Origin of the sequence: Streptomyces sp. H39-C1, assembly GCF_027158125.1 — a bacterium.
GTDB lineage: Bacteria > Actinomycetota > Actinomycetes > Streptomycetales > Streptomycetaceae > Actinacidiphila > Actinacidiphila fildesensis.
Window position 1 is genome coordinate 16,487 of record NZ_JAPVLS010000020.1, and the last position, 57,107, is coordinate 73,593.

Sequence of the window (57,107 nt, forward strand, 5' to 3'; positions counted from 1 at the left end):
GGCCCGGGACGCGCTTCTTGAAGACCAGACGGGTGCCGTCGGGCGAGAGCGACGGGCACTCCACGTTCGGGCGCAGCGTCGTCACGGTGCGGGCCGCGATGTCACCGCGGATGAGGTACGTCCTGCCGCCGGTGGCGAGCGTCGCGTAGAAGTGCCCGTCGTCGGCGAAGGTGACGCCCCAGAAGTTCACGTCGGTGGCGCGGTAGCGGTGGCCGTCCTTGAGGATCGTGAAGTCCTCCAGGCTGGCGTCGAGCCTGCCGGTCCTGACGTCGAGGATCGAGGTGCGGGTGGAGAAGTCGGTGCCCGCGTACGAGTCGCCGCCGACGAAGACCGTCCAGGCGGCGAGGTGGCCGCTGGGCGATACCCGGGCGCGGGTCGGGATCCCGTTCAGCGGGTAGTGCCGGGTCTCCTTGAGGTGGGAGTCGAGGACGACCGCGCGGTAGGTGTCCTGAACGGTGCCGTGCACGGACTGCAGACAGATGCCGGTGCCCGCGGCGGCGTGGAAGCGCAGACAGCGGACGCCCGAGGCGGTACGGGTCGCCCCGGGCGAGGCGGCGGGCACGGTGGCGAGTTCATCGCGGTGCGGACCCCAGGCCATGTTGCGGAAGACCATGAGCCGGGGCCCGGCCGGGGCCAGCGACACCGCGCCCTGGACGACCGGCGGGCCGCCGGCCTGCTCGGTGTTCCTGCGGGCGGCCCGGTCGGAGGCGTGCCAGACCGCCGCGCCCGCCACACAGGCGAGCACGGCGGCCGCCGCGACGAGGATCAGCAGCCGGTTCCGGGTGGTCATGGCGCCGGCTCCGCTCACGGTCAGCTGGTCCAGATGCCGGTGATGTCGGTGGCGGAGGCGGCGTTCCCCGCGTGCGAGGTGCCGAACATGTCCTCGAGGGTGCGCAGCAGATTGTAGTGGTTGTACGTCGTCGACGAGGTGCTGCCCGGGGTGACGCGCTGTCCGTAGAGGACGGTGGGGATGCGGTTGCCGGCCAGCCGGTTGTCCTCGTCGAAGGTGACGATCAGCAGGCTGTTGTGGGTCTTGGCCCACGTGGCGTAAGCACCGAGATTGTTCTTGATCCAGGTGTCACCGGTGCCGACGGAGCAGTCGTGCATGTCGCTGCACAGGTTCGGCACGACGAACGAGACCTGCGGCAGCGTCGTGTAGTCCGAAGGGAACTGCGCGAACGTCTTGGCGCTGGAGGTCGGCACGTTGCTGAAGCCGAACCAGGGGTTGTGCTTCTGCGCGTACTTGCCGCTGCTGCAGGTGGTGGAGCCCTGGCTGGGGAGCGTCTCGTTGTAGCTGCCCCAGGTCTTGCCCGCGGCGATCAGCTCGGAGGCGAGGTTGGGCGCGGAGCTGAAGCCGGGGGTGACGCAGCTGTCGCCGGTCACGCCCTGGTTGCTGCCGGAGAACACCTGGTAGTAGTTCGGCTGGCTCGGGTGCGTGACGCCGTACGAGGCGGTGAGGTTCGCGCCGCCGGTCTTCAGCGAGTTGATGTAGGGGGCGCTGGAGCTGCCGATCACCTGGTTGTACGCGTGGTTCTCCATCATCACGACGATCACGTGGTCAGGAGTGGGGACGGCGGCCGCCGCGTGCGCGGTGGACGCGCCGCCGAGGCCGGCCCACAGGCCGACGGACGCGCCGGCCAGCCCGAGGGCGGCGGCGAGGGCGGTGAGGGGGCGACGCGGAACGGATATCGACAAGCCGGGCACGGCTTACCTCCGGTGGGGGGGTATGGGGGCGCGGAGCGCTGTCAGCGTAGGAGCGGCCGGCGGAACTGAGAAGATCCGCAGACGTGAATGGCCGGGAAACGAACGGTGCGGGCCCACCGGGACGGGCGCTGCCCGCCGCCCGCAGGGGCAGCGCCGTCTCCCCGGACCGGCAGCGCTGTCTCCCCGGACCGTGCCGCCGGCCGTCCGGACCGGCAGCGTCCTCTCTCCGGACCGTGCCGCCGGCCGTCCGGACCGGCTCCGCCGTCACGGAACGGCGCGGGAACCGTCCGGAGCACGCCGTTCCAGGTCGGCGGCCGGGCGGTTACGCTCAGCTGGGACCTTGATCGCAGGCATGACGTACCGGAGGCGAGATGTCGCTGCCGCAGGGGCGCCGGAGCAGCACGTTCTCCCGGCTGCTGCGCCACGGGTTCACCGATCCGGCGGCGGCCGAGGTGCTGGTGGAGGCCGCGGGGCTGACCGCGGTACGGACCGATCCGGTGCTCCTGGACGCGCTCGGCGCGACGGCGGACCCCGATCAGGCGCTGCTGGGCCTGGTCCGGCTGGTGGAGGTGCTGGACGAGGGCGAGCGGCGGACCCTGCTCGACACCCTGACCAGCGCCAAGCCGCTGCGCGACCGGCTGCTCGGGGTGCTCGGCGCCTCCGAGGCGCTCGGCGACCACCTCGCCCGGCACCCGCGCGACTGGCACGCGCTGGTGACGTACGAGTCCGCCGACCTGCACCCCGGCGTCGCCGAGTTCGAACGCGGGCTGGCCTCCGCCACCGACCCCGACCTGCTGCGCGCCGCCTACCGCCGCTGCATGCTGGCGATCGCCGCCCGCGATGTGTGCGGCACCAGTGACCTGGTGCAGACGGCCGCGGAGCTGGCCGACCTGGCCACCGCGACCGTGCGCGCGGCCCTCTCCATCGCCGCCGCCGAGGCACCGGAGGACGCGGCGCTGTGCCGGCTCGCGGTGATCGGCATGGGCAAGTGCGGCGGCCATGAACTGAACTACGTCTCGGACGTCGACGTGATCTTCGTGGCGGAACCGGCCGACGGCGCCGAGGAGGCCGGGGCGATGCGGGCCGCGACGCGGCTGGCCGCCCGGATGATGCGGGTCTGCTCCGACACCACCGCAGAGGGCACCATCTGGCCGGTCGACGCCAACCTGCGGCCGGAAGGCAAGAACGGCCCGCTGGTACGCACGCTTTCCAGCCATGTCGCGTACTACAAGCGGTGGGCAAAGACCTGGGAGTTCCAGGCGCTGCTCAAGGCCCGGCCGATGGCGGGCGACCGTGACCTGGGCCTGGCGTACGTCGAGGCGCTCTCGCCGATGGTGTGGCAGGCCGCCGACCGCGACCACTTCGTCACCGACGTCCAGCAGATGCGCCGCCGCGTCGTGGAGGGCATCCCCGCCGCACACGTCGAGCGGGAGCTGAAGCTCGGTCCCGGCGGGCTGCGCGATGTCGAGTTCGCCGTCCAGCTCCTGCAGTTGGTGCACGGCAGAACCGATTCCTCACTGCGCAGCGGCACCACCCTCACCGCGCTCGCCCAACTCGCCGCCGGTGGTTACGTCGGCCGCGCGGACGCCGCCTCGCTCGATGCCGCCTACCGCTTCCTGCGGCTGATGGAGCACCGCATCCAGCTGTACCGGCTGCGCCGTACCCATCTGGTGCCGGACGACGAGGCCGGGCAGCGCCGCCTGGGCCGGTCGCTGGGCTTTCGCGCCAACCCCGTCGCCGAGCTGAACCGGGAGTGGAAGCGGCACGCCGTCGAGGTGCGCCGGCTGCACGAGAAGCTCTTCTACCGGCCGCTGCTCGACGCGGTCGCCCAGCTCGAACCGGTCGAGACCCGGCTCAGCAACAACGCCGCGATGCAGCGTCTGCAGGCGCTGGGGTACGCCGATCCGGCCGCGGCCTACCGTCATCTGGAGGCGCTGGCCAGCGGCGTCAGCCGCAAGGCCGCCATCCAGCGCACCCTGCTGCCGGTCCTGCTCGGCTGGTTCGGGGACTCCGCCGACCCGGACGCCGGGCTCTTCGGCTTCCGCAAGGTCTCCGACGCGCTCGGCAAGACCCCCTGGTACCTGCGGCTGCTGCGGGACGAGGGCGCCGCCGCCGAGCATCTCGCCCGGGTGCTCTCCTCCGGCCGGCTCGCCCCCGACCTGCTGATGCGAGCCCCGGAGGCGGTCGCCCTGCTCGGCGCCCCCGAGGGCCTGCGGCCGCGGTCCGCGGTGGCGCTCGAACAGGAGGTGCTGGCCGCGGTCGGCCGCGCCGAAACCCCCGAACAGGCGGTCACCGCGGTCCGCGGCGTCCGGCGCCGCGAGCTGTTCCGGACGGCGGCGGCCGATGTCATCGGCGAGCTGGACGTGGACCAGGTGGGCACCGCCGTCACCGACATCAACGCCACCACTGTCGTGGGCGCCCTGCGGGCGGCCGTGAACGCCGTCGAGGCGGCGGACGGGCCCCTGGCGACCCGCTTCGCCGTCATCGGCATGGGCCGCTTCGGCGGGCGCGAACAGGGGTACGGCTCGGACGCCGACGTGATGTTCGTCCATGAACCGCTCGACGGCGCGGAGGAGGGCCGGGCCGCCGGACAGGCCCTCAAGATCGCCAACGAGCTGCGCCGGCTGCTGCAGATCCCCACCGCCGACCCGCCGCTGATCATGGACGCGGATCTGCGCCCGGAGGGCAAGAGCGGCCCGCTGGTGCGGTCGCTCGGCTCGTACGCCGCCTACTACCGGCGCTGGTCGCTGGGCTGGGAGAGCCAGGCGCTGCTGCGCGCCGACCCCATGGCAGGGGACCAGGGGCTCGGAGAACGCTTCATCGAGCTGATCGACCCGCTGCGGTACCCCGCGGACGGGCTCGACGAGGACGCGGTGCGCGAGATCCGGCGGCTCAAGGCCCGGATGGAGTCCGAGCGGATGCCGCGCGGCGCCGACCCCACCACGCACGCCAAGCTCGGCCGCGGCGGGCTCTCCGACGTCGAGTGGACCGTCCAGCTGCTGCAGATGCAGCACGGCGGGCGGCGGAAGGAACTGCGCACCACCCGTACCCGCCGGGCGCTCGAGGCCCTGCGCGCCGCCGGTCTGGTCGGCGCCGACGACGCGGCCGTCCTCGACGAGGCATGGGTGCTGGCCACCCGGGTCCGCAACGCGGTGATGCTGGTCCGCGGCCGCCCGGGGGACACGTTCCCCGGCGACGGCCGGGAGCTCGCCGCCGTGGGCCGCTACCTCGGCTACTCGGCCGGCCACGTCGGCGACATGGTCGAGGAGTACCGCCGGACGACCCGGCGGGCCCGCGCGGTCGTCGAGCGGCTCTTCTACGAGTACGAGGCGTGACGGTACGAGGCTTACGAGGTGTGACGGCCGGCCGCGGAAACAGGCTCAGCGGAAACAGCTCAGCGGCGGGCGGTCGCCGGGTAGCGGGGCAGGTGGTAGACGAAGCGGCCGTAGACCGCGTAGACCAGCGCGAAGCCGGCGCCCAGGCACACGGCGCCCCCTATGGCGTCGAGCCAGAAGTGGTTGGCCGTCGAGATGATCACGACCAGGGTCGCCAGCGGATAGAGCATGCCCAGCACCCTCACCCACAGCGGCCGGGCGAGCATCGCGACGGTGATGCCGCACCACAGCGACCAGCCGATGTGCATGGACGGCATCGCGGCGTACTGGTTCGACACGTGAGCCAGGTCGCCGGAGGCCATCGAGCCCCAGGTGTGGTGCGCCTTGACCGTGTCGATGAAGTCGATGCCGTGCATCAGCCGGGGTGGGGCGAGCGGATAGAAGTAGAAGCCGACCAGCGCGATACCCGTGGTGATGAAGAGGACCGTGCGGGCCGGGCCGTAGCGGCCCGGATGCTTGCGGTAGAGCCACACCAGGACGCCGATGGTGATGATGAAGTGCAGCGTCGCGTAGTAGTAGTTCATCCCTACGATGAGCCATGTCACCGAGTTCACGGCGTGGTTGACGCTGTGTTCGACGGCCAGCCCGAGGTGGTTCTCCACCTTCCAGATCCAGTTCGCGTGCCGCATCGCCGCCGACTGCTGCTCGGGGACGGCGTTCCGGACGAGCGAATACACCCAGTAACTGACCGCGATCAGTGCGATCTCGAACCACAGACGCGGTCGGCGGGGGGTGCGGAGCCTCGACACGAGGGTATGGCGGGGTGCCGTAGGGCCCTCGCTCGGCGCTCCATCGGAATCAGCGGAACCGATGGAGCGCGGCGGGGCGGCCGTACGGCCAGCCAGGATCTTCGCGGTCGGTTCCCCCATGGAGGAATAGTCTGCCAGACCCACGCGAGCTCGCAGATCAGACGCCGGTCGGATCCTGTGCATTCGATGTATGCCTTCCGGCCGACTGCTGGACCAGCAGCGGCGGTGCCTGGCTGCTGGGCACCGCGGCCGTCGAACCGCGTACGACCAGCTCCGGGAGGAAGACGAATTCGCTGTGCGGGGCAGGGGTGCCGCCGATCTCCTCCAGCAGCGCCCGCACCGCCGCCTGCCCCATGGCGGCCACCGGCTGCCGGATGGTGGTGAGCGGCGGATCGGTGAAGGCGATGAGCGGGGAATCGTCGAAACCCACGACGGAGACGTCTCCGGGCACCGACAGGCCCTGCTGCCGGGCGGCCCGGATGGCGCCCAGTGCCATCATGTCGGACGCACAGACGATCGCGGTGCAGCCGGACGCGATGAGCGCCGTCGCGGCCGCCTGGCCGCCCTCCAGCGTGTACAGCGAGTGTTGGATCAGTTGTTCGGACTGCTCGGCGGTCAGGCCCAGCACGTCCTCCATGCTGCTGATGAAGCCCTGGATCTTGCGGAGTACCGGCACGAAACGCTTCGGTCCGACCGCCAGTCCGATTTTCTCATGTCCGAGTGCCGCCAAATGGGTGACGGCCAGCCGCATCGCGCCCCGGTCGTCCGGGGACACGAACGGCGCCTTGATCCTGTCCGAGAAGCCGTTGATCAGCACGAACGGCACACCCTGGCCGTGCAGCCTGGCGTACCGCTCGGTGTCGGCGGTGGAGTCGGCGTGCAGACCGGAGACGAAGATGATCCCGGCGACGCCGCGTTCCACGAGCATCTCGACCAGCTCGTCCTCGGTCGAGCCGCCCGGCGTCTGGGTGGCCAGCAGCGGGGTGTATCCGTCGCGGGTCAGCGCCTGACCGATCACCTGTGCGAACGCCGGAAAGATCGGGTTCTCCAGCTCCGGGGTGATCAGACCGATCAGACCCGCGCTGCGCTGCCGCAGCCGGACCGGCCGTTCGTAGCCGAGCAGATCGAGTGCGGCCAGCACGGATTCACGGGTGGTGGCGGATACGCCGGGCTTGCCGTTGAGGACCCGGCTGACCGTTGCTTCGCTGACACCCGCCTGGGTTGCGATGTCAGCAAGCCTTGCGGTCACAGCACCGGATGCTAGGGGACGGATGGCAGCCACGTCAGATCGCCCACCAAATCGTGGTGTCCGCGGGGATGACGGCGTTCGCTCCGTCCGCGGTGAAACCGGCTCCGGCGAGCAGCGCGCGGCCGGGCGCCGGGATCGTGACGGGGGTTCCGCCGACGTTCGCGGTGCAGACGAACGAACCCTCGGCGCTGTCCCGGCGGAACGCCAGCACACCCGACGGCGCCGCCAGCCAGGTCACCTCGGAACCCGCGCCCAGGGCGGGGTGTTCGCGGCGGACGGCCAGCGCCTCGCGGTAGAACTCCAGCGTCGAGGCGGGGTCGCCCTCCTGGGCCTCGACGCTGAGGCCGGCCCAGGCGTCGGGCTGCGGCAGCCAGCTGGGGCCGCCCTCGACCGGGCCGAAGCCGTACGGCGCCGTCGTGCCCGACCACGGCAGCGGTACGCGGCAGCCGTCACGGGTCCCGTCCTGGCCGGCGTTGCGGAAGAACGCCGGGTCCTGGCGCACCTCGTCCGGCAGGTCGGTGACCTCGGGCAGGCCCAGCTCCTCGCCTTGGTACAGGTAGGCGGAGCCGGGCAGCGCCAGCATCAGCAGGGTCGCGGCCCGCGCCCGGCGCAGACCGAGCGCCTGGTCGCCGTCGGCGAAGCGGGTGGAGTGCCGCACCACGTCGTGGTTGGACAGCACCCAGGTGGCGGGCGCGCCGACCGAACCCATCGCGGCCAGCGAGGTGTCGATGACCCGGCGCAGCGCGGCGGCGTCCCAACCGGACGTCAGGTACTCGAAGTTGAACGCCTGGTGCAGCTCGTCGGGGCGCAGGTACAGGGCGCTGCGCTCGACCGTCGGCGTCCACGCCTCGGCGACGGCGATCCGGTCGCCCGCGTACTCGTCCAGGATCTTGCGCCAGCTGCGGTAGATCTCGTGCACGCCGTCCTGGTCGAAGTACGGCATCGACGCGGTGCCCAGCAGCTTCAGCTGCTCGTGGGAGCCGATGTCGGGCAGGCCCGCGGCCTTGACCATGCCGTGGGCGACGTCGATCCGGAAGCCGTCGATGCCCAGGTCCAGCCAGAACCGCAGGATCGAGCGGAACTCGTCGTGCACGGCCGGGTGGTCCCAGTTGAAGTCCGGCTGCTCGGGGGCGAACAGGTGCAGGTACCAGTCGCCGGGGGCGCCGTCAGCGTTTACGGTCCGCGTCCAGGCCGGTCCGCCGAAAATGGACTCCCAGTCGTTTGGCGGGAGTTCACCACTGGCACCCTTGCCGGGGCGGAAGTGGAAGCGCTCGCGGATCGGCGAACCGGGGCCCTCGCGCAGCGCCTGCTTGAACCACTCGTGCTGGTCGGAGCAGTGGTTGGGGACCACGTCCACGATGACCCGCAGATCCAGCGCGTGGGCGGCCCGCACCAGGTCGTCGGCGTCCGTCAGGGTGCCGAACATCGGGTCGACGGCTCGGTAGTCCGCCACGTCGTAGCCGCCGTCGGCCTGCGGGGAGGCGTAGAACGGCGACAGCCACACGGCGTCCACCCCGAGCGACCGGAGGTAGGGCAGCCGGGCGGTGATCCCGGGCAGGTCGCCCATCCCGTCGCCGTTGCCGTCGGCGAAGCTGCGCGGGTAGACCTGGTAGATCACCGCGTCACGCCACCAGTCTCTGCGCCCGGCGTCGGCGGCGTTGTCGGCGGCGGAGCGGGGCGCGTCGGTGAGGTGCTGGCTCATGGATTCCCTTGATGTGTGCGGGGAACGACAGGTGGCGTGGGTGTGCGCGTTGCCGCTGGACGGATCAGGACTTGGCGGCGCCGGCGGTGAGGCCGGAGACCAGGTGGCGCTGGACCAGGAAGAAGACGAGGGCGGCCGGGATGGCGATGATCACCGCGGCGGCGGTCAGCGAACCCCAGTCCGCGCGCTGGTCGGTGGCGAGGGTGCGGATGCCGGCCGCCAGCGTGAAGTTCTCGTTGGTGCTCATGAACTGGCTCGCGTAGGCGACCTCGCCCCAGGCGGTCAGGAAGCTGTAGAAGGCGGTGACGGCCAGTCCCGGCCGGGCCAGCGGCAGGATCAGCCGCCAGAACGTGCCGAACGGGGTGAGCCCGTCGATCCGGCCCGCCTCGTCGATCTCGTGCGGGATGGTGTCGAAGTACCCCTTGAGCATCCAGGCGCAGAACGGCACCGAGATCGTGCAGTAGGTGACGATCAGACCGAGGTAGCTGTCGAGGAGGCCGAGGGTGCCGAGCAGGTTGTACAGCGGCACGATCAGCACGGCCATCGGGAACATCTGCGTCGTCAGGAAGGTCCACATCAGCTGCTTGTGGCCGGGGAACTTCATCCGCGAGATGGCGTAGCCGGCGCTCGCCGACAGCATGACGCCCAGCACGGTCGTCGCGGCCGCGACGATCACCGAGTTGAGGAACCACTTCGGGAAGTTGGTGTGCAGGATGTTCCGGTAGTTCTGCAGGCTCAGGTGGTCGAGGACGCCGCCCGGGTCCGTCCACGCGTTCTTCGGGCCGAAGGAGATGAACGCGATCCACAGCGCCGGGAAGATGGCGATCGCGCTGGCGACCATGAGCGTGGTGTGCAGGGCGACCGAGGCGCCGCGGCCGCGTTCGCCGCGCTGGCGGCCCGGACGGCGGGCGGGCTTCGCGGCGGAGCGGGCCGGGTCGGCGCTTCCCGTGGTGCCGGTGTGGGCTGTTGCACTCATCGTCATGGCTCCTTACGCCTGCTCGGTCTTGGCCTGGTAGCGGCGGTAGAAGGTGGAGAAGACCAGCAGGATGGCGAGGATGACCATGCCGTACGACGCGGCCCCGGAGTAGTCGGACACCCCGGTGAACGCCTTGCGGTAGGCGTAGGTCACGAGGATGTCGGTGTCCCCGCTGTTGTTCTGGCCCAGCAGCAGGAAGATGATCGGGAACATGTTGAAGGTCCAGATCACCCCGAGCAGGATCACGGTGTTGCTGACCGGGCGCAGGCCCGGCAGCGTGATGTTCAGGAACCGCTGCCAGGGGGAGGCGCCGTCCATCTCGGCGGCCTCGTAGAGCTCCTGGGGAACCGACTGCATGCCGCCGAGCAGGGCGACCATCATGAAGGGTACGCCCGCCCAGACGTTGACCATGATGACGGCGACCTTCTGGGCGAAGGGGGTGCCCAGCCAGTCCTGGGCCGGCAGTCCGACCTGCGTGATCATCGAGTTGAACACGCCGTACTGCGAGTTGAGCATCAGCCGCCAGGCGAAGACGCTGACGAAGGCCGGGATGGCCCACGGCAGGATCAGTGACAGCCGGTAGAAGAGCCGGAACCGCACCGGGCGGTTGAGCAGCAGCGCCATCCCCATGCCGATGGCGTAGGTGAAGGCGACGCAGGTCACCGTCCAGGTGACGGTCCAGATGAGCCGGGGGTAGAAGTCACCGTCCTGGCCGGAGATGATCTTCCAGTAGTTGTCGAAGCCCACGATGTCGTACGACGCCGGGATGTGGACGGGGCCGATGTTCTTGGCGACCGTCATCTCGTTGGCGTTGGTGAACGACAGATAGGCGCCGTAACCCAGCGGGTACAGCACCAGGACGCCGATCACGATGACCACCGGGGCGACCATGGCCCAGGCGTACCAGTGCTTGTCCCACGACCGCTTGAAAGACGTCATGAGGCCGGCGCGCGGGGCCGTGCCGCGCGATTGCCTGTCAATGGTTGCGGTGGTCATCACTCATCGGCTCTTTCCACGATTACGGATGATGGTGCGAGTGGTGTCGCGGCCCCGGAGCGCCCCTCGGAACGGGGCGGGCGGGGTGGCTCGTTCCCCGGGGCCGCGCGTCCGGCCCGGCCCGGACGGCCGGGCGCGTGGGCCCCGGCCCTCCCAGGAGGAGGACAGGGGCCCCGGCCGACCGGACCGGAGTCTGGTGCCGCTGGGCTACTTGGTGAAGCCCGGCAGGAGCGTGGCGAACTCGGAGGCCGCCGCGTCCAGTCCGGCCTGGACCGAGACCTGGCCCTGCAGGATCTTCACGTACTGCTGCTGGAGCGGGGTGAAGAGGCTGCCGACCTGGGCGAGTGCCACCCGCGGGCGGGCGGTGTCCATGATGCTCTTGAAGCCGGCGATCTTCGGGTCGGCGGTCACCGCGGGGGTGTAGGCCGAGGTGCGGGTCGGCAGGGTGCCGGTCTTGGTCGCGATCGTGACCTGGCTGGCCGAGGAGGTCATGAACTCGGTGAACAGGTAGCTGGCGTCCAGGTTCTTGGAACCCTGGTAGACCGCGAGGTCGTGACCGCCGGTCGGCGCCTGCGGCTTGCCGGTGGAGCCGGCCGGGACCGGGGCGTAGCCGAGGTTCGACTCCTTGCCCTTGAAGGCCGAGCCGCTGATGTCGTCACTGACCGACCAGGGGCCCTGGATCAGCATGGCGACCTTGCCGTTCTTGAACGAGGTCTGCATGTTGTCGTAGGCGCTGGCGAAGTCGACCTTCGCCGAGGAGGTGTCGTAGATCTCCTTGGCCTTGGTGACCGCCTTGACGGCCTCCGGCGAGTTGATCGTGATCTTCTTGGCGGCCGCGTCGGCGAGGTCGGTGCCCTCGCCGAAGAGCAGCGGCATCAGGAAGTACGTGTCCGGGTTGACGTAGGTGCCGGTGACCCCGGTCTTGTCCTTGATCGTCTTCGAGACGGAGATGAACTCGTCCCACGTGGTCGGCGGCTTGGTGATGCCGGCCTTGGCGAAGAGCTCCTTGTTGTACAGCAGGCCCAGGGTGTCGGTGACCGACGGGACCCCGTAGGTCTTGCCCTCGTACTTGGTGGTGTTGAGCGGGCCCTGCGTGAAGTCGCCGGTGTCCTTGAGGGCGGCGGTGCCGTCCAGCGGGGCGATGTAGTGGTTGGAGGCGTACTCCGGGATCAGGCCGACATCGGCCCGGACCACGTCGGGGGCGCCCTTGCCGCTCTGCGCCGCCGTCTTGAACTTGTTCTCCACGTCGGAGAACGGGACGTTGACGTACTTGACCTTGATCTTCGGGTACTTCGCCATGAAGTCCTTGATCAGGCTCTGGTAGACAGGCGCCTCGTTGGTGGCGTCCGAGGTGTCCCAGTACGTGATGTCCCCGGAAACTCCGGCCGGGTCCTTCGCCGCGTCCCCGGTGCTCTTGTTGTCGCTGCTGCCGCCACAGGCGGTGGCTCCGAGAACGATGGCCGCGGCCATCGCCACGGCGGATATGCCGCGTCGCATACCTGTCTCCTTGGTGAGGGTAAAACCCGGTTCACCCTGGAGTGGGTGATGCGCGCCGCTTGTGCTGTGCGGCTGCTCGGGCTGGGCAGGAACGTAACAGCGATGTAAGACCTTGCGAAAGAGCCTGCAAGAAAGTTTCCGCAGGGTCTGCCGAATGTGACATCCCCGTTACCTGCGGATGTCCGGTGCAGGCCCAGGGCCTGAAGAAGTCCGTTGCAAGGTCTTGCTGCAAGGAGCGGGCAGCGATAGCGTCCGCAGCGCCCGGCGGTGCTGCCGGGCGGCCGCGGGACTCGGCGCGTAGTGCCCCGGCACGAGCTTTCCGTATCGAGGAGACCCGCCCGTGTCCGTACCCGCACGCATACGACGTGTGGCAGCGACGGTGGTGTCGGCGCTGCTGCTGGCCACCGTGCCGGCCGCCGTGCCCGCCCTGGCCGCCGCGCCACCCGCCCCGCCGTCCGACGCGGCGCTCGCCGCCCAGCCGGCCCGCCACGACCTCACGCGTGAGCAGTTCTACTTCGTCCTGCCGGACCGCTTCGCCAACGGCGACACCCGCAACGACACCGGCGGGCTCACCGGCTCCCGGCTGGTCACCGGCTACGACCCCACCGACAAGGGCTTCTACCAGGGCGGCGACCTCAAGGGCCTGACCGGGAAGCTCGACTACATCAAGGGGCTCGGCACCACCGCCATCTGGATGGCGCCGATCTTCAAGAACCAGCCCGTGCAGGGCACCGGTAAGGACGCGTCGGCCGGCTACCACGGCTACTGGATCACCGACTTCACCCAGGTCGACCCGCACTTCGGGACCAACGACGACCTGAAGAAGCTCATCGCCGCCGCCCACGCCAAGGGCATGAAGATCTTCTTCGATGTCATCACCAACCACACCGCCGACGTCGTGGACTACAAGGAGAAGGCGTACTCCTACCTCTCCAAGGGCGCGTTCCCGTACCTGAGCAAGGACGGCACGCCCTTCGACGACTCCGACCACGCCACGGCCGCAGCGGGCAAGGACTTCCCGGCGGTCGACGCCGACTCCTTCCCGCGGACCCCCGTCGTGGCGCCGGAGAAGAAGAACCTCAAGGTGCCGGCCTGGCTCAACGACCCGGCGATGTACCACAACCGTGGCGACTCCACCTACGCCGGGGAGAGCACCGACCAGGGCGACTTCTCCGGCCTCGACGACCTGTGGACCGAACGTCCCGAGGTCGTCCAGGGCATGGCGAAGATCTACGAGAAGTGGGTCAAGGACTTCGCGATCGACGGCTTCCGGATCGACACCGTCAAACACGTCGACCTGCCGTTCTGGACCCAGTGGGCCACCGTGCTGGACACGTACGCCGCCCAGCACGGCCGGAAGAACTTCTTCATGTTCGGCGAGGTCTACTCCGCCGACACGGCGATCACCTCGCCCTACGTCACCCAGGGCCGGCTCGACGCGACCCTGGACTTCCCGTTCCAGGACGCCGCCCGCTCCTACGCCTCCCAGGGCGGCTCCGCGGCCAAGCTGTCCGGCCTGTTCGCGCAGGACTACCGGTACACCACCGACAAGGCCAACGCCTACGAGTCGGTGACGTTCCTCGGCAACCACGACATGGGCCGGATCGGGACGTTCCTGAAGCAGGACAACCCCGGCGCCACCGACGCGGAGCTGGTGCGGCGGGACCAGCTCGCCAACGAGCTGATGTTCCTCAGCCGCGGCAACCCCGTCGTCTACTACGGCGACGAGCAGGGCTTCACCGGGGCCGGCGGCGACAAGGACGCCCGGCAGACCATGTTCGCCTCCCAGGTCGCCGACTACCTCGACGACGACGAGCTGGGCACCGACCGCACCCACGCCAGCGACGCCTACGACACCGCGGCGCCGCTGTACCGGACGATCGCCGCGCTCTCGAAGCTGACCAAGGAGAACCCGGCGCTGCGCGACGGCGTGCAGACCGAGCGGTACGCGGCCGACGGCGCGGGCGTGTACGCGTACTCCCGTACGGACCCGAAGGCGCGGACCGAGTACCTGGTCGCGGTGAACAACGCGGCCGAGGCGAAGACCGTGGCGGTGCCGACCGGCGCGGCCGGGGCGGACCTCCGCGCGCTCTACGGCGCCACCGGCACCCTGCACAGCGGCGGCGACAGCAAGGTCACCGTGACCGTCCCCGCGCTGTCCACCGTCGTCTACAAGGCGGACAAGCCACTCGGCGCCCCGGCCACCCGGCCGTCGATCGCGCTGCGGGCCCCCGCCGCCGGCGCGACCGGCACCGTAGAGATCTCCGCCGGCGTGACCGGCGGGCAGCTCGACCGGGTGGTCTTCGCCGCCCAGGTCGGCAACGCCAAGTGGCAGGTGCTCGGCTCCGCCGACCACGCGCCCTACACCGTCACCAAGGCGCTCGACGCGGCCGTCCCCGCCGGGACCGCCCTGCGCTACAAGGCGGTGGTCACCGACTCCGCAGGCCACATCAGCAGCGCGACCGCCGCCACCACCAGCGGCGCACCGGTCCGGCCGACGCCGCCCAGCGCCGTCTCCCGCGACTACGCGGTCGTGCACTACCAGCGCACCGACGGCGACTACACCGACTGGGGCCTGTACACCTGGGGCGACATCGCCGACGGCGAGGGCACCACCTGGCCGGGCGGCAAGCCCTTCTCCGGGCGCGACGCCTACGGCGCCTTCGCCTACGTCAAGCTCAAGCCGGGCGCGTCCAGCGTCGGCTTCATCGCCGTCGACAAGAACGGCGTCAAGGACACCGACGCGGACCGGTCCGTCGACCTCACGAAGACCGGCGAGGTGTGGATCAAGCAGGGCAGCACCGAGGTGCTGAACGCGCCGCCCACGGGCGCCTACCCGCCGCAGGACACCACCAAGGCCGTCCTGCACTACCAGCGCGCCGACGGCGACTACGCCCACTGGGGCCTGCACACCTGGACCGGCGCCGCCACGCCCACCGACTGGACCAAGCCGCTCCAGCCGACCCGGATCGACGCCTATGGTGCCGTGTACGAGGTGCCGCTCGCCCCGGGTGCCACCTCGCTGAGCTACATCCTTCACAACGGCGACGCCAAGGACCTGCCCTCCGACCAGTCCCTGGACCTCGCCTCCAGCGGGCATGAGGTGTGGCTGTTGGCCGGCACGCAGAAGTACCTGCTCCCGCAGCCCAAGGGCACGGGCGGAGACCTCGACCTGAGCAAGGCGCAGGCGCAGTGGATCGACCGCGACACCGTCGCCTGGCACACCGACGCGAGCGCCTCCGCCAGCCAGCAGCTCGTCTACGCCCCCGACGGCGGCATCACCGTCAAGGACGGCGCCCTGTCCGACGAGGGCCACTGGCTGCGGCTGTCACCGGTCGCCGGCGGCCTGACCGCCGCCCAGAAGGCGAAGTACCCGCAGCTCAAGGAGTACGCGGCCTTCACCGTCGACCCACGCGACCGGGACCGGATCGGTGCCGCGCTGCCCGGCCAGCTCATCGCCACCCAGCGCGCCGCGAACGGGGCGCTGCTCGCCGCCACCGGTGTGCAGACGCAGGGGGTGCTCGACGACCTGTACGCCGCGAAGGCGCAGCGCGCGGCGCTCGGCCCGGTCTTCGACCACGGCCGGCCCGCCCTGTCGGTCTGGGCGCCCACCGCGCACAGCGTCGCGGTGGAGATCGACGGCAGGACCGTCCCCATGCGGCGCGACGCCGGCAGCGGCGTCTGGTCGGTGACCGGCGGCCGCGACTGGACGGGCAAGCCGTACCGGTACGCGGTCACCGTCTGGGCGCCGAGCGTCCAGAAGCTGGTCACCAACCTGGTGACCGACCCGTACTCGGTCGCCCTGACCGCCGACTCCGCCCGCAGCCTCCTCGTCGACCTGGCCGACCCGAAGCTCGCCCCCAAGGGCTGGCAGCGGCAGGCCAAACCGGCGGCGGTGCCGCTGGCCCAGGCGCAGATCCAGGAGCTGCACATCCGTGACTTCTCGGTCGCGGACACCACCGTCCCGGCCGCGCAGCGCGGCAAGTACACCGCCTTCACGGTTCCCGGTTCGGCGGGCATGACGCATCTGCGCGCGCTGGCGAAGGCCGGCACGGACTATGTGCACCTGCTGCCCGCGTTCGACTTCGCGACCGTCCCGGAGAAGACCGCCGACCAGGCGGTCCCGGACTGCGACCTCGCCTCCTTCCCGGCCGACTCCGAGAAGCAGCAGGAGTGCGTGGCCAAGGCCGCGGCCAAGGACGCCTACAACTGGGGCTACGACCCGTACCACTACACGGTCCCCGAGGGCTCCTACGCCACCGACCCGGACGGCGCCGGCCGCACCACCGAGTTCCGGCAGATGGTGCAGGGCCTGAACAACGCGGGGCTGCGGGTGGTGATGGACGTGGTCTACAACCACACCTCCGCCTCCGGCCAGGCCGACACCTCGGTCCTCGACAAGATCGTGCCCGGCTACTACCAGCGGCTGATGCCGGACGGCTCGGTCGCCAACTCCACCTGCTGCTCCAACACCGCGCCGGAGAACGCGATGATGGGCAAGCTGGTCGTCGACTCCCTCGTCACCTGGGCGAAGGAGTACAAGGTCGACGGCTTCCGCTTCGACCTGATGGGCCACCACCCGAAGGCGAACATCCTCGCCGTCCGCAAGGCGCTGGACGCGCTGACGCTCGCCAAGGACGGCGTCGACGGCAAGAAGATCATCATGTACGGCGAGGGCTGGAACTTCGGCGAGGTCGCCGACAACGCCCGCTTCGAGCAGGCCACCCAGGCCAACATGGCCGGCACCGGCATCGCCACCTTCAGCGACCGGGCCCGCGACGCCGTACGCGGCGGCAGCCCGTTCGACGCCGACCCCGGCGTGCAGGGCTTCGCCAGCGGCCTCTACACCGACCCCAACTCCTCGACCGCCAACGGCACCACCGCCGAGCAGAAGACCCGGCTGCTGCACTACCAGGACCTCATCAAGGTCGGGCTCACCGGCAACCTGAGCGCGTTCACCTTCACCGACTCCGCAGGCAAGCAGGTGCACGGCTCCGAGGTCGACTACAACGGCCGGCCCGCCGGATACGCGGCGGCACCGGGCGACGCCCTCGCCTACGTCGACGCGCACGACAACGAATCGCTGTACGACGCCCTCGCCTTCAAGCTCCCGGCCGCCACGACGGCCGCCGACCGGGCCAGGATGCAGGTGCTCGCCGAATCGACCGCCATGCTCTCCCAGGGCCCGGCGCTCTACCAGGCGGGCAGCGACCTGCTGCGCTCCAAGTCCCTGGACCGCAACTCCTTCGACTCCGGTGACTGGTTCAACGCCATCCACTGGGACTGCGCCACCGGCAACGGCTTCGGCCGCGGCCTCCCGCCGGCCGCCGACAACCAGTCCAAGTGGCCGTTCGCCAAGCCGCTGCTCACCTCACCCGCGCTGCACCCCGGCTGCGCCGAGATCACCGGCGCCTCCGCCGCCTACCAGGACCTGCTCAGGATCCGCTCCACGGAACCGGCCTTCGCCCTGACCTCAGCGGCCCAGGTCCAGGACCGGCTCTCCTTCCCGCTGTCGGGCCAGGACGAGACCCCGGGTGTCATCACGATGCGCCTCGGCGACCTGGTCGTCGTCTTCAACGCCACGACCACCGCCCGGACCCAGCGAGTCCCCGCCCTCACCGGCACCCCCTACGCCCTCCACCCGATCCAGTCCACCGGCTCCGACCCGATCGTCAGAACCGCCACCTACGACAGAACCACCGGAACCTTCACGATCCCGGCCCGCACGGTCGCGATCTACACGAAGCGATAACCGCGCGGAACGACGGACAGGGCCCGCCTCCCACCCGGGGGGCGGGTCTCGTCAGTCGACGAGCCGTTTCTCCAGGAGGGTTACCGCGTACCTGCTGCCCTTGCCACCGTCCTTGAGGGGTTGTTCGCCGGTCACGGTGTAGCCCGCGGACTCGTAGTACGCGCGCAGGCGGGGGTTGGTCGAGACGCAGTCCAGGCGGCTCAGGGTGCGGCCGGTTCGGGTGATGCGGTGTTCAGCGTGGGTGAGCATCGCGCGGCCGAGGTTCGGCGGGGCGGTGGCGCGGTCGGTCATCAGGCGGTGGATGTAGCCCGCGACCGGGGGCTGCGGGCCCCAGGCGGGCTCGTCGTCCCACCACAGTTCCCAGCCGCCGACCGGGGCGGCGGCGCCGGTGTCGGCGAGCCAGACCTCGCCCTCCTTCATACGGAGCAGGAAGTGGTCCTCGCTCTTCTGGCCGGGCTTCCACTGGTCGATGCCGTGCCGCTGCATCCAGCGGGCGGCGCCGTCGTACAGGGCGACGAGGGCGGGTACGTCGTCCTCGGTGGCCTGCCGGAAGATCACACCATCTCGTTGAAGATCGCTCATGGCCGTCATTCTCACCCGGAGCCCCCGGCCCGGAACCGGCCACCCCCGAGGGGACGTCCAGGGGATCATGAACGCCATATCCGTCACGATCCGTGACGCCGATCCCGGTGACCTGGACAGTATCGCCGACGTGCACCGCAGGGCCCGCGCCAGGTACTACGAGGGGCACCTCCCCGAGGAGGCGTACAACGGCCCCGACGAACTGCGCCGCTGCCGGGAAGGCACCGAGCGCGCGATCGGGTCGGCCGACCGCAAGGTGCTCTCTGTGCTGCGCGAGGACCGGGTGGTCGCCTTCGCGGTGCTCGGCTTCCGGCCCGGCGAGGAGAAGCTCTTCCAGTTCCACGTCGACCCGGAGCTCTGGCGGGCGGGCCTCGGCAGCGCCCTGCACCGGGCGTGCGTCACGGCCTGGCAGGACGCCGCCGTGACCGCCGCCCGGCTGGAGGTCTTCGGGCCCAACCGGCGGGCCCAGGCGTTCTACGCCCGCCAGGGCTGGGCCGAGGACAGCCACGTGGACGACCACGTCACGATGTCCCTGGCCGTCCCCAGCCGCTGAGTCGCTACCCCAGCGCGTCCAGGGTCCTGCCGGTCGTCAGCCGGCCCGTCAGCTTGGCGTTCGCGCCGCGTTCCGCGCGGACGGCGAGCAGCGGGCCGTCCGCGCTCGCGCGGACGCCGCCGGTGGCCGAGACCTTGGTGACCTCGCGGCTGCCGGCCGCGAGCAGGAACCAGTGGCCGGCCGGGGACTTCCACATGACGCCGGCCAGCACGTGCTGGCCGAACCGGCTGCACGCGTTGGTGTCCTCGGCCTGCGCGGCCACCGCCGCGAGAGCGGTCGGCGACGAGCCGGGGGGCTGGAACTGCACCATCGCCTGCCCGGCGCCGCGCCAGGTGTCCGTCCGCGTGCACACCCACGACGCGGGTGCGCCGCCCTCGGGCAACCGCTGCTCGGCGAACTCCCAGTTGTTGACGGCCCGTACGCCCTGGCCGCGCAGCGCCCCGAGCCGGCACGCGCTGTGCGCCCAGTTCAGCAGGGCCTGCGAGCCGGTGGCCTCGCGCGGCTGCCGGGCCGGGGCGGACGTGCCGCCCGGCGGCGGGGTGTACGTGAGATGGACCGGGGTCAGATCGCCCAGGTCGGTCAGCAGGAACGAGTGCTGTTCGACGACCTTCGCCGAGGAGCGGAACTGCAGCACCGGCCACGCCGTCCCGCACTGGCCCGCAGGGGCGCCCGCGCCCGGACTGCGGACGGGGTCGGTGACGCCATCGGCCGCGACGTGCAGCGGTTGTCCGGCACGGTTGGGCTGGAGCAGGTCGCGGGTCTGCGCGTCGTCGACCCAGGGGGCGGTCAGGAAGCGGGTGTTGCCGTCGACGCGGCCGACGACGACGGCCGCACCGGTGGTGACGTCCGCGTCGTCCACCCGCGCGAAGTCCAGCGCGGCGAAGCCCTTGCCGTCCTGCGGCTCCGCGTACCGGACGATCCGCATCCCGTCGTAGAGCACGACCACGGCCGCCTCGCCCACATCGCCCGCGTACAGCAGCTGCGGAGGCTGGGCGGGCAGGCCGCGCGAGGTCCCGGGGGTCGCCGAGACCTGGACGCGCTCCCCGGGCCGCGACCACACGGCGAGGGCGCGGCGCAGCAGGTCGGTGTCGTCCTTCCGGCCGCCCCGGGCCGGCCAGGCGGTGAAGTCCATCCGTGCCGTGTGCTCCCACAGCGCGGTGTCGGCCCGTACCAGCGCCGACGACTCCAGCGGGCTCGCGGATCCGGCGGGCGTCCCGGCGGCGTACGAACCGGGGTCGCCGTCGTCGGAGCCGGCCAGCGGCAGCAGCACCGCCGCGACCACCACGGCCGCGACCGCGAGGCCCGCGGCCCGCATGTGCTGCCGGCGGCGCAGCAGATCGGTCGGCCGCGCCTGCACCGTGCACGGGTCGAACTCGCCCCCGCCGAGCAGCGCCCGGACCGGCTCGCCGCCCTCACCGGCGGCCGCGGCCGCCTCGGCGACAGCGGTGCGGGGATCCGCGACGCCCGCCGCGGCCAGCACCTGCCGCACCTCGCGTTCGGCCAGCCCCTCCAGGGCGCTCAGCGCGAACGCGGCACGGGCGGGACTGCCGAGCGCGGAGAGCGAACGGTCCAGGGCGAGTTCGTCCGTACCGCCCGCCTTGGGGTGCAGCCGCAGCCCCCACACATGCGGCAACGGCAGCCAGCCGCGCGCCTCGTGGGCCCGCTTCCGCCACCCGTCCTCCGCGCCGTGCGCCACCGCCCCGCGCAGCACCTCCTGGCGCACCAGCGCGTACGCCGGATCGGGCGGGCCACCGCGCGGGCCGCCCGCGTCCGCGGCGACCGGGTCGGGCGCGCGCCGCCCGCGCGGCAGCGCCCGCTGCACGAGGGTGTGCGCGGCCAGCACCCTGCGGTGCCGGCCGAGAGCGGCCGGCAGCGTCAGATACGCCAGCCGCACCAGGTGCGGATAGTTCTCGACGATCGAGGCCTCGGCCTCCTCGACCTCGACCTCCACGGGTCCGGCCGCTGTCGCTTCCGATGTGTCCACACGCCGTCAAACGAGTGAATGGTGCGATGGTCACTCAATGCGCCGCGCGCCGCGTCCCCCACAGCGCGACGTCCGATTCCCGCCGGATCCCGGCCGCGTCCGGAGCGATCGTCGACCCATGACCATCACCCACGGGACCACGGCCTTCCGCACCTTCGCCATCGACCCGGCCCTGCTCACCCGCCTGCGGGACACCGACGACGCGGGCCGGGCGCCCGAGCTGAGCACCGACGAGGAGGGCGGCGCCCCGCTGCGCTGCTGCCTGCGGCACGCGGCGCCCGGCGACCGGATCGCGCTGCTCTCGTACGCCCCGCTGCGCCACTGGGCGGCGGAGACCGGCGCGAACCCGGGCCCGTACGTGGAACTGGGGCCGGTGTTCGTGCACGCCGACGCCGACGGCTGCCCCGGCCCGCCGTCCGACGCCGACTACCCGCCGGCGATGCACGGCACCCAGCGGGTCTTCCGCGCCTACAGCGCCGACGGCCGCATCCTGGGCGGGCGCCTCGTCCGGATCGGCCACGACGAGGCGGCGGCGGGCGCCGCGGACGCGGAGCTGGCCGCGATGTTCACCGACCCGGAGGTCGCCCTGGTGCACGTCCGCGCAGTGGAATTCGGCTGCTTCCTGTTCGCGGTGCGCCGCGCGGGGTGAATCCCCGGAGGTGTAAAGGTGCGGGCGTGTGCCAGGCGTCGTGGGCCAGGCGGGACTTTCGCAATACGCCCTAGTGGCCCGCGGTGAGCTTGACGAGTACGACGGCCGCGCCGATCGCCGTGTCCAGCGTGCCGGCGACCAGCGCGGCCACCATGCCGCCGCCCATCCGGACACCGGCGAGGAAGCCCCAGGCGAAGAGCCCGACGACATCGACCGTTGCGGCGGCGACCAGGGCGGTGTGCAGGGCCATCGCCCCGGTCGCGGACACGCCGATCAGGATCAGCGGGCCGGCGGCGCTGAGCAGCAACGGGCTGCTGACGTAGAGCAGTCGGCGGAACTCCGGCCAGGTGGTGGAGCGGTGGTGGACGGCCCGGTGCCCCTGGTCGTCCGCGACGAGGGTGGCCAGCCACAGGCCGAGCGAGGTGGCGGCGACGGACACGGCCGCGTCGCCCGCCGCCAGGTCGTCGACCATGGTGAGGCCGACGACGACGGCGATCATGGTGATCGTCGCGTAGATCCGTTCCTTGAGCCGTTCCGCCATGGTCTCGGTGACGTCCTCGGCAGGGACTCCGGGGGAGGTGTCTCGTGCATCCGGTCAGTCGAGCACGGCGGCGGCCGCCCGCGGGGCGGCGCCGCGCAAGGAACTCAGGACGGGTCCGGCCCAGGAACGGCCGGGCCCAGGAACGGTCCGGCTCAGGAACGGTCCGGCTCAGGAACGGTCCAGGTAGGCCAGCACGGCCAGCACCCGGCGGTTGTCGTCGTCGGACAGCGGCAGGTCGAGCTTGGCGAAGATGTTGGACGTGTGCTTGGCGACGGCCCGTTCGGTCACCACCAGCCGCTCCGCGATCGCGACATTGGACCGGCCCTCGGCCATCAGACCCATCACTTCGCTCTCGCGCGGCGTCAGCTGTCCCAACGGCTCATTGCGTACATTGCGGGCCAGCAGCTGCGAGATCACCTGCGGATCCATCGCCGTACCGCCGCCGGCCACCCGCCGCACCGCGTCGATGAACTGGTCCGCGTCGAACACCCGGTCCTTCAGCAGATAGCCGACCCCGCCGCTGCCGTCGGCCAGCAACTCCCGGGCGTACAGCTGCTCCACATGCTGGGAGAGCACGAGCACCGGAAGGCCGGGGATCTCGCGCCGGGCGTACAGCGCCGCCTGCAGTCCCTCGTCGGTGAACGACGGCGGCAGCCGCACATCCACCACCGCTACGTCCGGCCGCAACTCCACCAGGGCGCGCTGCAGTTCCGGCCCGTTGTCGACCGCGGCGGCGATCTCGAAATCGTACGCCTCCAGCAGCCGGACCAGTCCGTCGCGCAGCAGGAAGAGGTCTTCGGCGAGGACGACGCGCACGGCAACTCCAGGGTGGCGGGGGGCGGGACGGTGCTGGGCCCCGCCGCGCTGTCGGCGGGGCCCTCCCGGCGCAGCCAGCGCTGATGGGATACGGCCACCGTAGCGGCCACCTCTGACAACCGGTCCGAGCGGGCGGATCCCACCCCGCCCCTTCACACCCGTCACACCACCTCGCACCCGTCCCGTACGCGACAGTGAATCTTCATCCAGCTCTTCATCCCGCCTCACACGGCTGTCACACCGCTACTCCACAGTGAGGGGCATGTCCGTCCCGCCACCGTCCGCCTCCGACCAGAGTCCGGTGTCCGCGGCGAACGAGGCGATCCGCCGCTTCGTCCGGGAGCGTTCCAACGTGGCCTGGACCCGGGCCGAGCTGGCGGAACTCGACCGGCTCCGCCGCGCCTGGCGCCGAGCCGGATGCGGCGACCGGACCGGCGACCGGACCGGAGACCGGACCGGAGACCGCAGCGGCCCCTGACCCGATACGGGGTCGGAGGCCACTCGCGACGTGAGGTCAACGGTCCGGCGCTAGCGCACCTGGTTCGCCGCCGGGGCGGCCGGCGCGCACGGGAGTTCCATCGTCACCATGGTCGGGCCGCCCACCGGGCTGTTCACGGCCAGGACCCCGTCGAACGCGCCGAGCCGGCGTTCGATGCCCTGCAGACCGGTGCCGCGGGAGACATCGGCGCCGCCGCTGCCGTCGTCGGTGACCGAGACCCGGAGCATGCCGTCCTCGTGCCGCAGATCGATCCAGATGCGCTCGGCGCCCGAGTGCTTGGCGGCGTTGGTGAGGAGCTCGGAGACGGTGAAGTAGGCGGCCGACTCCACCGGCGCCTCGAAGCGGCCGGCCAGGTCGACGTTGACGTCGGTCGGGATCGGGCCGCGCAGCGCCAGCGCCCTGACGGCGTCGCCGAGTCCGCGCTCCGCGAGGACCGGCGGGTGGATGCCGCGCACCAGGTCACGCAGTTCGGTGAGGGCGTCGGCGGAGGACTGGCGGGCCTCGGAGAGGATCTTCCGGGCCTTCTCCGGGTTCTGCTCGAGGAGGTGCTCGACGATGCCGAGGTTCATGCCCATGGCGACGAGCCGGGCCTGGGCGCCGTCGTGCAGGTCCCGTTCGATGCGCCGGAGCTCGGCGGCGGAGCTGTCGACCGCGTCGGAGCGGGTCTCCGCCAGCCGGGCCACCCGCCGCTTGAGCGCCTCCTCCTGTGCCGCCGGGGTGGGGGCGAGGAAGGCCCGGGTGAGCAGGGCGTGGCGGTGCAGCAGCGTCGGGGAGAAGCGCAGACCGAGCAGGATCCAGACGGTGCCGAGCAGGGCGGCGAGGACGGCCGTCGTCTGGTCGGAGACCGGGATGAACGCGTACCAGTACGTCCCGCCCGCCGTCACGATCGGCCGCCACACGGAGGCGGCGAGCACCCAGCCGAAGGCGCCCTCCAGGAACAGCCCGGCCGTGAGGTACGCGAGGATCGCGCCCGCCGTCATGTCGACCAGCAGCCACTGCAGGTCACGCCAGGTGGCGGGGTCGGTCAGCACCCACTCCAGCCGCCGCCAGCTGCCGGCGATCCCCGGCCGGAACTCCGGTGCGGGGCGGTACGGGCGGGCGATCTCGACACCCGACCAGCGCAGCGCCAGCTCCCGGCGGTGGTCGGCCCGGTCGCGCACCCTGGCGATCATCCACGGGGTGGTGAAGATGCCGACGCCGAGGCTGATGAAGGCGATCGACAGCACGGCGAACACGAAGAGGACGATCGACTCGACGAGGCCCAGTACTGCCAGGGCGAGCCCCCTGATACCTGCGAGTCCCGCGTTGCGGATGTTCATGGCCGCCCTCCCCGTTCGGTCCACCGTCTGCGTCGCCATCTTGGCACCACCCAGTCTGCCGACGGCGTCCGCGCAGGTCACTGGCGGTGGCCCCCCAGGGGGGTGTACCTGGCGCCACCATCGCGACCGGGGGTCTGGACGGCTGGGGCCGGCAGCGCCGAATTCCTACCTTCAAGGGGTCGGAAAAATCTACTGAATCCTTGGGGGAGCGACGAGATGAAGGACAATCTCGCGGCACGGCTCGGTGCGTGGAGCGCCGGTCACCGCAAGACGGCGATCATCGGCTGGCTGCTGTTCGTGGTGGTGGCCTCGGTCATCGGCGGCATGGTCGGTACGACGCAGATGAAGTCGTACGAGAACGGCGCCGGCGATTCGGCCGCCGCCGACCGGATCCTGGCGGAGCACGGCCTGGAGCACCCAGCCGGGGAGATGGTCCTGGTCCGCTCCGAGGGCCCGGGACAGTGGAAGGCGGCGGCGAAAGCGGTCGCCGAAGGGGTCGGCGCCACCGGCGAGGTCGGGACCGTGCAGGCGGCGCTGCCGTCCCAGGACGGCCGTTCCGCGCTGATCCGCTTCGAGATGAAGGGCAAGCAGGAGGACGCGGGCGACCGCGTGCAGCCGGTGCTCGACGCCGTGCAGAAGGTCCGCGACGGCCATCAGGACGTCCTGATCGACGAGTTCGGGGACGCCAGCGCCGGCAAGTGGCTCGGCGACGTCATCACCAAGGACTTCGCGAAGGCCGAGTGGACGGCCGTACCGCTCGCGCTCGGCATCCTGCTGGTCGCCTTCGGCGCCCTGGTCGCCGCGCTGCTGCCGGTCGGGCTCGCGGTCACCGCGTTCATCGGGGCCGGCGGCCTGCTGGCGCTCGGCAGCCACAAGCTGCACATCTTCGAATCCACCAGCTCCGTGATGCTGCTGATGGGCCTGGCCGTCGGCGTCGACTACTGCCTGTTCTACCTGCGCCGCGAGCGGGACGAGCGGGCCACGGGACACGACGCCGAGACCGCGCTGCGGATCGCCGCGGCCACCAGCGGCCGGGCGGTACTGGTCTCCGGGCTGACGGTCATGGTCGCGATGGCGGGCATGTTCCTGTCCGGCCTGCTGCTCTTCAAGGGCTTCGCGATGGCGACGATCCTCGTCGTGTTCACCGCGATGCTCGGCTCGGTGACGGTACTGCCCGCCCTGCTGTCACTGCTCGGCGACCGGGTCGAGCGGGGCCGGCTGCCGCGCTTCGGCCGCGCGTCCCGGGCCCGCCGTGCCCACAGGAGCCGGCATCCCGCGGGCCGTATCTCCGGCGCCGTGCTGCGGCCCGTCATCGCCCGGCCCAAGATCTTCGCGGTGCTGGGCGCCGGAGTGCTGCTGGCGCTGGCCGTCCCCGCGCTGGGGATGCACACCGAGTCGCTGGGCATGGACAAGCAACTGCCGGCCGACGCCCCGCTGCGCACCGCCTTCGAGCAGATCACCACGGACTTCCCCGGCGGTCCCGCACCGGCCAGGATCGTCGTGCAGGCCCCGGACATCGAGGCGCCCGGCGTCAAGGCCGCGATCGCCGGCTTCACGGCGAAGGCCGCCGCGTCGGACGAGTTCGGCAAGGGCGTCACCACCGCGGTCCACGCGGAGCAGGACATCGCGGTGATCGAGGTGCCGCTCGCGGGGAACGGCAGCGACGCCGTCTCCGAGCACGCCCTGGCCACCCTGCGCGACGACCTGGTGCCGCACACCCTGGGCCCGGTCGCCGAGCACGCCTACGTCACGGGTGATCTGGCCGGTTCCGTCGACTTCAACGGCCAGCTGAAGAGCGGCATCGTCCCGGTCTTCGTCTTCATCATGGGCGTGACGTTCCTGCTGATGCTGTTCAGCTTCCGCTCGGTGACGGTGGCGGTCACCTCCATCCTCCTCAACCTGCTGTCGGTGGGCGCCGCGTTCGGTGTCATGACCGCGGTCTTCCAGCACGGCTGGGGCGCGTCCCTGGTCGGCACGGAATCGGTGGGCGCGATCGAGGGCTGGATGCCGCTGTTCGTCCTGGTGGTCCTGTTCGGCCTGTCGATGGACTACCACGTGTTCGTCGTGTCCCGGATCCGCGAGGCCCGCGACCGGGGGATGAGCACCACCGAGGCGGTCCGCGACGGGGTGCGCTCCACGGCGGGCGCGGTCACCAGCGCCGCCGCGATCATGGTCGCGATCTTCGCGGTCTTCGCCACGCTGTCGATGCAGGACATGAAGCAGATGGGCGTCGGCCTGGCCGTGGCGGTGTTCCTGGACGCCACCGTGGTGCGGGTGCTGTTGCTCCCGTCGGTGATGGTCCTGCTCGGCGAGCGCAACTGGTACCTGCCGCGGTGGCTGGGCCGGCTGCCGAAGATGTCCCATGGCGAGGAGGCCGTCCCGGCCCCGCCCGCCCGGGACGCGTACGCCGCGGGCGCGCCCACCGGCGTCCGCTGAGCACCACCGGCGACAGCACAACGGCTGAGGGGCCCGTCGACTCGACGGGCCCCTCAGCCGTTGTCATGCAGCGGTGAAAGCTCAGACCTGGCCGGCCTTCTCCAGCGCGGTGCAGCAGGTCTCGACGATGAGGCGGGTCACGACGTACGGGTCGACGTTCGCGTTCGGACGCCGGTCCTCGATGTAGCCCTTCTGCTCGACCTCGACCTGCCACGGGATGCGGACCGAGGCGCCGCGGTCGGAGACGCCGTAGCTGTACTCGTTCCACGGGGCGGTCTCGTGCAGACCGGTCAGGCGCTCGTCGATGCCGGCGCCGTAGTTCTTGACGTGGTCGAGCGGCTTGCTGCCCTCACCGAGGGACTCGCAGGCGGTGATGATCGCCTCGTAGCCCTCGCGCATGGCCTTGGTGGAGAAGTTGGTGTGCGCGCCCGCGCCGTTCCAGTCGCCCTTGACCGGCTTCGGGTCGAGGGTGGCGGAGACGTTGAAGTCCTCGGCGGTGCGGTACAGCAGCCAGCGCGCGATCCACAGCTGGTCGGAGACCTCCAGCGGCGAGACCGGGCCGACCTGGAACTCCCACTGGCCGGGCATGACCTCGGCGTTGATGCCGGAGATCGCCAGGCCCGCGGTGAGACAGTTCTCCAGGTGCTTCTCGACGATGTCCCGGCCGAAGATCTCGTCGGAGCCGACACCGCAGTAGTAGCCGCCCTGCGCGGCGGGGAAGCCGGCGACGGGGAAGCCGAGCGGCCGGGCGCCGTCGAAGAAGGTGTACTCCTGCTCGATGCCGAAGATCGGCTCCTGGCCGGCGAACTGCTCGGCGATCGGAGTGAGCGGCGCACGGGTGTTGCTCTCGTGCGGCGTCATGTCGGTGTTGAGCACCTCGCACATGACGAGGACGTCGGCGCCGCCGCGGATCGGGTCCGGGCAGGAGAACACCGGCTTGAGCACGCGGTCCGATGCGTGACCCACGGCCTGGTTGGTGCTGGAACCGTCGAAGCCCCAGGTCGGGAGCTCGGCGCCGTCGGCCAGGATCCTCGTCTTGGAGCGAAGCTTGGCGGTCGGCGAGGTGCCGTCGATCCAGATGTACTCAGCCTTGTAGGTCACGGGGCGCCATCCTTTAACAAGCCACTGTCTTCGCGGGTGCAGTAGTGCACTGAAACGAGGGGTGTCGGCCGAGCGCCGTTGATCGAGCCGGTGGCAGCATGGCAAGAACGTTTTTCCCGGCTGTGTCCCTTGTGTTAACCCCGTGTGAACGCACCCTTGTGACCTGCGCCCAGACCGAGCAGCAGTGCTGCCAGATGCCCGGCGTCGGTGAACGTACGCCCCTCCCGCACCAGGGGTCGCACGACGAGCCCCAGGACGCCGGCCGCCGCCACCGCCCGTGCGGCGCGGTGCGGGAGCGAGGCGGCGGCGGCCCCGAGCACCGCGTTCAGGCCGTAGCTGGCTCCGACGTCCACCGCCGACCGCGTCTCCTTCGAGGCGTCCGTGGCGCGGAGGCCGCCGTATACCAACAGGCTCGCCCCGAGGTGGCCGAACGCGAACACCGCGGCCGTCCGGCGCGATCCCCAGACGGTCTCGGCCCCGCCGAGAATGCCCAACAGTATTGCCCCGTGCGCCGGATCGAGGGGCTCTTCCACGAGAAACGCGCTGGTCAGAAGGGTGTGCCAGCGACCGGCCCGCAGGTTGTCGACATTGGTGGAGTGCGCGCGCAGCACCGCCTGGCGGTCCGCCTCCGGCAACGGGCGCAGCGCGTACGCCCCGGACTGCACGGCGGCCACATAGGCCGAGGACGCCCAGGGCGCCCTGCGGGCGAGGGCGAGCGGCCGGGCGCCGGGGCGGCCTCCAGAGGTTCCGAGGCGGCGTCCGGGGAGATCAAAGGTGGGCATCGGTCCATCATCACTGAGTACGCTGCCGACATGCCGCACATAGCCGTGGACTACTCCGCCACCCTCACCGACACCTTCGACCGCCAGGGCTTCGCACAGGCCCTGCACCCGCTGGTCGCCAAGATCGCGGACGCGCAGGTGTCCGGCTGCAAGACCCGCTTCCGCCCGCTGGACGAGATCGTCATCTCGGACGGCGGGACCGCCGAGGCGATGATCCACATCCAGGTCGCGCTGCTGGACGGCCGCACCCCCGAGACGAAGCTGGAGCTGAGCACCGCGGTGCTCGCCCTCGCCCGCGAGCACACCGCCGCGACGCCCGGCCTGACCGTCCACAGCTCCGTCGAGATCCGTGACCTCGACCGCGCCAGCTACCAGCGGCACTCCTCATGACGTTCCGCGTCGGCCTGCTCGGCACCGGCCCCTGGGCGGAGATCGCCCACGCGCCCGCCCTGAGCGGCCACCCCGGGGTCGAGTTCAACGGCGTATGGGGCCGCAGGCCCGAGGCCGCGGCTGACCTGGCGGCGCGCTTCGACACCCGCGCCTATGACGACGTGGACGCCCTGATCGCGGACGTGGACGCCGTCGCGATCGCGCTGCCCCCGGACGTCCAGGCCCCGCTGGCCGCCCGCGCCGCCGCGGCCGGCCGCCATCTGCTGCTCGACAAGCCGCTCGCGGCGACCGTCGGTGAAGCACGCGCGGTCGTCGAGGCCGCCGAGGCGTCCGGCGTCGCGTCCGTCGTCTTCTTCACCGTCCGCTTCGACCGGACGACGGGGGAGTGGGTCGACGAGCAGGCCGCCGCGGGCGGCTGGTTCACCGGCCGCGCCGACTGGCTCGGCTCGGTCTTCGCCGGCGGCGACAGCCCGTTCGCGGCCTCCCCGTGGCGCCGCGAGAAGGGCGCGCTGTGGGACGTCGGACCGCATGCCCTGTCCGTGCTCCTGCCGGTGTTCGGCGACGTCACCGATGTCGCGGCCGTCAGCGGCAGCGGCGACACCGTCCATCTGGCGCTGCGCCACGCGGGCGGGGCGGCCAGCACCGCCACCCTCAGCCTGACCGCACCGGAACCGGCCGCCGGAGTCACCGTCGAACTGCGCGGTGAGCGCGGTGTGCTCACGCTCCCCGAACTCGGCGAGGGAGCGGTGGAGGCGCTGCACCACGCCATCGACGCCCTGATCACCGCCGCCCGCACCGGACAACCGCACCCCTGCGACGCGCGCTTCGCGCTGCGCCTCACCGAGTCGCTCGCCGCGGTGGAGGAAGCCCTCGCCAAGCGCTGACGGACCGGAAGCCGGGCGGGTCGGAGCAACCCGCCCGGCACCGACCTTCGGCCTACGCCCTAGCCGTCCGCCGCCCGCGTGTCTATCGTCGAAGACATGGCTGCGGACTGGTGGTCGATCGAGATCCTCAACGCCAGGACCTCCGCCGCACAGTGGCGCGATGCCCATGCGGAGTCGCTCATTGAATCGGCGGTCACCAACGGCGCGTTGAGCTGGGAGTGGCATGCCCACTCCTGGGGCGTCGTGCTCGAGGTCCGTTTCCGCGAGGAATGGCAGTGGGAGGCCTGGCGCCAACTGCCCGGCACGCTGGCCGCGCTCGACGCCGCGCCCGACCCGGTCAACGGCCTCCTGGTGCACCGCGGACACGGTGGTGCGTCCGGCGACCGCTCGCCGCGCCGGCCCCGCATCACCCCGAGCGCCGGAGCCGTCGTACTGCCGGAACCCGAGGCCGCCGACCTCGCCCCGGAGCCGCTGTACAACGCCGCCCAGCCCGCCGGCGGACTCTTCGTGGCGGCGTCCCGGTCCTAGGTTCTGCCGGCCGCGGCTAGGGCGTGTTTCGAAAGGAGCGCCGTTCGCCCGGAGGGCGTGGCCCACGGCGTCTGGTGCGTGCGCTCGCAAGGCGGAGGGTCGTCCTTGTACTGGACGTACGTGGACGAGCCCGACAACGCCGCGAGGGCGCGTGCCAGGCGTCGTGGGCCAGGCGGGACTTTCGCAACACGGCCTAGTGCTTCTTCAGGCCGTCCCAGCCCCACTGCGGCACCGGACCCGGGTTGCCCGGCTCGACGCCCGGCTGTGAGACCGACCGCGCGATCCGCGTCCCCCACTCGATGTACTCGGCGAAGCGCTGCTGCAGCAGCTCGTCGTCGGGCAGTTCCTTCGCGGCCGTGGCGATCATCAACTCGGCCCAACGGGCGCGCTGTTCCTCCGTGATGGACAGCCCCAGGTGGTTGCGGATCAGACCGGGGTGGCCGCCCAGCTCGGCGGTGTAGCCGGCCGGGCCGCCGAAGACCTCGGACATCCACACCGCGACATGCTCGACGTGCGTCGGGGTGAAGTGCGCGAAGACCGGGGCGAGCAGCGGATCGGCGCGTACCACCACGTAGAAGGACTCGGTCAGCCTGCGCAGGCCGTCGATACCGCCCAGCGCCTCGTAGAAACTGCCGCGCTCCGCGCCCTCGCCGCCGGTCGCGGCCGGCTGGGCGCTCATGCCCGGTCCCCGGAGATCACGGAGGTGCGCTCGTAGTGCTTCATCTCCTCGATGTCGCCGATGTACGGGCGGATCGCGGCCAGGAACGGCGGGAACTGCGGCCCACCGCGAAAGCCCTGCTCATGGGCCTCCACCGAGGTCCATTCGATACGGAGGATGTAGCGGTCGGGCTCCTCGACGCCGTGCGAGAGCTCGTAGCCCAGACACTGCGGCGCGAGGTCCAGCTGCTCGGCGGCGGTCGCGTAGGCCTTCTCGAATTCGGGACGGCGGCCCGGGTCGGTGATGCGGTAGCGGATGTATTCGACGGTCATCGTGCATCCTTCTTCGCTCAGGATCGGGGATCCCGCGACGGGATCTCGGCGGGATCTTCGGCCAGGATCACCCGCCGGGCCCCGGAAACCACGGTCTTTCGCGGTCGGCGGATCAAGCGGATGGCGGGAATCCGCCCTATGGAGCCCCTAGTGCGCCGGACCGCGGGAAGAAGCCGCGGGCTCCGGGCCTTGTAACCGGGTATGACGGCTATGAAGGCAATCGTTCACACCAGCACCGGCGGACCGGACGTACTGTCCCTGACCGAGCGCCCGATTCCGGCGCCGGGACCGGGGGAGGTCCGGGTCAGGGTCCATGTCTCGGGCGTCAATCCCACGGACTGGAAGTCGCGCCAGGGTGCGACGGGCGGGCCGGACGACGGCGCCGAGCAGGTCCCGAACCAGGACGGCGCCGGCGTGATCGACGCAGTGGGCAAGGGCGTGGCGCCCGAGCGCGTCGGGCAGCGGGTGTGGATCTGGGAGGCGGCCTGGCAGCGCAGCGAGGGCACCGCGCAGGAGTACGTGGTGCTCCCGGACCGGCAGGCCGTGTTCCTGCCCGGCGAGGCGTCCTTCGACCTCGGCGCGAGCCTCGGCATCCCGGCGCTGACCGCGCACCGCACCCTCACGCTCGCGGACGGCGGACCCGACCGCCTCGCCCCCGGCACGCTCGACGGCCGCACCGTACTGGTCGCGGGTGGCGCGGGCGCGGTCGGCAACGCGGCGATCCAGCTGGCGCGCTGGGCCGGGGCCACGGTGGTGACAACGGTCAGCAGCACGCGGAAGGCCGAACTCGCCCGCGCCGCCGGTGCCCACCACGTCATCGACTACCGCACCCAGGACGCCGCCGCGACGATCCGGCTCCTGGTGCCCGACGGCGTCGACATCATCGTCGAGGTCGCCCCCGCCGTGAACGCCGTCATCGACCACGCCGTCGCCGCGCCGAACGCGGTCATCGCGTTCTACGCCAACAACGGCGGTGACGAGATCACCGTCCCGGTCCGGCAGGCGATGGTGCCCAACCTGCGCTGGCAGGGCGTCCTCGTCTACACCGTCCCCGAGCGGGCGAAGGCCGACGCCGTCGCCGATGTGTCGGCCGCCGTCGCGGACGGCGCGCTGCGCGTCGGCGAGGACGCCGGGCTGCCGCTGCACCGCTTCCCGCTGGAGAAGACGGGCGACGCGCATGCCGCCGTCGAGAACAACGCGGTCGGCAAGGTCCTCATCGATGTGGCCGCCGGATGAGTGGCCGCCGGATGAGCGGCACGGCCCGGGCACAACTTGGAGTGGCACGACTCGGAGTGGCACGGCTCGGAGCGGCATGGCTCAGTAGCCGACCGTGATACGCCGGGCGGGTCCGTCGACGCGGATCCGCCCGCCGTACGGGATGACGACCTGCGGGTCGGTGTGCCCGAGGTCCACGTCGAAGACCGCCATCGTCTCCGGTGCGTACTCGGCCAGCGCCCGGAGGACCGCGGCCCGTTGATCGGCGCGGTACCGCTCCCGGCCCGCCGTGTCGAGCTGGGCCGGCCGGACGACGGGGAGAGCACCGCGACGCGGTCGCCGGGACGTGGTTTGGCGGGGTACCGGGGGCTGGTCATCGGCCGAGCGTAGTAGCGGCGGCCCGGGCCGGTCGAGGCGTTTCCGGGGCGGCGCGGACCCCTGGGGCCGCGCTCCCGTTCCCCGCGCGCCGCCGTCCGACGGCGACGCCCAGCAGCACGACGAGCGCCCCCACCGGCTGGTTCCACGTCATGCCCTCGCCCAGCACCACCGCCCCGGCCACCACCGCGACCAGCGGCATCAGATACGTGACGGTGGACGCGGCCACGGCTCCCGCGCGGCGGATGATCCGGTAGTTCAGCAGATACGCCACCCCGGTGCCGAGCACGCCGAGCAGCAGCAGGGCGACGACGGCGGACGGCGTCCAGCCGTCGGGGCCGGTGGCCGGCAGCCCGCCGGAGACGAGCGGCGCCAGGACGGCGGCCTCCACCGTCGCCACCACGACCTGGGCGGCGGAGAGCGAGACGGTGGACTCGGGGCGCCCGGCCAGGAAGCGCTGCGCGTACGGGAAGCCCACCGCGTAACAGCCGGCCGCCGCGAGGCAGGCCAGCTGCCCCGCCAGGTCCGAGCCGTCGGCGCCGCGCCACACCCCGAGGACCACCAGGACGCCCGCGAAGCCGATCGGCATCCCGAGCAGCCGGCGCGCTCCCGGCCGCTCCCCGGGCAGGACGACGGTCACCACCAGCATCGTCAGCAGCGGCGTCGCGGCGTTGAAGATTCCGGCGACGACCGAGGAGACCCGCTGCTCACCCCAGGCGAACAGGGTGAACGGCGCGACGTTCACCAGCGCCCCGGTCACCGCCAGATGCCCCCACACCCTGGCGCCGCGCGGCAGCCGGCCGCCGGTGGCCCGCAGCCACACCAGCAGCGTCACCGCGCCGACGACCAGCCGCACCAGCGTCACGTAGGCGGGCGGCAGGACGCCCACCCCCACCTTCATCAGCAGGAAGCTGCTGCCCCAGATCACCGCGAGCAGCACGAGCGCGTCCCACCAGCGCTCCCGGCCCCGGCCTTGTCCGCCACGCGTTCTCATGAAGTCCATGCCGGAAAACTAGGGGCCGGACGTTTCGGCGGGTGCCGAAGTATCGGGGGGCGATGATGGGCGGCATGACCGGTCCGCGCACACCCACCACCCTGGCCGCCCTGGCGGCGCTGCTCGCCGACGAGACCCGCGCCTCCGTCTGTCTGGCCCTGCTCGACCGCCGCGCCTGGACGTCCGGCGAACTGGCCCGGCACTGCGGGGTCGCGCCGTCCACCATCAGCGAGCACCTCACCCGGCTCGTCGACGGCGGCCTGCTGGTCCAGGAACGGCAGGGCAGACACCGTTACGTCCGGCTCGCCGACCCCGACACCGCCCGCATGATCGAGGACCTGGCCGCCCACGTCAGGCCGCCTAAAGCGGCGGCCGGCGGCGGGCTGCGCGCCCATTCGGCGGGCCAGGCCCTGGCCAGGGGCCGCACCTGCTACGACCATCTGGCCGGCCGGCTCGGGGTCGCGATCACCGACGCGATGACCGGGCGCGGCCTGCTGAGCCAGGACGCCGGCTTCTCCCTCACCGGGCCGGGACTGGTCTGGCTCACCGGCCTCGGCGCCGACCTGTCCGCGTACGACAGCCCCGCCCCGCCCTCCCGCCGGCCGCTCGCCCGGCCCTGCCTGGACTGGACGGAACGCCGCCCCCATCTGGCCGGCACGGCCGGCGCCGAGCTGTGCCGCCTCGTCCTCGACCGGGGCTGGGCCACCCGTATCGGCACCCGCCGCGCCGTCCGGGTCACCCCGCTGGGCCTGGGAGAACTGCACCGGACGCTGGGCATCGAGCCGGATCTGCTGGAGGTGGCGTGACTGGCACACGTCATCCGCTGGAGGTGGCGTGACCACCGGCACACCTCCGCGCCGGGCCCGCGGCACGAGGCTGTCGGACAATGGAGCTGGATCATCGCGATGCACGCACCGATCCGCGTCCCGATCCACGCCCGGATCAGCGCACCGATCCGCGTCCCGATCCGCCCACCCCCCCCGACCGCCGCAGGGAGAGACTTGTCCGCCGTCCGCACCGTGCTCGCCCTGCTGGGGACGGGCGCCGCCGTGCTGATGACCGGGTGCTCCGCGACGAATGACGCCGAGAGCGCCGGGCCGACGCCCGTCGCGTCCGCCCCCGCCAAGCTGTGGCCGAACCGGCCGCCGGCCACGGAGCCGCCCGGGGAGTCGGAGAACGAACGGCCCGTTCCGGTGCCCGGCATACCCAAGGTGACCTCTGGGGACATCAGGAGCGTGGACCCTGTCGCCGTGATCCAGGCCGAGATGGCCGTCGCTCCGGACGCGCTCTCCGGGGCGGACGCGCTCGACGAGGAGACCGCGGCGAAGGCCGACGCCTGCGAGGAGGGCTCCGCGGGGCGCAAAGGATGCCCGATCCGCAGCCCCGAGTACTACGACCTGACGGGCGATGGGAAGGCCGACGCCGTCCTCGGTATCGACATGGTCGACGGCTTCCTCGCACTGCGCTGCTACACGCTCCACAACGGCGTGCTCACCCGCATCCTCGCCACCGTGACGAAGCCGATGTCCGTCCAGGTGGCCGGCGGGGACCTCATCGTGCAGGAGCCCACTCCCTCCGAGGGGTACGAGCAGCGCACGGTCTACGCCTGGGACCCGCAGGCGCGGGCCATGGCCATCCAGAGCGACGACTACCGGCGCGCCACCCCGCCCCGCCACGGCCGCCGTGACTACGCACCGGACAGCGGCGACACCGACTCCTCGTGGAAGCGGTCCCGATGAGGCTGCGCGAGCGCCCGGTGAAGCCGCGCGAACGCCCGGTGAGCCTCCGCGAGCGCCCGATGAGACTGCGCGGGCGGCTGCCGGCCTGGACCGCGACCCTCTATTGGAAGGCCGCCGTCTTCATCACCGCGATGTGCTGCGTCGTCGCGGTGGTCCTCGGCATGCTCGTGCACGTCATGGTCACCCGGCAGACCGTCCACCAGGCCCGCACCGCCGCCCTGAGCCGGCTCGACACCGCCACCCAGGCGTACATAGCGGGCGACCCGCTGCGCCGCGGCACCGCGCTGAACCCGCCGGACCTGCCCGACAAGCTCCGGGACCTCGCGCTGCGCGGCGAGCGCGGCACCATGTTCGGCGACGTCGACGGCCGCCGCACGATGTGGGCGGCGGGTCCGGCCGGCGGAAAGGCGCTGGCAGTACCGCTCGACTACACGCGCAGCGCGGAGAGCATCCGCGGGCTGGACCGGGCGATCATCCTGTCGTCCGTGCTGGCCATCGGCGGCACCCTGCTGATCGGGATCTTCGCCGTCTCGCGGGTGACCCGCCGACTGCACCGGACCGCCGCCGTCGCCCGCCGGATCAGCGCGGGCGACCTCGACGCCCGGGTGGCCGATCCCCGCACCGCCGGTCCCGCCAACGCCCAGGACGAGGTCGCCGCCGTCTCCGCGGCGCTGGACGCGATGGCCGCCTCGCTGCAGCTCAGGCTGCAGAGCGAGCAGCGCTTCACCGCCGACGTGGCTCATGAACTGCGCACCCCGCTCGCCGGTCTGCACGCCTCTGCCGAACTGCTGCCGCCCGGCCGGCCCACCGAGCTGGTCCAGGACCGGGTCCAGGCGCTGCGCCGGCTCACCGAGGACCTGCTGGAGATCTCCCGGCTCGACTCCCGTACCGAGAAGGTCGAACCGGACGCCCACTACCTGGGGCTGCTCGCCGAACGCGCCGTAGCCGCCTCGGGACTGTCCGCCGAGGTGCGCGTCGTCCGCGACATCTGCCTCATCACCGACCAGCGGCGGCTGGAACGGGTCCTCGGCAACCTGATCGGCAACGCCTACCGGCACGGCCGTCCGCCGGTGGTGATCACCGTCGACGGCCCCGTCGTCTCCGTCCGGGACCACGGCGACGGTTATCCCGGCTATCTGATCGACCACGGCCCGCAGCGCTTCCGTACCGAGCCCACCAGCAACAGCAACAAGGGGCACGGCCTGGGTCTGACGATCGCCGTCGGCCAGGCCCGCACCATCGGGGCCGAGCTGAGCTTCGCCAACGCGCCCGACGGCGGCGCCGTCTCCACCCTCACCCTCCCCACCCCGGAGGAGAGCACGGACCCGGGGGCAGGCTCGGGCGCGGGCCCGCTGTCCTGACGCCACCACCCGTGCAGAGCCCACCCGGTGGGGCCCATCCGATACCGCCCGGTAGTGCTTCATCCGGTACCGCCCGGTACAGCCTCATCCGGTCCCGCCCGGTAGTGCCTCATCCGGTCCCGGCGGCGGTCTCCGCAGGACTCAGCCGGGCGCCGCGGGACTCCCGGGCGAGATAGCCGGCCATGGCCAGCGACGCGATTCCGGCGAGCGAGATGGCGGCCCCCACGGACACCACCTCGGCGGCCGCCCCGAAGACCGCGGGCCCCACCCCCTGCACGGTCATCATGCCGGAGCTGAGCAGCCCGAACGCCTGCCCACGGCTGTCCTCCGGGAGCGCGTCGAGGAACGAGCGCTGGAGCCCCAGGCTGTACGCGAACCCGGTACCGGTGACCAGCAGCAGGACCGCGCAGACCGGCCACGGCGGACCGAAGGCGAAGCCGGCCAGCGGCAGACCGATGACCGCGACCAGCACGGCGACCAGGCGTTCGCGGGTCGCGGGCAGCACGAAGCGGCCGACCACAAGATTGCCGAGAAGCATGCCGACCGGCAGGCACGCCAGCAGGAACCCGGCGGTTCCGTCCGGGAATCCGCGCCACCCCGCGAAGGGGACGACGAGGCTCTCGGCGCTGGCCGCGAAGGCGGACGGCAGCCACTGCGCGAGCAGCAGCTTCCGCACCCGGGGGTTCGCGAACAGCGCCCGGTTGCCCGACCAGCTGTGCCGCACCAGGGAGCCGGACCCGGAGCGGGACCCGGATCCGGACCCCTTGTCGGGGGCCGGCAGGTCGGGCAGCCGCAGCCGTACGGCGACCGACGCGACGAGATACGCGCCCGCGCTCAGCAGCAGCGCGTGCCGCGAGCCCAGGAACGTCACGGCGATCCCGCCGCCCGCGAGCCCGAGCAACTGGGCTCCGGACGACGACATGCTGGACAGCGACCGCCCCAGCACGTACGCGTCACCGGTCAGTGTGTCGGCGACGAGGCGGTTGGACGCGCCCTGGAAGACCGGCGTCAGGAAGGCCACGACGGCGACGAGCAGCAGGATGAACACCACCGGCAGATGGGCCAGCGCCATCGCGACGGCGGCGGCGAACTCCAGCAGATAACCCGCGGCGATCAGCCGCCGCGGCCGGACCCGGTCGGCGAGCGAACCGAGCAGCATCGAGCCGGCGAGCTGCGGGAGGAAACCGATGCCGAACGTCAGGGCGCCCATGAGCGGTGAGCCGGTGGTCGCGAAGATCAGTACCGAGAGGGTCAGGATCCGCAGCGCGTCGGCGGTGATCGTCACCGTCCTGGTGACGAAGAGCAGCCGGAAGCGCTGGTCGGCCAGCACTTCCCGGTAGGTGGTCCGCCGGGGCGGGGCAGGGGTGAACGTCATACGGGCAGCCTGTTCCCGGCGCCCCCGCCGGGGCGATTCTTACGCCACGGGACGTAAGCCCGCCCGCCCGCCGACGTAGGCTCGGGGCATGCGGCGATTCGAGTTCGGTACCGACGATCTGCTGCGCAGCAGGTTCGCGCTGTCGCCGGCCTTCGAGCTGTGCAACCTCCTGCGGTATCTGGAGGGCCGGACCCGGCAGCGGCTGCCGGCCGCCTGGTCGGCCCGGCTGATGCCGGTCTTCCAGCAGCTGCGCCGCGACACCGATATCGACGCGGCGCTCGCGCTCCACACCCGCACCTTCGGCGCCAACTTCGTCGCCCTGCCGCCCCGCGGCCTCGCCCAGACCTGGGACGACGACCTCGCCGCGATCCGCGCCACGAGCCTGTCCCAGGCCCACGAGGAAGCCGAACTGTGCCTCGCCGCGCGCCCGTCCCGCGATCCGCGGGTGCTGGCGACCCTGCGCGGCGACGCGGTCGTCGAGCGGGTGGCCGACGCCCTGGACCAGGCCTGGCACGGTCTGCTGGCCCGCGACTGGCCGCAGCTGCGCGCCATCTGCGAGCGCGATGTCGTCCACCGGGTCGGCCAGCTCGGCCGCTCGGGCTGGGCGGCCGCCCTCGACGGCTTCCACCCCGACATGCGCTGGCGCGACGGCGGTATCGACATCCTGCGGACGTCGTCGTCACCTGCCAGCGTCACCACCCTCGCGGGTGAGGGGCTGCTGCTCATCCCGTCGGTCTTCGTCTGGCCCCACCTGGCCACCTACGTCGACGACCCCTGGCCGAAGGCGATCATCTACCCCGCCCGGGGCACGGCCGCGCTGTGGGAGACACCCGACTCCGTCGAACCGGACGCCCTCGCCGGACTCCTCGGCCGCTCGCGCTCCCGGCTGCTGTCCGCCCTGGACCAGCCCGCGAGCACCACACAACTCGCCCAGACCCTGCGCCTCGCCCCCGGCGCGGTCGGCGACCACCTGACCGTCCTCCGCAAAGCCGGCCTCCTCCACCGAGCCCGCTCCGGCCGCTCCGTCCTCTACTACCGAACCCCCCTGGGCGACGCCCTCGCCGCAGGCACCGACCAGGGCCCGCCCGACGGGGCCTGACGCCCAGGGAAACGGTGGGGGGCGCCCCGCGACTGATCTGAACTGGTCAGTAACAGAGCGGAAAAGGTGCTGCAGCTACCTAGCGGTAACCCCGTTGGACGTGTCACATTCCTCGCGCCACCGGCCGGCGGCCCACCCTCACCCAGAGCCTCCCGACCCCACCATGCGGGAGGCCGTCCGCAGGAGTTCCGCCGTGCCCGAACGCCGTCACAGAACCAGCAGAACAACGCGACTGCTTGCCGCAGCCCTCGCGCTACCCCTCGTCGCCGCCGGCCTGCTGGCCGTCGCGGCCCCCGCGCAAGCCGCCACCGGACCGGTCGTGAGGGTGTCGATGGGCGACAGCTACATCTCCGGAGAGGCCGGTCGCTGGAAGGGCAACAGCGACACCGCCAGTGGCAGCCGCGACGGTACCGACCGTGCCTGGACCGGCGGCAGCACCTACGACCCCACCACGGTCTACGGCAGCACCTACGCGAGCGGGTGCGACCGATCGGACTCCGCCGAGATCAACAGCCTGGCCGGAGCGGTCAACATCGCCTGCTCCGGCGCCACCACCGCCAACGTCTTCCGGGCGGGCAACGGCGGCCAGTCCTTCAAGGGCGAGGCGCCACAGGCCGACCAGCTGGCCTCGATCGCCGCGAACAACACCGTCAAGCTGATCACCCTCTCGATCGGCGGCAACGACCTCGGCTTCTCGGACGTCATCTCGACCTGCGTCAAGGATTACCTGATCTGGTACTCCTACTGCCACACCAGCCAGCAGAGCGCCATCGACTCCAGGATGAGCGCGGCCATGGCGGGCGTCGGCAAGTCGATCGACGAGATCCGCGCCGTGATGACCGCTGACGGCTACGCGTCGGGCGACTACCGCATCGTGCTGCAGTCCTACCCGTCCCCGATCCCGCGCAGCACCGAGATGCGCTACCCGGAGAGCGGCTGGAGCCGGGCCAGCACCGGCGGCTGCCCGTTCTGGAACGGTGACGCCGACTGGGCCCGCGACTCGATGGTCCCGCAGATCTCCAACGCGCTCGCCGGCGTCGCGGCCACCAAGGGCGTGCAGTTCATGGACCTGCGCGACATGCTGCAGGGCCGCGAGGTCTGCGCCAAGACGTCCAGCCTCGCCACCCCGGGCGCGGCGCCGTCCGCCACCACCAGTGAGTGGGCGCGCTTCGTCGACGCCGGCCTGAGCAGCTCCCAGGGAACCGTCCAGGAGTCGATGCACCCGAACTACTACGGCGAGCTCGCCCTCGGCAGCTGCCTGACCCAGTTGAACGCCCACCCCACTGGTAACTACTACTACTGCCGCAACACGGCGGGCCGGGACTCCACAGGGATGTATCTGAACGCCAAGTGACCCACCGTCTCTAGCGGATGGCGCCGCGCTGCAACTCCCCCTCGGTCGCCAGCGGACCGGTGCGGTGGTCGAACCGCGGCGCCGCCGCGAACATGGTGGACCCTTGTCCGGCGGGGCTGACCAGCAGAAGAAGCGCCGATCTCGCTCGACGGGTACGGAGGCTGGCACGACGGCCCCTGATCCAGATCCCGGAGTCCTCATCAGCAACCCGCACTTGTAGCCCATTTCCGCCCAAGTCATCGTGAAACCAACGGAAAATGGCTCCGCAAGACCGCCGACCCGCCCCGTCCGACCCCAACGCCGCCCATCAAAGAACGGCCAAGTCACGCGAATACTGCCGCGGCCCGGAACGTTCCGATCGTCGCCGTCTACCAGTGAAGGCTGGTCTGGGTGGCCGTCGGCCCCTTCCAGCACAGCACTGAGCCCTGGTGCTCTCCGTGGGGAGAGCACCAGGGCTCAGGTGCGCGCGGCGCCGTTTAGAGGTCGAAGTACATCTCGAACTCGTGCGGGTGCGGGCGGAGGGCGATGGGGGCGATTTCCTGGGTGCGCTTGTAGTCGATCCAGGTCTCGATCAGGTCGCTGGTGAAGACACCGCCGGCCTGCAGGTACTCGTGGTCGTTCTCGAGGGCTTCGAGGACGGCCGGGAGCGAGGTCGGGACCTGGGGGACGCCCGCGTGCTCTTCGGGGGCGAGCTCGTAGAGGTCCTTGTCGACCGGCTCGGCCGGCTCGATCTTGTTCTTGATGCCGTCGAGGCCGGCCATCAGGAGCGCCGAGAAGGCCAGGTACGGGTTGGACGACGGGTCCGGCGCGCGGAACTCGATGCGCTTGGCCTTCGGGTTCGCGCCCGTGATCGGGATGCGGATCGCGGCGGAACGGTTGCGCTGGGAGTAGACCAGGTTGACCGGGGCCTCGAAGCCGGGCACCAGACGGTGGTACGAGTTCACCGTCGGGTTGGTGAAGGCGAGGAGTGACGGGGCGTGCTTGAGGATGCCGCCGATGTAGTAGCGGGCGGTGTCCGAGAGGCCCGCGTAGCCCTGCTCGTCGTAGAACAGCGGCACGCCGTCGGTCCACAGCGACTGGTGGACGTGCATGCCCGAGCCGTTGTCGCCGAAGATCGGCTTCGGCATGAAGGTCGCGGTCTTGTTGTTGCGCCAGGCGACGTTCTTCACGATGTACTTGAAGAGCATGAGGTCGTCGGCCGCTGCGAGCAGCGTGTTGAACTTGTAGTTGATCTCGGCCTGGCCGGCCGTGCCCACCTCGTGGTGCTGACGCTCGACCTGCAGGCCGGACTTCTCCAGCTCCAGGGAGATCTCGGCACGGAGGTCGGCGAAGTGGTCGACCGGCGGGATCGGGAAGTACCCGCCCTTGTAGCGGACCTTGTAGCCGCGGTTGTTGTCCTCGGAGCCCGTGTTCCAGGCGCCGGCCTCGGAGTCGATGTGGTAGTACGACTCGTTGGCGTTGGTCGCGAAGCGCACGCTGTCGAACACGTAGAACTCGGCCTCGGGGCCGAAGTACGCGGTGTCGGCGATGCCGGACGACGCGAGGTAGGCCTCGGCCTTCTTCGCCACGTTCCGCGGGTCACGGCTGTACTGCTCGCCGGTGATCGGGTCGTGGATGAAGAAGTTGATGTTGAGCGTCTTGTCCTTGCGGAACGAGTCCAGGCGCGACGTGGTGAGGTCAGGAACGAGCGCCATGTCGGACTCGTGGATGGCCTGGAAGCCGCGGATCGACGACCCGTCGAACATCAGCGTCTCGGTCGGGTCGAAGGTACTGACCGGGACCGTGAAGTGCTGCATGACTCCGGGCAGGTCACAGAAGCGGACGTCTACGAACTTGACGTCCTCGTCCGCGATGAACTTCTTGACGTCGTCGGCGTTCTGGAACATCCAACTCCTCCTAGACCCGGCTCGAAGAGTCCGGGATGGCAACACGAGGCGCGGCCAGTGCGATGGCGCACGCTGGCCCCGACCATAGGGATCGAGGATTTCCCAAGCATGACCCATTTGTTTCGACGAGGTTAACCGCTAGGTCGTAGGTGGCGCGCGCGGGCGGTGAAGGCACCGTACGGGTGACCCGGGGCGGCACAGTACGGTGGACGGGTGGACAACAGGGAAGCACTCGGGTCGTGGCTCTCGGGACCGCGCGCGGCCGCCGAGCAGATGGGCACGGATTTCGGCTACCGGGGTGAACGGCTGGGACTGCCGAAGGACGGGCCGGGTTCGCTGGCCACCGTCGGCCGGCGGTTCGCGGCGGTGTTCATCGACTGGATGCTGTGTCTGGTGATCGCATACGGCTTGATCGCGCATCGTGACGTCCAGGGGTCCAATCCCTGGACGCTGGCACTCTTCGGCGCCCTGAGCGTCGTGACCCTCGGTACCGTCGGCAGCACGCCCGGTAAGCGGCTGCTCGGCCTGCGGGTGGTCCGTGTCGACGGCGGGCGGCTCCGCATCGGCCCGGTGGTGCTCCGTACGGTCCTCCTGCTGCTGGTGATCCCCGCGCTGGTGTGGGACCGCGACGGCCGCGGCCTGCACGACAAGGCCGCGCAGGCCGTTCAGGTCCGGATCTAGGCGAGCGCGACAAGCGTCGGCGAGCCCCCGCCAACGTGAACGCCCTCGTGGGCCTGGCCGAGCCGCCTACGGCTCGCCCGGCCCACGAGGGCGTTGTGGTCGGTGTTCCGGGGTTCAGCGGCCCTTCGGCATCCGCATGCCCTTCGGCATCGGACCCTTCGGGATCGGCATGTTGCTCATGAGGGTGCCGAGCGACCGCAGACGGTCGTTGACCTCGGTGACCTTCGGTCCTGCCAGCACGCGCGGCAGCTTGAGCAGCGTCGTACGCACCTTCTTGAGCGGGACCTGGCCCTCTTCGTTGCCGACGATGATGTCGGTGATCGGCACGTCGAACACGACGCGCGCCACCTTCTTCTTCTCGGCGGCCAGCAGGGCCTTCACCCGGTTCGGGTTGCCCTCGCCGACCAGCACCACGCCGGCCTTGCCGACCGCACGGTGCACCACGTCCTGGCTCTTGTTCATCGCGACCGCCGGGGTCACGGTCCAGCCGCGGCCCACGTTGTCCAGCACCGCCGCGGCGGCACCCGGCTGGCCCTCGAGCTGCCCGAAGGCGGCCTTCTCGGCCCGGCGGCCGAAGACGATGGCCATCGCGAGGAACGCGAACAGCAAGCCCAGGATGCCCGCGTAGATGGGGTGGTCGATCAAGAAGCCGAGGGCGAGGACGACACCGAAGGTGACGATTCCCACAGCCGCTACGACGAGCCCGACCTTGGAGTCGGCCCGCCTGGTCATCTTGTAGGTCTGAGCGATCTGCTGAAGCCGCCCAGGGTTCTCGGATGTTTCCTTCCTCGCCATGCGGCACAGGATACGTGGCCCGCGCGCCGGTGGGCGCATCGGTGGCCCTCAAGGGACCGGCCGGCCCGTCAGGGGGAAGCCGGTGCTGTGCCCGGAAGGAACGGAGCCCGGTGCTCAGCCTGTGCCCGGAAGGGATCGGGACCAGCGCTCAGAAGGAATCCGGCCCCGTGTTACGGACGGCGGCGGGCGCGTTCAGCGCCTCGATCACGTGCTGCACCTCACGCCGGTCCTTGGCCCGGCGGCGGTCCTCGACCACGGCCGACCAGGCGTTGCGACGGGCGGTCTGCTGGCCCCCGCCCAGCAGCAGTGCCTCCATGGCGCGCAGGGCTCCGGTGACGGTGACTGTGGGGTGGAGGGTGCTCTGGCGGAGTTGTGCGGACTCGACCTGCATGGGGGTCCCCCTCAGGACGCCTCGGAATCGCAATCGCATGGGTGTGCGTGAACCAGCCTCGCCACATTGTGTTACCAGCCCGTGACCGCACGGTCAATCTCGCATGAAACCTTGCCGCGTGCCTGATTCCGCTTCGCCGCGCCGCATGCCTGGCGGGGATGGTGACGCGGTGCGTGGCCGCACCGCGTCACCGTGAGGGGTCTCACACGGGACCTCAGGCGGGATCTCAGACGGACTGGGCCGCCACCGACTGCTCGCCCGTCTCCCGGCGGCGGTCCATCGCCTGCTGGAAGAGCCGGCCCGCACGATACGAAGAACGGACCAGCGGCCCGGACATGACGCCGGCGTAGCCGATCTGGTCGGCCTCGTCCTTGAGCTCCACGAACTCGTGCGGCTTCACCCAGCGCTCGACGGGGTGGTGCCGCGGCGAGGGCCGCAGGTACTGCGTGATGGTGATCAGCTCGCAGCCGGCGTCGTGCAGGTCCCGCAGCGCCTGGCTGACCTCTTCGCGCTCCTCGCCCATGCCCAGGATCAGGTTGGACTTGGTGACCAGCCCGGCCTCGCGGGCCCTGGTGATCACTTCGAGGGAGCGCTCGTAACGGAAGCCGGGACGGATCCGCTTGAAGATGCGCGGCACGGTCTCGACGTTGTGCGCGAGCACCTCGGGCCGGGACGAGAAGACCTCGGCGAGCTGCTCGGGGACCGCGTTGAAGTCCGGGATCAGCAGCTCGACCTTGGTGAAGCCCTCGGCCCGCTCGGCGGTCTGAACGTGGATCTGGCGGACGGTCTCCGCGTAGAGCCAGGCGCCGCCGTCCTCCAGGTCGTCGCGGGCGACGCCGGTGATCGTGGCGTAGTTCAGGTTCATGGTCACGACGGACTCGCCGACGCGGCGCGGCTCGTCGAGGTCCAGCGCGGCCGGCTTGCCGGTGTCGATCTGGCAGAAGTCACAGCGCCGGGTGCACTGGTCGCCGCCGATGAGGAAGGTGGCCTCGCGGTCCTCCCAGCATTCGTAGATGTTGGGGCAGCCGGCCTCCTGGCACACGGTGTGCAGGCCTTCGCTCTTCACGAGCGCCTGCATCTTGGTGTACTCGGGGCCCATCTTCGCCCGGGTCTTGATCCACTCGGGTTTGCGCTCGATGGGGGTCTGAGCGTTCCGGACTTCCAGGCGCAGCATCTTGCGTCCGTCGGGTGCGACAGCGGACATCGTCCGGTACTCCCCTTCCACCAGCGTGTCTTCGAATCTTCGGCGAACCCCAGGGTACGCCCGTTGTTTGTACCTATACGAACAGAGCCAACCAACAGGCTCATGGGGGCATTCCCCCAAGGGAGTGAGGGCCGGGGTGAAGGCCAGGAGTGGTCCCGCACGGTCCCCGGGAGGACGTCGTGCCCGGCACCACCCGCGAGCCCGCGGACGGCCCCTGGTGCCCTGCCCCCGCCCTACACGGCGCGCGGGAGCGGCGCCGCGGTCTCCAGCACCGCCCGCAGGTGCTTCTCGATCACCGGCACGACGTCGGTGACGGAGATGTCGCGGCCCAGCTCGTTGGAGAGCGAGGTGACTCCGGCGTCGCGGATGCCGCACGGCACGATCCGGTCGAACCAGGTGTTGTCCGGGTCGCAGTTGATCGCGAAGCCGTGCATCGTCACGCCCTTGGCGACCCGGATGCCGATGGCCGCGAGCTTGCGGTCCTCGCGGCGCTGGCCGGCGTTGGACGGGGCGTACTCCGGGCCGTTCAGCCGCGGGTCGAACTCGTCGTCGGCCAGACGGGGGTCGAAGTCCAGGGTCAGGCCGCCCACCGGGCGCTGCTCGACGGGGTCGCCCAGCACCCAGACGCCGCTGCGGCCCTCGATGCGGGTGGTCTCCAGGCCGAACTCGGCGCAGGTCAGGATCAGCGCGTCCTCGAGCCGCCGGACGTGCGCGACGACGTCGACCGGACGCGGCAGCTTGAGGATCGGGTAGCCGACGAGCTGGCCGGGACCGTGCCAGGTGATCTTGCCGCCGCGGTCCACGTCGACGACCGGCGTGCCGTCCAGCGGGCGCTCGTTGTCGGCGGTGCGACGGCCCGCGGTGTAGACCGGCGGGTGTTCGAGGAGGAGGCAGGTGTCGGGGATCTCGTCCTCGAAGCGCGCGGCGTGCACCCTGCGCTGCTCCTGCCATGCCTCCTGGTATTCGACGGCGTCCGCCCCGAAGCCCAGGTGGACAAAGTGCAGGTCAGTCACGTCAGCTCCTCGTAGTCGCCTCGTTAGCGCCCCTGCAACTGTACGACCGGGCCGAAGGCCGCCTTCAAGGGGCCGGGGAAGCTGGGGTGGGGGGCGGGCCGGAGTTGTTCGGGTGGGCGTCGGTACCACGGTCGGTGACCGGAAGATACGGCTTTGCAAGTCAATGGGCTGGGCTGTCACCCATTCGGGGGAATCTGAGGCTCTGGTGGTGAGCGCGGCACTACAGGCCGTTACATTCACGCCGTTCCGGAGTCCTTCGAAGGAAGTGGACCGCGCAGCCGATGACGGACCGATCCCCGCAGCGTTCGCCCAACCGCCAGCTCGCCACCCTGATCACCGAGGCCGGCTTCTCCAACGCGGGGCTCGCCCGCCGGGTCGACCAGCTCGGGATCGAGCACGGCCTGGACCTGCGCTACGACAAGACCTCCGTGACGCGCTGGCTGCGCGGCCAGCAGCCGCGCGGCACCACCCCCGCGCTCATCGCGGAGGTTTTCACGCGACGGCTCGGGCGGCGGCTGTCCGCTCAGGATCTCGGGCTCGACGCGTGCGCGCCGGTCTACGCGGGCCTGGAGTTCGCCGCAGGACCGGAAGAAGCCATCGACATCATCAGCGGACTGTGGCGGAAAGACACCGGTAGCCAGGCCGAGCTGCGCAAGATCGCCTTCACACCGGCCGGGCTGGTGGTGCCGAGCCGCGACTGGCTCATCGGGCGGGCGGACGAGCATGTGGCGCACGGGGTGAGCAGTGGCGCCAGTAGTGGTGCCGGTGGTGCGGTCGGTGGTGGTTCCGGGGGGTCGGAGGCGGAGCGCACCGGCCGGGCCCGGATCCCCGCGCAGACGCGCGGCGGCCACGGGCCGGCCCGCGCCGCCGTCTCCCGCCAGCGCGTCACCATGGGCGACATCGCCGCGCTGCGCTCCGTCGGCGACCTCTTCCGGACCCTCGACAACACCTACGGCGGCGGCCACGCCCGTCAGGCGCTCGTCCGCTACCTCGAACACGAGGCCGAGCCGATGCTGCGCGGCACGTACGGCGAGGCGCTCGGACGGCGGCTGTTCGGCGCGGTCGCCGACCTGACGCGGCTGGCCGGCTGGACCTCCTACGACATCGGCGCCCACGGCCTCGCGCAGCGCTACTTCGTCCAGGCCCTGCGCCTCGCCCAGGCGTCCGGCGACCGCGTCTACGGCGGCTACGTCCTCGTCACGATGAGCCGTCAGGCGGTCTACCTCGGGCACGGGCGCGAGGCGGTCCAGCTCGCGCGGGTGGCGCAGCAGGGGGTCGGCACGAGCGCGCCCGCCGTCGTACAGGCTCTTCTGCACGCGGCGGAAGCGCGCGGGCATGGGCTGCTGGGCGAGGTGCGGGCCTGCTCGGCCGCGCTGGCGCGCGCGGAGCGCTCGCTGGAGGCGGCCCGGGCGGGGGACGAAGTCCCGTACTGGGCACGGTTCTTCGACGAGGCGCAGCTCGCGGACGAGTTCGGCCACTGCCACCGGGATCTGCAGCAGTACCGGGCGTCGGCCCAGTACGCGGAGCGCTCGCTGCAGTTGCGGGGGCCGGCGTACGCGCGGAGCCGGGTGTTCTGCCGGACGGTGCTGGCTTCTGCGCGGTTGGGGTTGGGGGAGGTGGATCTGGCGTGTGCGCTCGGAGGAGAGGCGATGCAGCAGGCGACCGAGATGCGGTCGACCCGGGCGGTGGAGTATGTGCGGGACTTCGGGCGGCGGTTGGAGCCGTTTCGGGAGACGGGGGCGGCGCGGGGGTTCTACGAGCGGGCGGCGGCGCTGGGGTTGGCCGTGGGCTGAGGTTCCTTCGGGCCGGTTGGGGGTGCGGTGACCGGGTCCTGCGGTGCGGTGCTTCGAAATTGACTGTTCACGGTCCCCCAGCCTTCGGCCGGGGGTGCCCCCAGCGGCTCACAAACAGCTCGGCAGCATGTCGAAGCCCCACCCCTCCGGCCCCGGTCACCTCACGCCCGCTCCAGCCGGCGGGAAGGGGTGGGTGCTGGTGTCCGTGTCCTCACGTCGGAGGCGCGTGGCTCTACGCCGCCTCCTCCGCCGGTTGGGGGGACGTCACCAGGGCCGGGTGGAGGCCGAAGTCCGCCAGGAGGTGGGTGGCGGCGCGGTGGCCGGAGAGGAGGGCGCCTTGGACGGTGCTGGTGTCGCGGTGGTCGCCGCAGACGTAGAGGCCGCACAGGAGCCGGACGGGGCGTCGGAGGTCGTGGGGGGCGGTCATCACGGGGACGGCCTCGGGGTCGTGGTGGGTGGCGAGGGGTTCCCAGTCGTCCGTCGAGGTTTCGTACAGCTCGGCCAGGTGCTTGCGGACGGCGATGTCGTCGGTGCGGCCGTCCTCCTGGGGGCCGAGGAGGACGGAGGTGACGAGGGCGCGTCCTGACGGGGCGCGGGAGGGGTCGAGTTCGCTGGCCGGGAGGGTGTGCGAGACGGGACCGTGCCGGTCGGCGTCGAGGACCAGCAGGGGCTCGCGCAGCGGGGAACGGGGCGCGGCGTGGTGGACGACGGTTACGGCGTGGAAGCCGGGTACCCGGAGGCCGGGGAGGAGTTCGCCGGCGGCGCGGGCGCCGGTGGCCACCACCACGGCTCGGCAGGGCAGTTCGCCGGATCCGCGGCCGTCGGTGGCGACGGCGTTGACGGAGACGGCGGTGGCCCGGACGCCGAGGCGCACGGTGCCCGGCGGCAGGGCGGCGGCGAGGCGGTGCGGGACGGCGGCCGCGCCGGAGGCGGGCAGGCACGTTCCGCCGCGGGCGAAGCCGCGCAGCACGAGGTCGGCGCACCGGCTGGACGTGGTGAGGTCCGGGTCGCAGAGCAGGGCGTTGAGCAGGGGGCGGACGAATCCGTCGAGGAGCCGGGGGGCGAAGCCACGGGCGGCGAGTGCGGCGGCCGTGGTGGTCTCGGGCCGGGCGAGGAGCCGGGCGGTGGAGGTGGCGGCCAGCCGGTTGAGCGCGGTGCCGAGCCCCGCCCGGTCGAGGGTGTCGCCGAGCGGGGTCCTGGCGGCGGAGAGCACGGCCCGGGCCCGGGTGCCGCGGGTGTCGCCGACGCGGTAGCCGCGGCCGCCGGCCCGCACCAGGGCGCCGGGGGCGAACGGGCGCAGCCGCAGCCCCTGGAGCCCCGGGGTGCGCCGGAGTTCGGAGTACGACGTGTTGAGCAGCTGTGGACCGTGGTCGAGCCGGAAACCGTCCACGGTGTCGGTGGCCATCCGGCCGCCGACCCGGGATCCCGCTTCCAGCACGGTGACGGTCAGCCCCGCACTGATCAGATGGTGCGCCGCTGCGAGGCCCGCGAGCCCGGCCCCGATCACGACGACGTCCGCTTGCCGTGCTGTTGAGAGCACGATGCCCCTCCCGGAGGTTGGCTTCGTTCCCCGCTCGCGTCAGCTGGCGCTGGTAGGGGTCATGCCCTCATCACACGTGGCTGATGCACCAGGTGCACGGTGCGATTCAGCCTTTCGGCACTCAGTGCCCGAACGCGGCCCGGATGCTCTCCTCGATGCCCGGGAACGCGAAGGAGAAGCCCGAGTCGAGCAGCCGCCGCGGCACCACCCGCTGGCTCATCAGGACGTCCTGGGAGAACTCGCCGAGCGCGATGCGCAGGGCGAACGCGGGGACGGTGGCGAGGGTGGGCCGGTGCATGACGCGGCCCATCGCGGCGGTCACCTCGCGGTTGGTGAGGGGTTCAGGCGCCGTCAGGTTCACCGGTCCCGAGAGGCTCGCGGTGTCGATGATGTGGCGGAACGCGGCGATCTCGTCGTGCAGGGAGATGAAGCTCCAGTACTGGCGCCCGTCGCCGAGCCGGCCGCCGAGACCGGCGTTGAAGAGCGGGAACAGCCGTCCCCAGGCGCCGCCCCGGCGGGACACGACGAGGCCGGTGCGGGCGAAGACGGTCCGGATGCCGGCCGCGGCCGCGGGTTCCGCGGCGGCCTCCCAGTCCTGGACGACGCCGGCGAGGAAGCCCGCGCCGGCCGGGCCGTCCTCGTCCGTGCGGCGGTCGCCGGTGTCGCCGTAGTAGCCGAGCGCGGTGCCGCAGACGAAGACCTTGGGCGGGGTGTCGAGGGACGCGACGGCCCGGGCGATGGCGGTGGTGCCGAGGACCCGGCTGTCGTGGATCTCCTTCTTGTACGCGGCGGTCCAGCGGTGGTCGCCGACGCCCGCGCCGGCGAGGTGGACGACCGCGTCGCAGCCCGTCAGCCCCTTGGTGTCCACGGACTGGCGGGCGGGGTCCCAGCGGACCTCGTCGGGGCCGGCGGGTTCGCGCCGGACCAGGCGGACGACCACGTGCCCGTCGGTGCCGAGGGAGCGGACGAGGGCGGAACCGATCAGGCCTGACGCGCCGGTGACTGCGATACGCATGGGGCCATTCTGCCCCGCGACGGGACCCGGCGGGGCGCTCTGGGGGCCGGGAGCCGCACGTGGCAGAGTTGCCGGCATGTCAGATGTGATGGTCCGTTCGGCGACCTACGCCGACGAGGCCGACCTCGTCGGGATCGATGTCCGCACCTGGTCCTCGCTGCACGCGGTGCAGCCGCCTCCCGACCCCGGCAAGCCGTTCTACGACGAGCGCCATACGCCGGAGGAGATCCTCGTCGCGCAGGTCGACGGGCGGGTGGCCGGTTATGTGCGGATCGTGCCGCCCACCCCGCTGCCGTGCAACGCGCACGTCCGCCAGATACAGGGGCTCGCGGTGGACACCTGGGCCCGCGGCCGGGGCATCGCCCGCAGGCTGATGGCCGCGGCGCTGCACGAGGCGGGCCGGCAGGGCGCGACCCGGATGACCCTGCGGGTGCTGGGCCACAACGCTCCGGCGCGGCGGCTCTACGAGTCGATGGGGTTCGCGGTCGAGGGCGTCCTGCCGGGCGAGTTCCTGCTGGAAGGCGCGTACGTGGACGACGTGCTGATGGGCCGGCCGCTGGACTTCGCCGCTGCGTAGGCGGGCCGGTCGGCCGGCCGGCTCAGGCGGTCCGGTCAGCGGCTCCTCCGGCCGGGCGGTCCGGTCAGCCGGGCGGTCCGGTCAGCCGAAGCGGGCCCACAACTTGGGGAACCGGTCCGCCATGAGGTCCGTGTCGTCCATGTCCAGCTGCTCGCCCTCCGGGTCACCGGGCGGCGGCAGCTCCAGGTCGGGCAGCCGCACCCCGGTCAGCTGCTCGTACGCCTCGTCCGCCGCGTAACCCAGCTCCTCGGCGTCGCCGTCGACCTCCGGGTCGAACTCCGCGACGAGGAAGGCCAGGTCGTCGGGGCTGTGCAGGGCACCCTCGAAGACGTGCCGGCCCTGTCCGATCAGCCAGCAGCGGAAGAAGTCGAACGCCTCGTCGTCGGCGCCGCCCAGCATGATGTCGGCGGCGCCCCACACGTCCCAGCGGAAGGCCCGCGCGAAGCGCGTCTCGAAGTGCCGCGCGAAGTCCGTGACCGAGTCCGGATCGAGCAGCGCGAGCCGCTCGATCAGCAGATCGGCCTGTTCCTCCGGATCACCGTCCGCGGCCGCGCGCGTACTGTCGATGATCTCCCAGAACTCCGTCTCGTCCATCACGCGTCCAGCTTCCCGGTTGCCGGGGCCGGACGCACGCGGAGTGCCCCGTATGCGCCCGTGTCGTTACGCACGTTTGGGCTCAATGGCCGGATGACGTCGCAGGGCGCTCCCCGGCGGTCGTGGGACGGATCGGAGGAAATCATTCCGCCAGGCGCAGCTGGTACTCCACCGTCTGCCGGACGGGCACGAAGCCGAGCCCCGTGTTGATCGCCACCATGTGCCGGTTGTCGTCGGCGTTGTCGGTCTCGATCTCCGTCACTCCGGGCAGCTCGGACGTGATCCGCTGGATCATCGACGCCTTCATCCAGCGCCCGAGCCCGTGCCCGCGATGGCCGGGGACGACGGCCGTGTCGTACTGCAGCGCGCGGCCGGAGCCGTCGGCCGGTACGACCAGCTCGGTGTACCCGGCCACCGAGCCGTCCGCCTCACTGATCGCGGCCACGGTGATCAGCTGCTCGCCGCGCTTGGCGAAGATCTCGGAGGCGGATCGGACCCGCTCGGCGTTCCACGGCACATGGCCGGGGGGGATCCCGCCGGCCGGCCCGGCGCCCACGCCCATGGCCCGCTTGGCGAGCGCGAAGCCGTCGATCAGAGCTTCCGGGGCGACGCCCTCCCAGGTCTCCAGCCGGTAGCCGTGGTGCTGCTCGCCGGCGAACGCGCCGATCGCGGCGGTGTCCATGCTGTCGAACCGCAGCCGCCGCCAGGTGAGCTTCAGCGCCGGGGTGAACGCGCGGGTGGCCAGGAACCGGTCGCCGGGGGTCCCGACCGTGGTTCTGGTGACGAGGCTGCGCCGCCCGTTGTCGCGGGCCGCGCCCACGGCGGTGTCCAGCAGCAGGGAACCGGCGCCGAGCCGCCGGTGGGCGGGGTGCGAGTACAGCTCCAGCGCCGCGAGATGGGAGCGCCCCGGCTCGTCGAACAGCCGCAGTGCGGCGGTTCCCACCGGCGCCCCCGCGGTGTTCCGCGCCAGCCACAGCAGCTTGCGGCTGTGGGCGCTCGGCGTCGTGAGCTGAGCGGACACATCGTCCGACGAGGGGACCGGATCACCGGGCAGGTCATGGCCGAGGGCGGCGGTGAGCACCTGGTGCCAGTCGTGGAGCTGCGCGCCGGTGGGGTCGGTCAGCAGATCTATGTGAAGCGGCAAGATGCCTCCGGAGGAAACCTGGCACAGGGTGCCGGGTATGGCTGCGACGGTCATGCAGTACGTACCACTACAGGAGGTGCGGCGTGGCCGACAAGGCGAATGACGAGCCCGAGGGCAAGGTGGTCCGCTCTGCCGGACCGTCCTCACCGCCGGAACGCCGACGCCCCCGGCCCGGCGTACCGGGTCGGGGGCGTCGCACTGCGATCACCTCGCCGCGTCAGGGACGCGGCATGAGTGTCAGAGACCGATCTCGGTCTCGAACTCGGCGGCTTCCAGGATCTCCTTGACGGCCGTCAGGTAACGGGCCGCATCGGCACCGTCCACCAGGCGGTGGTCGTAGGAGAGCGCCAGGTACGTCATGTCGCGGACGCCGATGACGGTGCCCTCGGCGGTCTCGATGACCACCGGACGCTTGACGGTCGCGCCGATGCCCAGGATGGCGGCCTGGTTCGGGGGCACGATCACCGTGTCGAACAGCGCACCGCGCGAGCCGGTGTTGCTGATCGTGAAGGTGGCGCCGGACAGCTCGTCCGGGCTGATCTTGCTCGCCCGGACCTTGCCGGCCAGCTCCGCGGTCCGCTTGGAGATACCCGCGATGTTGAGGTCGCCCGCACCCTTGATGACCGGAGTCATCAGACCCTTCTCGGAGTCCACCGCGATACCGATGTTCTCGGAGTCGAAGTAGGTGATGGTGCCCTCGTCGTCGTTGATCCGGGCGTTGACGACCGGGTGGGCCTTCAGCGCCTGGGCCGCGGCCTTGACGAAGAACGGCATCGGCGAGAGCTTGACGCCCTCGCGCTGCGCGAACGCGTCCTTGGCCTTGTTGCGCATCTGCATGATCTTGGTGATGTCCACCTCGACCACGCTGGTGAGCTGCGCCTGGCTGTGCAGCGCCTTCATCATGTTGTCGCCGATGACCTTGCGCATGCGGGTCATCTTGACCGTCTGGCCGCGCAGCGGGGACGCCACGAGGGCGGCCTTCGGAGCGGGCGCGGACGCGGCCGGGGCCGCGGTGGCCGCGGCCTTGGCGGCCTCGGCGGCGGCGAGGACGTCCTGCTTGCGGATACGGCCACCGACGCCGGTGCCCTTGACCGAGGACAGGTTCACGCCGTTCTCGGAGGCGAGCTTACGGACCAGGGGGGTCACGTAGGCGCCGTCGTCACCCGAGGTGGCCGGTGCCGGAGCGGCGGCCGGGGCCTGGGCGGGGGCGGCGGGAGCCGGTGCCGGGGTGGCGGCCGGAGCCGGAGCCGCGGCGGCCGGGGCAGCCGCCGGAGCGGCACCCGCGGCGCCGATGACGGCGAGCTTGGCGCCGACCTCGGCGGTCTCGTCCTCGTTGATGAGGATCTCCAGGAGGACACCACCGGTCGGGGCCGGGATCTCGGTGTCGACCTTGTCGGTGGAGACCTCGAGCAGCGGCTCGTCGGCCTCGACGGTCTCGCCGACCGACTTGAGCCAACGGGTGACGGTGCCCTCGGTGACCGACTCGCCCAGTGCGGGCAGCAGGACCGGGGTGCCCTCGGCGGAGCCCGAGGGAGCGGCGGCCGGGGCCGGGGCCGCGGGGGCCTCGGCGGCCGGAGCCGGCGCGGCGGGGGCCTCGGCCTGGACGGGAGCCGGGGCCGGAGCCTCGGCAGCGGCCGGGGCGGCGGCGGGCGCGCCCGAGCCGTCGTCGATGATGGCCAGCTCGGCGCCGACCTCGACGGTCTCGTCCTCGGCCACCTTGATGGAGGCCAGAATGCCGGAAGCGGGCGACGGGATCTCGGTGTCGACCTTGTCGGTCGACACCTCGAGCAGCGGCTCGTCTGCCTCGACGCGTTCACCCTCGGCCTTGAGCCAACGGGTGACGGTGCCCTCGGTCACGCTCTCGCCGAGCGCCGGAAGGGTTACGGAAACCGCCATGGTTGCGGTTGCTCCTAACGATCTGTGCGGATGGGGTGCGTGGTGAGGGGCTTAGTCGTGCGAGTGCAGCGGCTTGCCCGCGAGGGCCAGGTGGGCCTCGCCGAGCGCCTCGCTCTGGGTCGGGTGCGCGTGGATGAGCTGGGCGACCTCGGCCGGCAGCGCTTCCCAGTTGTAGATCAGCTGGGCTTCGCCGACCTGCTCGCCCATACGGTCACCGACCATGTGGACGCCGACGACGGCACCATCCCTGACCTGGACGAGCTTGATCTCGCCCGCGGTCTTGAGGATCTTGCTCTTGCCGTTGCCCGCGAGGTTGTACTTCAGGGTGACGACCTTGTCGGCGCCGTACAGCTCCTTGGCCTTCGCCTCGGTGATACCGACGGAGGCGACCTCCGGGTGGCAGTACGTGACGCGCGGAACGCCGTCGTAGTCGATCGGCACGGCCTTGAGACCGGCCAGCCGCTCAGCTACCAGGATGCCCTCGGCGAAGCCGACGTGCGCGAGCTGGAGGGTCGGGACGAGGTCGCCGACGGCCGAGATGGTCGGCACGTTGGTCTGCATGTACTCGTCGACGAGGACATAGCCGCGGTCGAGTGCGACACCGGCCTCCTCGTAGCCCAGGCCCTGCGAGACCGGGCCGCGGCCGACGGCGACGAGCAGCAGCTCGGCCTCGAACTCCTTGCCGTCGGCGAGGGTCACCTTCACACCGTCGGCCGTGTACTCGGCCTTCTGGAAGAAGGTGCCGAGGTTGAACTTGATGCCGCGCTTGCGGAAGGCGCGCTCCAGGATCTTGGAGCTGTTCTCGTCCTCCAGCGGGGCCAGGTGCGGCAGGCCCTCGATGATCGTGATGTCCGCGCCGAAGGACTTCCACGCGGAGGCGAACTCGACGCCGATGACGCCGCCGCCCAGCACGATCGCGGACTTCGGGACGCGGTCCAGGACCAGCGCGTGGTCCGAGGAGATGATGCGGTCGCCGTCGATGGTCAGACCCG

47 protein-coding genes and 2 pseudogenes (1 of these 49 cut by a window edge) are annotated in these 57,107 nt (G+C 71.6%); 18 read left to right on the forward strand and 31 right to left on the reverse strand.

Annotation, left to right across the window (positions count from 1 at the left end; all coding sequences use genetic code 11):
• On the reverse strand, positions 1–790 hold a 790-nt coding region (locus O3W51_RS15680; protein ID WP_443048288.1), incomplete at its 3' end, for a TolB-like translocation protein.
• 20 nt (positions 791–810) lie between these two features.
• Entirely contained in the window at positions 811–1,695 is an 885-nt protein-coding gene (locus O3W51_RS15685) for an alkaline phosphatase family protein (protein WP_138353813.1), read from the reverse strand.
• A gap of 380 nt (positions 1,696–2,075) precedes the next feature.
• On the opposite strand from O3W51_RS15685, the gene O3W51_RS15690 reads away from it, so the two are divergent.
• Positions 2,076–5,039: a bifunctional [glutamine synthetase] adenylyltransferase/[glutamine synthetase]-adenylyl-L-tyrosine phosphorylase gene (locus O3W51_RS15690; RefSeq protein WP_138353760.1), complete on the forward strand. Its 2,964-nt coding sequence runs from the start codon at positions 2,076–2,078 to the stop codon at positions 5,037–5,039.
• Between the two features lie 59 nt (positions 5,040–5,098).
• Here the strand turns inward: O3W51_RS15690 and O3W51_RS15695 are convergent, their stop codons facing one another.
• From O3W51_RS15695 to O3W51_RS15720, 6 genes are all read right to left on the reverse strand, one after another.
• Positions 5,099–5,968 (reverse strand): phosphatase PAP2 family protein, encoded by an 870-nt coding sequence (locus O3W51_RS15695; protein WP_164294734.1) that lies wholly within the window; start codon positions 5,966–5,968, stop codon positions 5,099–5,101.
• 37 nt (positions 5,969–6,005) lie between these two features.
• On the reverse strand, positions 6,006–7,097 hold the full coding sequence (locus O3W51_RS15700) for a LacI family DNA-binding transcriptional regulator (protein WP_187144844.1): 1,092 nt from the start codon (positions 7,095–7,097) through the stop codon (positions 6,006–6,008).
• A 34-nt stretch (positions 7,098–7,131) separates the two neighbouring features.
• Entirely contained in the window at positions 7,132–8,799 is a 1,668-nt protein-coding gene (locus O3W51_RS15705) for a glycoside hydrolase family 13 protein (RefSeq protein WP_138353757.1), read from the reverse strand.
• A gap of 64 nt (positions 8,800–8,863) precedes the next feature.
• Entirely contained in the window at positions 8,864–9,775 is a 912-nt protein-coding gene (locus O3W51_RS15710; RefSeq protein WP_138353756.1) for a sugar ABC transporter permease, read from the reverse strand.
• A 12-nt stretch (positions 9,776–9,787) separates the two neighbouring features.
• Positions 9,788–10,714, reverse strand: coding sequence for a carbohydrate ABC transporter permease (locus tag O3W51_RS15715; protein WP_232484786.1), 927 nt, complete (start codon positions 10,712–10,714; stop codon positions 9,788–9,790).
• A gap of 264 nt (positions 10,715–10,978) precedes the next feature.
• Positions 10,979–12,268, reverse strand: coding sequence for an extracellular solute-binding protein (locus O3W51_RS15720; RefSeq protein ID WP_138353754.1), 1,290 nt, complete (start codon positions 12,266–12,268; stop codon positions 10,979–10,981).
• 340 nt (positions 12,269–12,608) lie between these two features.
• Here O3W51_RS15720 and pulA point away from each other — a divergent pair, with 340 nt between their 5' ends.
• Complete coding sequence (pulA, locus tag O3W51_RS15725) at positions 12,609–18,020, forward strand: pullulanase-type alpha-1,6-glucosidase (protein WP_269286251.1); 5,412 nt, start codon at positions 12,609–12,611, stop codon at positions 18,018–18,020.
• Between the two features lie 51 nt (positions 18,021–18,071).
• Here the strand turns inward: pulA and O3W51_RS15730 are convergent, their stop codons facing one another.
• The gene (locus O3W51_RS15730; protein WP_187144843.1) at positions 18,072–18,602 is read right to left on the reverse strand and encodes a GNAT family N-acetyltransferase; all 531 of its coding nucleotides are present in this window, start codon (positions 18,600–18,602) and stop codon (positions 18,072–18,074) included.
• Between the two features lie 67 nt (positions 18,603–18,669).
• Here O3W51_RS15730 and O3W51_RS15735 point away from each other — a divergent pair, with 67 nt between their 5' ends.
• On the forward strand, positions 18,670–19,155 hold the full coding sequence (locus O3W51_RS15735; protein ID WP_269286254.1) for a GNAT family N-acetyltransferase: 486 nt from the start codon (positions 18,670–18,672) through the stop codon (positions 19,153–19,155).
• A 4-nt stretch (positions 19,156–19,159) separates the two neighbouring features.
• Here the strand turns inward: O3W51_RS15735 and O3W51_RS15740 are convergent, their stop codons facing one another.
• The gene (locus tag O3W51_RS15740; protein ID WP_164294740.1) at positions 19,160–21,139 is read right to left on the reverse strand and encodes a hypothetical protein; all 1,980 of its coding nucleotides are present in this window, start codon (positions 21,137–21,139) and stop codon (positions 19,160–19,162) included.
• Positions 21,140–21,257: 118 nt separating this feature from the next.
• On the opposite strand from O3W51_RS15740, the gene O3W51_RS15745 reads away from it, so the two are divergent.
• Positions 21,258–21,788 carry a DUF1203 domain-containing protein gene (locus O3W51_RS15745; RefSeq protein ID WP_269286257.1) on the forward strand — a complete coding sequence of 177 codons (531 nt, stop codon included), beginning with the start codon at positions 21,258–21,260 and terminating at the stop codon, positions 21,786–21,788.
• A gap of 70 nt (positions 21,789–21,858) precedes the next feature.
• Here O3W51_RS15745 and O3W51_RS15750 read toward each other — a convergent pair whose 3' ends face one another.
• The gene (locus tag O3W51_RS15750) at positions 21,859–22,329 is read right to left on the reverse strand and encodes a hypothetical protein (RefSeq protein ID WP_269286259.1); all 471 of its coding nucleotides are present in this window, start codon (positions 22,327–22,329) and stop codon (positions 21,859–21,861) included.
• A gap of 168 nt (positions 22,330–22,497) precedes the next feature.
• A complete protein-coding gene (locus tag O3W51_RS15755; protein ID WP_138353747.1) occupies positions 22,498–23,145 on the reverse strand; it encodes a LuxR C-terminal-related transcriptional regulator in 648 nt (215 codons plus the stop codon).
• A 262-nt stretch (positions 23,146–23,407) separates the two neighbouring features.
• On the opposite strand from O3W51_RS15755, the gene O3W51_RS15760 reads away from it, so the two are divergent.
• A complete protein-coding gene (locus tag O3W51_RS15760; protein WP_138353746.1) occupies positions 23,408–23,623 on the forward strand; it encodes a hypothetical protein in 216 nt (71 codons plus the stop codon).
• Positions 23,624–23,673: 50 nt separating this feature from the next.
• On the opposite strand, the gene O3W51_RS15765 is transcribed toward O3W51_RS15760, so the two are convergent.
• Positions 23,674–24,963 (reverse strand): sensor histidine kinase, encoded by a 1,290-nt coding sequence (locus O3W51_RS15765; protein ID WP_138353745.1) that lies wholly within the window; start codon positions 24,961–24,963, stop codon positions 23,674–23,676.
• Positions 24,964–25,179: 216 nt separating this feature from the next.
• Between O3W51_RS15765 and O3W51_RS15770 the strand changes: the two genes are divergently transcribed.
• Positions 25,180–27,399, forward strand: coding sequence for an MMPL family transporter (locus O3W51_RS15770; protein WP_138353744.1), 2,220 nt, complete (start codon positions 25,180–25,182; stop codon positions 27,397–27,399).
• Positions 27,400–27,480: 81 nt separating this feature from the next.
• Here the strand turns inward: O3W51_RS15770 and glnII are convergent, their stop codons facing one another.
• A complete protein-coding gene (glnII, locus tag O3W51_RS15775; protein ID WP_269286264.1) occupies positions 27,481–28,500 on the reverse strand; it encodes a glutamine synthetase in 1,020 nt (339 codons plus the stop codon).
• Positions 28,501–28,634: 134 nt separating this feature from the next.
• A complete protein-coding gene (locus O3W51_RS15780) occupies positions 28,635–29,282 on the reverse strand; it encodes a rhomboid-like protein (RefSeq protein WP_269286266.1) in 648 nt (215 codons plus the stop codon).
• A 30-nt stretch (positions 29,283–29,312) separates the two neighbouring features.
• On the opposite strand from O3W51_RS15780, the gene O3W51_RS15785 reads away from it, so the two are divergent.
• The 3 genes from O3W51_RS15785 (at position 29,313) to O3W51_RS15795 (ending at position 31,084) form a co-directional block, all read left to right on the forward strand.
• The gene (locus O3W51_RS15785) at positions 29,313–29,672 is read left to right on the forward strand and encodes a 5-carboxymethyl-2-hydroxymuconate Delta-isomerase (protein WP_138353741.1); all 360 of its coding nucleotides are present in this window, start codon (positions 29,313–29,315) and stop codon (positions 29,670–29,672) included.
• A complete protein-coding gene (locus O3W51_RS15790; protein WP_269286269.1) occupies positions 29,669–30,556 on the forward strand; it encodes a Gfo/Idh/MocA family protein in 888 nt (295 codons plus the stop codon). The genes O3W51_RS15785 and O3W51_RS15790 overlap by 4 nt, the downstream gene beginning before the upstream one ends.
• Positions 30,557–30,652: 96 nt before the next feature.
• Positions 30,653–31,084 (forward strand): hypothetical protein, encoded by a 432-nt coding sequence (locus tag O3W51_RS15795; RefSeq protein WP_187144841.1) that lies wholly within the window; start codon positions 30,653–30,655, stop codon positions 31,082–31,084.
• A 193-nt stretch (positions 31,085–31,277) separates the two neighbouring features.
• Here O3W51_RS15795 and O3W51_RS15800 read toward each other — a convergent pair whose 3' ends face one another.
• Together O3W51_RS15800 and O3W51_RS15805 are read right to left on the reverse strand one after the other, a co-directional pair.
• The gene (locus O3W51_RS15800) at positions 31,278–31,763 is read right to left on the reverse strand and encodes a group II truncated hemoglobin (RefSeq protein ID WP_138353739.1); all 486 of its coding nucleotides are present in this window, start codon (positions 31,761–31,763) and stop codon (positions 31,278–31,280) included.
• Entirely contained in the window at positions 31,760–32,074 is a 315-nt protein-coding gene (locus O3W51_RS15805; RefSeq protein ID WP_138353738.1) for an antibiotic biosynthesis monooxygenase family protein, read from the reverse strand. Before O3W51_RS15805 ends, O3W51_RS15800 begins: the two co-directional genes overlap by 4 nt.
• A gap of 210 nt (positions 32,075–32,284) precedes the next feature.
• Between O3W51_RS15805 and O3W51_RS15810 the strand changes: the two genes are divergently transcribed.
• Complete coding sequence (locus O3W51_RS15810) at positions 32,285–33,310, forward strand: NADPH:quinone reductase (protein WP_138353737.1); 1,026 nt, start codon at positions 32,285–32,287, stop codon at positions 33,308–33,310.
• Positions 33,311–33,391: 81 nt separating this feature from the next.
• On the opposite strand, the pseudogene O3W51_RS15815 reads toward O3W51_RS15810, so the two are convergent.
• Positions 33,392–33,565 (reverse strand): annotated as a pseudogene (locus O3W51_RS15815) (LD-carboxypeptidase); the annotation flags it as partial.
• Between the two features lie 97 nt (positions 33,566–33,662).
• Positions 33,663–34,667, reverse strand: a complete 1,005-nt coding sequence (locus O3W51_RS15820) for a DMT family transporter (RefSeq protein WP_198357137.1) — start codon at positions 34,665–34,667, stop codon at positions 33,663–33,665.
• 53 nt (positions 34,668–34,720) lie between these two features.
• Between O3W51_RS15820 and O3W51_RS15825 the strand changes: the two genes are divergently transcribed.
• The 3 genes from O3W51_RS15825 to O3W51_RS15835 all read left to right on the forward strand — a co-directional run bounded on the left by O3W51_RS15825 (position 34,721) and on the right by O3W51_RS15835 (position 37,758).
• Positions 34,721–35,464, forward strand: a complete 744-nt coding sequence (locus O3W51_RS15825; RefSeq protein WP_138353811.1) for an ArsR/SmtB family transcription factor — start codon at positions 34,721–34,723, stop codon at positions 35,462–35,464.
• Between the two features lie 195 nt (positions 35,465–35,659).
• Positions 35,660–36,397, forward strand: coding sequence for a hypothetical protein (locus O3W51_RS15830; RefSeq protein ID WP_138353735.1), 738 nt, complete (start codon positions 35,660–35,662; stop codon positions 36,395–36,397).
• 59 nt (positions 36,398–36,456) lie between these two features.
• Positions 36,457–37,758 carry a sensor histidine kinase gene (locus O3W51_RS15835; RefSeq protein ID WP_138353810.1) on the forward strand — a complete coding sequence of 434 codons (1,302 nt, stop codon included), beginning with the start codon at positions 36,457–36,459 and terminating at the stop codon, positions 37,756–37,758.
• A 109-nt stretch (positions 37,759–37,867) separates the two neighbouring features.
• Here the strand turns inward: O3W51_RS15835 and O3W51_RS15840 are convergent, their stop codons facing one another.
• Positions 37,868–39,133, reverse strand: a complete 1,266-nt coding sequence (locus O3W51_RS15840) for an MFS transporter (RefSeq protein ID WP_138353734.1) — start codon at positions 39,131–39,133, stop codon at positions 37,868–37,870.
• Positions 39,134–39,221: 88 nt separating this feature from the next.
• Between O3W51_RS15840 and O3W51_RS15845 the strand changes: the two genes are divergently transcribed.
• Both O3W51_RS15845 and O3W51_RS15850 read left to right on the forward strand, forming a co-directional pair.
• Entirely contained in the window at positions 39,222–40,232 is a 1,011-nt protein-coding gene (locus O3W51_RS15845) for a DUF5937 family protein (RefSeq protein WP_138353733.1), read from the forward strand.
• A 193-nt stretch (positions 40,233–40,425) separates the two neighbouring features.
• Positions 40,426–41,586 carry a GDSL-type esterase/lipase family protein gene (locus O3W51_RS15850; protein ID WP_244809143.1) on the forward strand — a complete coding sequence of 387 codons (1,161 nt, stop codon included), beginning with the start codon at positions 40,426–40,428 and terminating at the stop codon, positions 41,584–41,586.
• A gap of 476 nt (positions 41,587–42,062) precedes the next feature.
• Here O3W51_RS15850 and glnA read toward each other — a convergent pair whose 3' ends face one another.
• Positions 42,063–43,472: a type I glutamate--ammonia ligase gene (gene glnA / locus O3W51_RS15855; protein WP_138353731.1), complete on the reverse strand. Its 1,410-nt coding sequence runs from the start codon at positions 43,470–43,472 to the stop codon at positions 42,063–42,065.
• A 213-nt stretch (positions 43,473–43,685) separates the two neighbouring features.
• Here glnA and O3W51_RS15860 point away from each other — a divergent pair, with 213 nt between their 5' ends.
• Positions 43,686–44,153, forward strand: a complete 468-nt coding sequence (locus O3W51_RS15860; RefSeq protein ID WP_164293304.1) for an RDD family protein — start codon at positions 43,686–43,688, stop codon at positions 44,151–44,153.
• Between the two features lie 114 nt (positions 44,154–44,267).
• Here O3W51_RS15860 and O3W51_RS15865 read toward each other — a convergent pair whose 3' ends face one another.
• From O3W51_RS15865 to lipB, 4 genes are all read right to left on the reverse strand, one after another.
• A complete protein-coding gene (locus tag O3W51_RS15865) occupies positions 44,268–44,948 on the reverse strand; it encodes a DUF4191 domain-containing protein (protein WP_138353729.1) in 681 nt (226 codons plus the stop codon).
• 148 nt (positions 44,949–45,096) lie between these two features.
• A complete protein-coding gene (locus O3W51_RS15870) occupies positions 45,097–45,339 on the reverse strand; it encodes an SCO2195 family GlnR-regulated protein (protein ID WP_138353728.1) in 243 nt (80 codons plus the stop codon).
• Positions 45,340–45,565: 226 nt separating this feature from the next.
• The gene (lipA, locus tag O3W51_RS15875; RefSeq protein ID WP_269286280.1) at positions 45,566–46,543 is read right to left on the reverse strand and encodes a lipoyl synthase; all 978 of its coding nucleotides are present in this window, start codon (positions 46,541–46,543) and stop codon (positions 45,566–45,568) included.
• 233 nt (positions 46,544–46,776) lie between these two features.
• Positions 46,777–47,556 (reverse strand): lipoyl(octanoyl) transferase LipB, encoded by a 780-nt coding sequence (gene lipB / locus O3W51_RS15880; RefSeq protein ID WP_138353726.1) that lies wholly within the window; start codon positions 47,554–47,556, stop codon positions 46,777–46,779.
• A 281-nt stretch (positions 47,557–47,837) separates the two neighbouring features.
• Here lipB and O3W51_RS15885 point away from each other — a divergent pair, with 281 nt between their 5' ends.
• Positions 47,838–49,349 (forward strand): regulator, encoded by a 1,512-nt coding sequence (locus O3W51_RS15885; protein WP_138353725.1) that lies wholly within the window; start codon positions 47,838–47,840, stop codon positions 49,347–49,349.
• Between the two features lie 232 nt (positions 49,350–49,581).
• On the opposite strand, the pseudogene O3W51_RS15890 reads toward O3W51_RS15885, so the two are convergent.
• Together O3W51_RS15890 and O3W51_RS15895 are read right to left on the reverse strand one after the other, a co-directional pair.
• Positions 49,582–50,901, reverse strand: a pseudogene (locus O3W51_RS15890) (NAD(P)/FAD-dependent oxidoreductase); the annotation flags it as partial.
• A 109-nt stretch (positions 50,902–51,010) separates the two neighbouring features.
• Positions 51,011–51,904, reverse strand: a complete 894-nt coding sequence (locus O3W51_RS15895) for a TIGR01777 family oxidoreductase (protein WP_138353723.1) — start codon at positions 51,902–51,904, stop codon at positions 51,011–51,013.
• Positions 51,905–51,980: 76 nt separating this feature from the next.
• On the opposite strand from O3W51_RS15895, the gene O3W51_RS15900 reads away from it, so the two are divergent.
• A complete protein-coding gene (locus O3W51_RS15900) occupies positions 51,981–52,481 on the forward strand; it encodes a GNAT family N-acetyltransferase (RefSeq protein ID WP_138353722.1) in 501 nt (166 codons plus the stop codon).
• Between the two features lie 81 nt (positions 52,482–52,562).
• On the opposite strand, the gene O3W51_RS15905 is transcribed toward O3W51_RS15900, so the two are convergent.
• The 4 genes from O3W51_RS15905 to lpdA form a co-directional block, all read right to left on the reverse strand.
• On the reverse strand, positions 52,563–53,075 hold the full coding sequence (locus O3W51_RS15905; protein ID WP_138353809.1) for a DUF4240 domain-containing protein: 513 nt from the start codon (positions 53,073–53,075) through the stop codon (positions 52,563–52,565).
• Between the two features lie 142 nt (positions 53,076–53,217).
• Positions 53,218–54,219 carry a GNAT family N-acetyltransferase gene (locus O3W51_RS15910; RefSeq protein WP_269286286.1) on the reverse strand — a complete coding sequence of 334 codons (1,002 nt, stop codon included), beginning with the start codon at positions 54,217–54,219 and terminating at the stop codon, positions 53,218–53,220.
• Between the two features lie 237 nt (positions 54,220–54,456).
• Complete coding sequence (gene sucB / locus O3W51_RS15915; protein ID WP_269286288.1) at positions 54,457–56,115, reverse strand: 2-oxoglutarate dehydrogenase, E2 component, dihydrolipoamide succinyltransferase; 1,659 nt, start codon at positions 56,113–56,115, stop codon at positions 54,457–54,459.
• 51 nt (positions 56,116–56,166) lie between these two features.
• Positions 56,167–57,107, reverse strand: partial view of a dihydrolipoyl dehydrogenase gene (lpdA, locus tag O3W51_RS15920; RefSeq protein ID WP_164296201.1) — the 3' portion only. The gene runs 448 nt beyond the window's last position; only the last 941 of its 1,389 coding nucleotides appear in the window; its start codon lies beyond the right edge, outside the window — the gene reads right to left on this strand; its stop codon occupies positions 56,167–56,169.

What these genes read in the sequence shown, in the direction of transcription:
- O3W51_RS15835 (WP_138353810.1), top strand. Translation starts at nt 36,457, where the DNA reads ATGAGACTGCGCGGGCGGCTGCCGGCCTGGACCGCGACCCTCTATTGG.
- O3W51_RS15825 (WP_138353811.1), top strand. Translation starts at nt 34,721, where the DNA reads ATGATGGGCGGCATGACCGGTCCGCGCACACCCACCACCCTGGCCGCC.
- O3W51_RS15735 (WP_269286254.1), top strand. Translation starts at nt 18,670, where the DNA reads ATGAACGCCATATCCGTCACGATCCGTGACGCCGATCCCGGTGACCTG.
- O3W51_RS15765 (WP_138353745.1), bottom strand. Translation starts at nt 24,963, where the DNA reads ATGAACATCCGCAACGCGGGACTCGCAGGTATCAGGGGGCTCGCCCTG.
- O3W51_RS15905 (WP_138353809.1), bottom strand. Translation starts at nt 53,075, where the DNA reads ATGGACGAGACGGAGTTCTGGGAGATCATCGACAGTACGCGCGCGGCC.
- O3W51_RS15785 (WP_138353741.1), top strand. Translation starts at nt 29,313, where the DNA reads ATGCCGCACATAGCCGTGGACTACTCCGCCACCCTCACCGACACCTTC.
- O3W51_RS15745 (WP_269286257.1), top strand. Translation starts at nt 21,258, where the DNA reads ATGACCATCACCCACGGGACCACGGCCTTCCGCACCTTCGCCATCGAC.
- lipA (WP_269286280.1), bottom strand. Translation starts at nt 46,543, where the DNA reads ATGTCCGCTGTCGCACCCGACGGACGCAAGATGCTGCGCCTGGAAGTC.
- sucB (WP_269286288.1), bottom strand. Translation starts at nt 56,115, where the DNA reads ATGGCGGTTTCCGTAACCCTTCCGGCGCTCGGCGAGAGCGTGACCGAG.
- O3W51_RS15795 (WP_187144841.1), top strand. Translation starts at nt 30,653, where the DNA reads ATGGCTGCGGACTGGTGGTCGATCGAGATCCTCAACGCCAGGACCTCC.
- O3W51_RS15900 (WP_138353722.1), top strand. Translation starts at nt 51,981, where the DNA reads ATGTCAGATGTGATGGTCCGTTCGGCGACCTACGCCGACGAGGCCGAC.
- O3W51_RS15710 (WP_138353756.1), bottom strand. Translation starts at nt 9,775, where the DNA reads ATGAGTGCAACAGCCCACACCGGCACCACGGGAAGCGCCGACCCGGCC.
- O3W51_RS15885 (WP_138353725.1), top strand. Translation starts at nt 47,838, where the DNA reads ATGACGGACCGATCCCCGCAGCGTTCGCCCAACCGCCAGCTCGCCACC.
- O3W51_RS15760 (WP_138353746.1), top strand. Translation starts at nt 23,408, where the DNA reads ATGTCCGTCCCGCCACCGTCCGCCTCCGACCAGAGTCCGGTGTCCGCG.
- O3W51_RS15730 (WP_187144843.1), bottom strand. Translation starts at nt 18,602, where the DNA reads ATGAGCGATCTTCAACGAGATGGTGTGATCTTCCGGCAGGCCACCGAG.
- O3W51_RS15805 (WP_138353738.1), bottom strand. Translation starts at nt 32,074, where the DNA reads ATGACCGTCGAATACATCCGCTACCGCATCACCGACCCGGGCCGCCGT.
- O3W51_RS15870 (WP_138353728.1), bottom strand. Translation starts at nt 45,339, where the DNA reads ATGCAGGTCGAGTCCGCACAACTCCGCCAGAGCACCCTCCACCCCACA.
- O3W51_RS15895 (WP_138353723.1), bottom strand. Translation starts at nt 51,904, where the DNA reads ATGCGTATCGCAGTCACCGGCGCGTCAGGCCTGATCGGTTCCGCCCTC.
- O3W51_RS15865 (WP_138353729.1), bottom strand. Translation starts at nt 44,948, where the DNA reads ATGGCGAGGAAGGAAACATCCGAGAACCCTGGGCGGCTTCAGCAGATC.
- O3W51_RS15770 (WP_138353744.1), top strand. Translation starts at nt 25,180, where the DNA reads ATGAAGGACAATCTCGCGGCACGGCTCGGTGCGTGGAGCGCCGGTCAC.
- O3W51_RS15780 (WP_269286266.1), bottom strand. Translation starts at nt 29,282, where the DNA reads ATGCCCACCTTTGATCTCCCCGGACGCCGCCTCGGAACCTCTGGAGGC.
- O3W51_RS15695 (WP_164294734.1), bottom strand. Translation starts at nt 5,968, where the DNA reads ATGGGGGAACCGACCGCGAAGATCCTGGCTGGCCGTACGGCCGCCCCG.
- O3W51_RS15720 (WP_138353754.1), bottom strand. Translation starts at nt 12,268, where the DNA reads ATGCGACGCGGCATATCCGCCGTGGCGATGGCCGCGGCCATCGTTCTC.
- O3W51_RS15790 (WP_269286269.1), top strand. Translation starts at nt 29,669, where the DNA reads ATGACGTTCCGCGTCGGCCTGCTCGGCACCGGCCCCTGGGCGGAGATC.
- O3W51_RS15810 (WP_138353737.1), top strand. Translation starts at nt 32,285, where the DNA reads ATGAAGGCAATCGTTCACACCAGCACCGGCGGACCGGACGTACTGTCC.
- O3W51_RS15820 (WP_198357137.1), bottom strand. Translation starts at nt 34,667, where the DNA reads ATGGACTTCATGAGAACGCGTGGCGGACAAGGCCGGGGCCGGGAGCGC.
- glnA (WP_138353731.1), bottom strand. Translation starts at nt 43,472, where the DNA reads ATGTTCCAGAACGCCGACGACGTCAAGAAGTTCATCGCGGACGAGGAC.
- O3W51_RS15800 (WP_138353739.1), bottom strand. Translation starts at nt 31,763, where the DNA reads ATGAGCGCCCAGCCGGCCGCGACCGGCGGCGAGGGCGCGGAGCGCGGC.
- O3W51_RS15690 (WP_138353760.1), top strand. Translation starts at nt 2,076, where the DNA reads ATGTCGCTGCCGCAGGGGCGCCGGAGCAGCACGTTCTCCCGGCTGCTG.
- O3W51_RS15840 (WP_138353734.1), bottom strand. Translation starts at nt 39,133, where the DNA reads ATGACGTTCACCCCTGCCCCGCCCCGGCGGACCACCTACCGGGAAGTG.
- O3W51_RS15750 (WP_269286259.1), bottom strand. Translation starts at nt 22,329, where the DNA reads ATGGCGGAACGGCTCAAGGAACGGATCTACGCGACGATCACCATGATC.
- O3W51_RS15715 (WP_232484786.1), bottom strand. Translation starts at nt 10,714, where the DNA reads ATGACGTCTTTCAAGCGGTCGTGGGACAAGCACTGGTACGCCTGGGCC.
- O3W51_RS15845 (WP_138353733.1), top strand. Translation starts at nt 39,222, where the DNA reads ATGCGGCGATTCGAGTTCGGTACCGACGATCTGCTGCGCAGCAGGTTC.
- O3W51_RS15705 (WP_138353757.1), bottom strand. Translation starts at nt 8,799, where the DNA reads ATGAGCCAGCACCTCACCGACGCGCCCCGCTCCGCCGCCGACAACGCC.